This window comes from Lysinibacillus sp. VIII_CA, from assembly GCF_049943995.1.
GTDB lineage: Bacteria > Bacillota > Bacilli > Bacillales_A > Planococcaceae > Lysinibacillus > Lysinibacillus pinottii.
Window position 1 is genome coordinate 9,388 of record NZ_JBNFXM010000004.1, and the last position, 57,671, is coordinate 67,058.

The window sequence follows — 57,671 nt, forward strand, 5'->3', positions numbered from 1 at the left end:
GTAGAGGCAGGCACACTAACGAAAGAAGAAGGCATGAAGCAGCTTGATGCAGCGCTAGGTATAAAAGGAGATAAAAAAGCTGTAACTAAACCAGCGAACTTTGATGAAATCTCAAAAGAAAAGGTGCAAGCCATTTTTGACCAAGTAGAGGCAGGCACACTAACGAAAGAAGAAGGCATGAAGCAACTTGATGCAGCGCTAGGCATAAAAGGACATAAAAAAGCTGTAACTAAACCAGCGAACTTTGATGAAATCTCAAAAGAAAAGGTGCAGGCTATTTTTGACCAAGTAGAGGCAGGCACACTAACGAAAGAAGAAGGCATGAAGCAGCTTGATGCAGCGCTAGGTATAAAAGGAGATAAAAAGGCTGTAACTAAACCAGCGAATGCTGATGAAATCTCAAAAGAAAAGGTGCAGGCTATTTTTGACCAAGTAGAGGCAGGCACACTAACGAAAGAAGAAGGCATGAAGCAACTTGATGCAGCGCTAGGCATTAAGGAAGATAAAAATAAAGTGAGTGGTCCAGCGAGTAAACCTGTAAAGTAGCTTTCAATAAACCTTAAAAACAGAGAAACTATCCATTGTTAGCCAACAGGCAATCTGACATTTAGGGAATAAAAGTAAAAGTGACAGTATAGAAGCACCAATACATTTGTAGTTTTCACTTGTATTGGTGCTTTTTAAATTGAGAAAAATATGATTTCTCATCTTATAGATGATGATGAAAAGCACATTGCTTTAACGAAAGAAAACGAACTGTTTTCAGATTTCCTTCAACAGTTACGTATTTCTCGATTATCTAATTTTTGCTTTATTACCGTTTGTGATTTCTAGTCACCCTAAAAAAGCTTCATGCCCAAGCTAATCGACAAGAGGTCGTAGTTTTCAGTATAACCTGCTATTCTATCAATTGAACGGTTCTTTGAACAGCTATCTATTTTTGTTAAAACTACTTATTACTTTAACCTAACTATTCACACACTTTATTTCATGGTGAAGCCTAATGATTCAATTATGATAGGTGTTCCTCTAAATAGAGTACCATTGTAAGGAGTAATGGTTAAGGCAGTATCTGATATTGTATAAATACCGCCCTCTTGCATGACAGCATTAATATACAGATTGACGTAGCCATTTGGTGAAAAAATCACAAATTCAGTAATGGGATCTGTATGATCATTCCAAAAGAGAGTTGCAGGCAAGGTTGCTCCGTTTGTTAAATCAAGATCGCTTGTTAGAATGTAAAAATATCTATTAATCGTTGGAATTATTATACCTTCTGGGACAATTTCGATGGGAGGAACGATTGGACCGTTAGTGGCTTTTATACGGGGCCAAATAAATTGCTCCTCATTGCTACAATCACAGCTTCCATTGTTTATTCGACCATGTTTAGGGTTGACCATGTGTTATCACACTCCATTCTTGTAAAATTAACCTTTGCCCCCAATTCGTTTACTATAAAATATGAAGAAAATAAAATTCAAGCTAGTTGAGCATCTATCATTCCATAAGGTTTCTTTCAGATAACCATGTTTTTTTAACAATACTAGTCAAATTGAAGCGTTGGCATACATGCCTTTTACCGTAAATTAGTGTTATACTTTGCTAGTTGAATAAGGTAGAATACTAATTATGAATAATTAACGAAAAAGGGGTTACTGGTTTCATGAAAGATTTTGATCAACAATTGGAGGGGCTACTAAAGCAAGCCGCTTTGCAATACATAATATATCAGCATAATGGTGATACGGAGCGCATGGATAAAACATCACTTTTTGCTCGAAAAATTCAGCAAAAAGAGTATGTGATTGGTTTTGCAGGCCATTTCTCAGCCGGGAAGTCGAGTATGATTAATGCGTTGTCTGGCGAGAATTTATTAGCATCAAGTCCGATTCCAACAAGTGCAAATATCGTTAAAGTGCATAAATCAGAAGAAGACTTTGCAGTTGTTTATATGCACAAGGAAAAGCCTGTTAAATTTGAGGCAGGCTATGATTTTAAAACGGTAAAAGAGCTTAGTAAAAATGGGGATTTGGTATCTCAAATAGAAATTGGCCATAGCGCATCAACATTACCGTTTGGTGTTACAGTGATGGATACACCTGGAGTAGACTCAACAGATGATGCTCACCGCATGTCGACGGAATCTGCACTCCATATTGCCGATATCGTATTCTATACAATGGACTACAACCATGTGCAATCGGAGTTAAATTTCCAATTTACGAAGCAATTAATGAAATATAATCCAAATGTTTATTTGATTGTTAATATGATTGACAAGCATAAAGAAAATGAATTGAGCTTTGAAGAGTTTAAAGCAACGGTTCATAATTCCTTTGCGGCATGGGGCGTTGTGCCGAAAGGTGTATTTTTCACATCTTTGAGAGAGCCTGAGCACCCACATAACGATTTTGAAGCCGTAAAGAAAATTGTTATGGATAGTATGAACGATTGGCAGGACCAGCTTGTCCAAACAGCAACAAATACATTGCGTTTATTGCAAAGTGAGCATGATAACTATTTAATAGAAGAAAGACAGGATCGTTTAGCGATTGATGACGAAATTTTAAGTGCGGATGACTGGGCACACCATCAAGATATTTTAGAGCAATACAATAAATTAAATCGTCAGGTTGAATTATTCTCTGTTGAGGCGTGGAACGAAACATTTGAGGAGCAACGTAAAGAATTGCTTGCCAATGCTGCGATTATGCCAGCCGACTTGCGTGATCGCTTACGTCTTTATTTAGAAAGTATGCAGGAGGGCTTTAAGGTAGGGGGGCTCTTTACTGCGAAGAAAAAAACAGAGGAAGAGCGGAACCGTCGTAAAGAAGATGCTTATAATGCTTATCAAAATGTCGTCCATGCGCAAATTACAGGGCATTTAAAGGGCCTTATGAAAAAAGCATTAAAGGACGTGGGTGCTTTAAATGAGGAACGTGCCTCAGCTATTGATGCTTATCCGTTTGACTTACCATTTGCATTGATTGAGCAGCAAGTTCAAGCAGGTGCACTGTTAACAGGTGATGCGGTATTAAACTTCGCCAATCGTGTGGCAGAGGCAACAAAGCGTTATTTTATTCAGGAAACAGATAGCTGGAAAAAAGCACAAGCGACAACATTAGAAGCAGTGGCAACAGAAACAGCTGCTCCTTCGAAATTAAAAATGGCAGGCATGCAGGATAAAGTGGATGCTATTAAGGCCGTACTTGAAATCGAGGGTTACCAACAATATAGTGCGAGCATTATGCATCAAGCGAGCAATGAAATCCGGAACGTAGCGAATGATCAGTTAACAAATTGGGAAAATTCCTTTAAACAGGATTTAGCAGAGATTCGTTTGTTTGATGAATCCATGCTACAACCAAAAGAACAAGTCATTCAGGAAGAAGCAGTGCAGCAAGCAGTTAGTGCAACGAGTTTGCCAATCGATGGCGTTATTAATCGTGCCCTGCATACCGCCAATGCTGTAAAAGAAGTACAAGGCTTTGCTGAAGTTGCTCAATATCTTGAAAATAAAGTGGAACGATTACAGAAAAAAGATTTTACCATCGCTTTGTTTGGGGCTTTTAGTGCTGGGAAGTCATCCTTTTCTAATGCATTAATGGGGGCGAAGGTATTACCTGTATCGCCAAACCCAACAACTGCAGCTATCAATAAAATTCGTCCTGTATCGCCTGAGCATCCACATGAAACAGCCGATGTACAGCTTAAAACAGCTGAGCAAATGTTAGAGGATATTCAAGGGTCCTATGCAGCGATTGGTTTATCTGTCCAGTCATTAGAGGAAGCATATAATCGTGCTGACGAAGGGCTTGCAGTACAGTTGACAGATGAGCGTTTAAATGTGCACAAATCATTTATTCGTGCTTATAAGGAAGGGTATCCAACGTTTAAGTCTGAGCTTGGTACTATTATTCGTGTGGATCGCGTTGAATTTGAAAAATTTGTCGCGCAAGAAAATAAATCATGCTTTGTGGACAATATCGATTTCTATTATGATAGTCCATTAACGCGCATGGGCGTTACACTTGTGGATACTCCAGGAGCAGACTCTATAAATGCTCGTCATACAGGTGTAGCCTTTGAATATATTCGGAATGCCGATGCCATCCTATTTATTACGTATTATAATCATGCTTTTGCCAAAGCTGACCGTGAGTTTTTAATTCAGCTTGGTCGTGTAAAAGATGCCTTTGAGCTTGATAAAATGTTCTTTATTGTGAATGCTATTGATTTAGCAACAACGGATGAAGAGCAGGAAGATGTAAAAGGCTATGTACGTTCAGAATTACAGCGATTTGGTATTCGTTTCCCGAGACTGTATGGTGTATCGAGTCTTTTAGCGTTAAAGGAGAAGGTGGAAGGTTCAGATTTAACATCAGGCATGCCACCGTTTGAAAACGACTTCCATACATTTTTAAATGATGAATTGAGTGCATTAGCAGTGCAGGCTCTTGCGGAGGAAGTTGACAAAACAGAGCAACGCTTAGCGGATTTAATTGCACAAACGGAGGAAAACCTCAAACGTAAAGACGAGCGCTTAGAGGAATTAACAGTACTTGAAAAGCATGTGCAATCCAAGTTTAGTGTAATCAATACAAGTATGCTGGAAAGTGAGACAAAGCAAGAGCTTGATGAGCTTCTCTATTATGTTCTACAACGTGTCTACTATCGTTACCCTGAATTCTTTAAGGAAGGATACAATCCTTCAACATTTGCGGCCATGCCAGCACAGCAGGCGTTGGAACATGCGTTGAAGGAAGTGATGCAAAGCTTACGTTTTGACTTTACACAGGAAATGCGTGTGACAAACTTCCGTTTATCACAGTTTATAAGCAAAAAAATGCAGCACCGATTTAAGGATGAAGTACGGGAGCTAAAAGAGCTTAACCGTAGCTTCTCGTTCTTAGCATTTGAATCTTCTGAGCCAAATTTACTTGATTTTGAAGGCCCATTTGGTGATATTTCGAAATATACTAGCGTAAAATCTCACTTCCGTAATCAAAAAGCTTTCTTTGAGAAGAATGAAAAAGTGAAGCTGAGCGATGCGTTAGAAGCATTAACAAAGCCGGATGCCCAGGATTATTTAGATGCACAGAAAGTTTCTCTCATGACTTGGGCCATTACGTTTATTGCAGAGGAAGCAGAAAAATTACGTTTATATATTTATCATCAAGCGCTTGAGCAAATTGAAACAGAGCGATTGGCGCTTCAAGAAGAAAGCCGTTTAGCTTCTTGGAAAGCGATTTACGCACAATTACAAAACGCATGAGGTGATTCCTATGGGAAAAGTATTCAAATCAGTAGATGAAATTCAGTTTGATGGTGTCCGTTTTATCGATGCTCGTTTTGATTTACAAGACAAAGAAGCTGGAAAAAAAGCATTTGAAGAAGGTCATGCAACAGGAGCAATCCATATGGATTTAGAGCAGCAGCTATCTGATATGGACAGTCAAGACGGTCGTCACCCAATGCCGAACAAAGAAAAATTGACATCAGTATTTCAAGAATTAGGCTTACGTTATGAAGATCAAATCGTTATCTATGATCAAGGAGCAGCACCTTTCGCTCCACGTGCTTGGTGGATGCTGACGTATGCTGGTTTCCCAAATGTTGTCATTGTTAACGGGGGAGCATCGGCATTGGAAACGAAAGTGCCATTTACAAAAGACGTCGTAAAATACCCACCAACAATCATTGATTTTGATTGGAAGGATGAGCTGTATGCACCACGCCAAGCAGTAAAGGCGATTGTGGACGGAGAAGTGAAAGCAACTTTACTCGATGCTCGTGCGGCTGAGCGTTATCGTGGGGAAGTCGAGCCATTAGATAAAGTAGCAGGTCATATACCAACAGCAAAAAACTTTGACTGGGAGCAATTAAAGAAAGATGGACAATTGCAGGCTAACGATGCATTGCGTCAAAAAGTTGCACCAGATGAACATGTGGTTGTCTACTGTGGCAGTGGTGTAACCGCATCCTCGCTTTATGCCGTATTAGCAGATGAAGGCTATGAAAACATTCAGTTATACGTAGGTAGCTTTAGTGATTGGATTACACAATATGAGGTTGAAAAAGGTACAAATGAATAAGGGTTAAAGCAAAAACGCTCACTTTGGTGGGCGTTTTTTTGGTGGTGGATCGGGTGCGGGGGAAAGTGATCGATAGAAGTGGGAAAGTGGCGGATAGGAAGGAGAAACTGACGGATAGGATAACAAAAGTGACGGATAGAATAACAAAAGTGACGGATAGAGCGGAAAAAGAGCTGTCTAGCTTGCTTGATATACGTAGGTAGGGCTGAATCCTGGAACGGACGGATAGAAAGGAGAAAGTGACGGATAGGATGCCAAAAGTGGCGGATAGGAAGCTGAAACTGGGGGATAGAAAGCCAAAACCGACGGATAGAGCCAAAAAAGCGTCTCCCGTCTAGCTCGCTCGAAACAAATAGATAGAGTTACTGAATCTATGGCTCAAATGCCAAAACAAACGGATAGCCAACCCTTAAAAAAGCCGATCGAATTCAAAATGACTCACCATTCATTTTATGCTACACTCTTTTAAAAGGGGGAAAGTGGATGTTTAAACGTGAGACGAGCATAGGAGTTCAACGCCATGGTGATGTACAATGTGCACTTGGAAAGGTAGCTGTTCAGGGGTTTGGTATGAGTGTGTATAGCTTTTTTGTTGATGGCTTATTAATCGATACAGGCTCAAATTCGCTGGCACAGGAGTTTCAATCATTTTTTAAGGAGCTACCAATGGAGCAAATTGCCCTTACTCATTCGCATGAGGATCATGCGGGCAATGCCGCCTGGCTTCAACAGCAAATGGATATTCCTATTTATCTTCACCGTGAATCTCTTCAGGCTTGTACGAAGAAGGGTGATTATCCTTTGTACCGTCAAGCATTATGGGGGGAGCGGCCAGCTTTTCTAGCGCAGCCAATAGGCACTACATTGCAAACAAAAACAGCTGTCTGGGACGTTATTGAAACACCTGGGCATACGACAGATCATCTGGCCTTCTATAATCGTCAATCAGGTGCTATGTTCACTGGAGATTTATACATTCAAACGAAAACGAAGGTAGTACTCGATGAAGAAAATATTGTACATACCTTAGCATCGTTAAAAAAATTATTAACCTATGATTTTAACGAAGTTTATTGTTGTCATGCAGGCTATTTAACAGATGGCAGAAATAGAATACTAGAAAAAATAGCGTATATTGAAGAAATGGAAGAGAAGGTTCGTCACTTGTTTGTACAAGGTTATTCAGTAGAGGAGATGACGTCCAATATTTTCCCTCGAGAGTATCCCATTATTAAAGTGTCTGGCGATCAATGGTCTTCTAAGCATATAATCAGAGCATTTATTCGTCATTTTACTGAAGAGTCCTTGCAATAGGGCTCTTTTTTTGTTGGGCTTAAATGCGGTAACAGCAATAGTAAAAAACTTTGTGAAAAAATGTGAATAAATTGTGACAAACTCACTTGGCTCAATGGATACGCTTACAAAAGTTTGTGAAAAAATTCTCTTTTACACAAGAAAAATACTATGTGAAATATTGAACAGCTTGAAAGGCGATAGTTGTACATTTTCCAATATTCATCATTATGATATTAACTATTTTAAAATAATTGATTGTGAAAAGTTTAATTTGACAGAAAGGCGTGTGTGAAGTCTTGTAATGCTGTGTTTTCGAAATGAAAAATAAATTGACAGAAAATTCGTTGACTATATTTTCACAAAGTAATATGATTCTAAAATATAATGAAAAACAAAGGGAAAAGGATGGGATGGAATGGACGTCATGAAGAAAGCTTTAGAAATGCATGCACATTATAGCGGTAAATTAGAGGTGATTTCAAAAGTTCCAGTACAGGATTCTTATGATTTAAGTCTTGCTTATTCACCTGGAGTGGCTGCACCATGTGTGGAAATTGAAAGAAACCCATCGCTGGTTTATGACTATACAATGAAGGGGAATATGGTGGCAGTTGTGTCAGATGGTACGGCAGTTTTAGGATTAGGGGATATTGGTCCTAAAGCTGCATTACCAGTTATGGAAGGGAAAGCGATTTTATTAAAGCGTTTTGCCAATGTTGATGCTTTTCCAATATGTTTAGATACAAAAAGTACGGATGAAATCGTCAGCATTGTGAAGGCGCTTGCTCCGACGTTTGGGGCGGTGAATTTAGAGGATATTTCAGCACCTAGATGTTTTGAAATTGAGGATCGACTGCGTCAGGAATGTGATATACCAGTATTCCATGATGATCAGCACGGTACAGCTATTGTAGTAGGTGCCGCTATGATTAATGCGAATCGTATTGTGCAAAAGGATATTGCGACAATGAAGGTCGTCATCAATGGCGCTGGGGCAGCAGGGATTGCTATTTTACGAATCCTTGTGCAAATGGGCTATAAAAATATTTTTATGTGTGATACAAAAGGTATTATTTATGAGGGACGTAAAGAGGGGATGAATCCAATTAAAGAGGCGGTTGCTCATTTGACAAATCCAGAGAAAATACATGGTACGTTGAGTGAGGCGCTCGTTGGTGCGGATGTTTTTATTGGTGTTTCGGTTGCCAATCTATTAACAGAGGGGCATATTGCGTCTATGAATGAAAACCCGGTGGTCTTTGCATTAGCTAACCCAAATCCAGAAATTACGTATGAAAATGCCAAGGCGTGGGGAGTTCGTGTAATGGGTACGGGTCGTTCGGATTATCCGAATCAAATTAACAATGTCCTGGCGTTCCCTGGCATTTTCCGTGGCGCATTAGATGTACGTGCTACGGATATCAATGAAACCATGAAACTAGCTGCTGTGGAAGCAATAGCTTCACTTGTTAGTGATGAAGAGCTTACGGAGGAATATATTGTTCCTAAGTCATTAGATGAACGTGTTGTTGCCATTGTCTCTCGTGCAGTTAGCGGTGCAGCGGTCGAATCTGGAGTCTCGGAACTGTTCCAACAAACTACAGCGCTAACAGTTTAACAAATTACAGATATCGAAATATGGCAAATGTAGAAAAGTAAAGAAATGCTTTTCTACATTTTTTTATCGAATTTGCTCGAAAAATGTTGTTGTTTGGTTTTTTATGTAATAAAATTGGTGAGTATAAGGTAATGACTTGTGCAATGGATTGAAAAGTATAAATACATAATTTTGCAATGTTTTTGAAACGAAATAGGTCTTAAGTCTATTTAAAGAGGAGAAAAAATACATGAATACATTCGTTCCATTTAGATCTATTAAAGGCAAACTGATTGCTTTCTCTTTATTGCTTTTAATGATTCCCTTGATTATTTTAGGCTATCTAAGCTATCAACAAAGTAAATCAAATTTAGAGTCGGTGGGAAAAGAAAACTTAAGAAACAGTGTGGAAATGACCATTGCCATGATTGAACAGTTTAATCAAGAGGTAGAGGCAGGTAATTTAACTTTAGAAGAAGCACAAGAGAAAGTGAAGGTCGCTATTTTAGGGAAAAAGGATAATGAAGGAAAGCGACCTATTAATAAAAATATTAAACTAGGTGAGAATGGTTATATCTTTGTTGTAGACCAAAAGGGGACCTCTATTGCACATCCGAACATAGAGGGAAATAATGTCTGGGATGAACAGGATGATAATGGAGTTAAGTATATGCAAGAAATCATTGCCAAGGGGAATGAAGGTGGTGGATTTGTCTCCTATTCGTGGCCATTACCAAATTCAGATCAACTAGAGGATAAAGGGGTCTATGCAGAAACTGATCCGTATTGGGGATGGGTTATTGGTGCCAGTACCTATTTAGCAGACTTTAATAAACCAGCGGAGAGTATTTTGAAATTAACGATGATTGTAATTGGTGTCGCTATTATTATTGGGATATTAGTTATTTGGCAGTATGCAAGTAGTATGGCTAAACCTATCAACCGAGTGGTCCAAGCGATGGAGCGATTTGCAGAGGGTGATTTGACGCAAGAAAGTATGTCTATTCGCTCAAAAGACGAAATTGGCAAACTGGCAAACGCTATGAATCAAATGCAATCTAAATTGAAGGACATGATACACAATATTGCTCAAGCATCTGATTTAATTAATACTTCTAGTAAGGAGCTTTCACAATCGGCCAATGAAGTAAATATGGGTGCAGAGCAAGTGGCGATAACAATGAATGAATTAGCATCTGGGGCAGAAGGACAAGCACATCATTCGAACGAATTAACTTCCCTGATGGAACGTTTTACTGCGGATTTGCGTGAAACAAATCAGTATGGTGAGCATATTCATCAATCTTCTTTTGAAGTGTTAGGCTTAACCAATGAAGGAAGTCAGCTCATGACATCTTCGAATTCTCAAATGAAAAAGATTGATAGTATTGTACAAAATGCAGTAGAGAAAGTAAAAAATTTAGATGCCCAAGCACAGGAAATTTCTAAATTGGTGGTGGTCATTAAAGATATTGCCAATCAAACCAATTTATTAGCTTTAAATGCCGCGATTGAAGCTGCTAGGGCAGGTGAACATGGCAAGGGATTTGCGGTGGTTGCGGATGAAGTACGCAAGCTTGCTGAACAAGTAGGCTATTCAGTCAATGATATTACAACAATTGTAGCAAATATTCAGCAAGATTTTGATGTTGTTACGAGCTCATTAGAGGATGGCTATCAGGAGGTAAAAGAAGGGACAACTCAAATTAAAGCTACGAGTGAAACGTTTACGACGATTAGTGATTCTATTAATGATGTTGTAGAAAGTGTTCAATTGATTTCCAAAAATTTATCAAAAGTAACGGAAGATGGTCAAAAAATGAATAGTGCTATTCAAGAAATAGCTGCGGTCGCAGAAGAATCTGCAGCAGGTGTGGAGCAAACGACAGCGACAACAGAACAGACAAGTAGCTCAATGGAGGTTATGGCGGGGAAATCAGCCCAATTATCAACATTGGCTATAGAATTAAAGACATTGGTTGCCCAATTTAAACTGTAAAAAAATCTCCCACTCTCTTAAATGAGAGGGGAGATTTTTTACATCATGCCTACTCCGATAGCCCCAACTAGGATAATGAAGAATAGAACGAAGAACAAGATGAATAAAATAATTCCTGGAATAAAGATCGTGAAAAAGGCCATCCAATTAGTGATTTGGTGTGCTTCTGCTACCACACCGACAGAAATGACGAAAGACCAAATAGTGACAACAATAGAAGCTAAAATGGCTGGCCAAAAAATCCATGGCAGTGAGCCCATAAAGTTTGGATCTAATAAGGATTCCGGAGAAGTGATTAACCAGATTAAATAAAATGGAATAAGCACTATAAATGGTACAGCTGTAAGGCTCAGCCCTTTAAATAAGTCTGAATACGTACCAGTACCCTTAAATAGCTTACCAAATAGCCATGTGATGAGAGCGGATATAGCTGTCCCAATAATACCAGCGATTGGAGCAAAAATTACACACAGTAAAGTCAATAACCAAGGGGAAAGTTCAGTGAAAAACTCCGAATCCGTCAGCCCTGACATGATAGAGCCGATATAACCGATGGACATAATCAAAATAGCAAAGCCGATTGATTTTTCGTTAATCATATAGCGAGCGGTTTGCTTTGGATGTAACCAAACGGATATAAACGGATTCATCTTTGGCCTTTCTTCATTTTGTGTGTCATTAAAATTTTCCATTAAACTACCTCCAAAATAATAGAATAATTGCATGTTACGCATAGTTAGTATACGAGCGACCCAGTGAAAAGTTTCGTAGAAAGTAAAAATAAGTTATTTTCATGACAAAAGAGCCGCACAACGGCGACTCTTCTTAGTTACTTAGTATAATTTTTTCAAGCTCTAATGGTTCAATATATTGCTCACCTTTGTAAGCACGCATATTACCACCAGAAATTTCATCGATTAATAAAATTTCATTAGTTTGGGCATCACGGCCGAATTCCAATTTAATGTCATAAAGCGTTAAGCCCTTTTTAGCAAGCTCAGTTCCTACAAATTTAGAAATTTCAATTGTACGTTGTTTTAAAATGGCATATTCTTCGTGTGTTAACAGGTTTAACATAGCTAATGCATCTTCAGAGATTGGAGGATCTTGGCGATCATCATCTTTAATGGTAACTTCCACAAAGGCATCAAGATCTTGGCCTTCCTGCGCATAGGCGCCGTAGCGTCGTAGGAATGAGCCAACTGCCTTAAAGCGGCAAATTACTTCTAAACCGTTCCCGAACACTGTTGCAGGTTTTACAGTCATTGTTGCATCATCAAAGTTTGCATCTACATAGTGAGTAGGAACACCTTGTTCATTTAATTTAGAATAGAAATAAGAAGTTAAGCGTAAACCCGCTAAGCCAGCACCATCCATTGTTAAGCCAACCGTATTAGCGCCTGGGTCGAACACGCCGTTTTCACCTGTTACATCGTCTTTAAATTTTAATAAATAATGACCGTCTTCTAATCTGAACACATTCTTCGTTTTCCCTGTATACAATAATTCCACAAAAAACCCTCCAATATTCATAGTACTCTAAAATTATAACACGAATATTTTAAATATTTAATATGAAAAATGTTCGTTTTGTGTGTTTATTTATATCATTTATTGCTGATTTGCAATAAAAAACAAGGTGATAACGAATAATCGTCATCACCTTGTGTGTTTGAAATGCTTCGTAACTGGGTGGTGGATTTATGCTAGATTGCTAGGTCAGTAATTAATAAATGCCTTCAGTAAGCATTCCATCTGCCACCTTAATAAAGCCAGCGATGTTTGCACCCATAACTAAGTTGCCAGGGAAGCCGTATTTTTCAGCAGCAGCTTTACTATCTGAATAAATATCTTTCATAATTTGATGAAGTTTCGCATCTACTTCTTCAAATGACCAAAATACGCGGCTTGAATCTTGTGCCATTTCAAGAGCAGATACAGCAACTCCTCCAGCATTCGCTGCTTTTGCTGGTCCGAATAATACACCTGCATTTAAGAATTCATTAATTGCTTCAAGATCAGAAGGCATGTTGGCACCTTCACCAATCGCTTTGACCCCATTAGAAATTAATGTACGAGCTGATTCACCATTAATTTCGTTTTGAGTTGCACATGGTAGAGCAATGTCACAAGGAATTGTCCAAATGCCAGTGCAGCCATTAGTAAAAGTAGCATTTGGTCGGTAACTTACGTAAGTTGAAATACGATCACCTTTTACTTCTTTGATTTCTTTAATGACATCTAAATCTAAGCCTTCTGGGTCATAAATATAGCCTGAGGAATCAGAGCAAGCAACTACTTTTGCGCCGTATTGCTGTGCTTTCTCAATTGCATACGTCGAAACGTTTCCAGAACCAGAAACGACCACAGTTTTTCCTTCAAATGAATCATTCACATCTTTTAACATCTCATTAACGAAATAAACTGTACCGTAACCCGTTGCCTCTTTACGTGCTAAAGAGCCACCATACCCAGGAGTTTTCCCAGTTAATACACCTGATTCACTAGCTTTCGTTAAACGTTTATATTGCCCCCATAAATAACCTACTTCACGAGCGCCTACACCAATATCACCAGCAGGAACATCGACATCTGGACCAATATGACGGTATAATTCAGTCATGAACGCTTGGCAGAATCGCATGATTTCAGAATCTGATTTACCTTTCGGATCAAAGTTTGAGCCACCTTTACCACCACCGATTGGTTGGCCTGTTAAAGCATTTTTAAAGATTTGTTCAAAGCCAAGGAATTTAATGATGGATTCATTTACCGAAGGGTGGAAGCGTAGACCGCCTTTATAAGGCCCCATGACATTGCTATATTGTACACGATATCCACGATTTACTTGGACTTGATTATGATCATCTTGCCAAGCGACACGGAAGGAAATGATGCGATCAGGCTCAACAATACGTGATAAAATATTGGCCTTAATATATTCAGGATGTTGGACGAATACAGGTACTAATGAAATAAAAATTTCTTCAGCTGCTTGTAGAAACTCCGCTTGATGACAGTTCTGTTGTTTAAGTTGCTCGAATACGCCATCTACGTATTCTTTAGCTAATTGTTCATTGCTAACAGTTGTGATTGTCATAGTAAAACCCCCATTTAGTTGATAGGTGTATCGTATATTTATTTTTCAAACTATTCAATAAAATACTTTTTGAGTTTGTGAAAAATTGAGCAAGAGGGGTCATGTAAATATTATTTTAAAATAATTTATTGTATTAGTATTCATCTAATTATGAGAAAGGAATGATGCCTTATTGTGAAGGTTCTTATAGATGCTGATGCCTGTCCAGTAGTGGATTTGGCGCTATCTGTATCATCTGAGTTTGAGATTGAAACTATCTTATTTTGCGATACATCCCACCGTGTGGAACGTGATAATGTAATAACAATTATTGTACCGAAAGGTCCTGATTCGGTTGATTTTACGCTAGTGAACGCGCTTTCAAAACATGATATTGTCATTACACAGGATTACGGGCTTGCGGCAATGGTTTTAGCAAGAGGAGGGTATCCTATTGATCAAAATGGACGAGAAATGTCTAATGAAAATATCGAACGTTTGCTCGATATGCGTCATGTCGGTCAAAAAATTCGAAGGGCAGGTGGACGTACCAAGGGCCCTAAAAAAAGGACACAAGAAAACAATATTTCGTTTGAAATGAAATTTCGACAAATTTGTGAACGAGCGATTTCTGCACAAAAAATGGAGGATTCTACAGGTGAAAAATGAACTTAAACATGATTTTTTAGAGCAGTTTCCACAGTTGAAATTGATGGCGGCAAAAGATACTGTACTTTGGGAAAATACAAATAGAGTGAAGAATCCGGCAACATCGCTTTTTACTATGGAAGAAGTGGAGGAGGCAGAGGAAACGTTACAACGCTTTTCCGCATATTTAAAGCTGGCGTTCCCTGAGCTTGTGGCAAGTAATGGATTAATCGAATCAGGTATTCAAGAAATCCCTGCTATGAAAGGTGCGATTGAGAATAAATATGGTGTGCTTATAGAAGGTCAGTTACTTTTAAAATCCGATCATGCTTTACCTATCTCAGGTTCCATCAAGGCGCGTGGAGGCATTTATGAGGTCTTAAAGCATGCTGAAAGGCTGGCGCTGGCGAGTGGAAAGCTCCAAAAAATAGATGATTATGGGCGTTTAGCATCTGCGGAGTTTCAATCCTTCTTTCAGCAATACACCATCGCAGTTGGCTCTACAGGAAATTTAGGCTTAAGTATCGGCATTATGGGCAAGAAGCTCGGCTTTAATGTCGTTGTACATATGTCGAGTGATGCCAAGGAATGGAAAAAAGCTTTACTCAGAGAAAAAGGTGCCACGGTTGTTGAATATGAGGGTGATTACAGTGCTGCCGTTGAACAGGGACGCCAAGAAGCAGAATTAGATCCGATGTGTCATTTCATTGATGATGAAAACTCTAAGGATTTGTTTGCTGGCTATGCAGTCGCAGCAATGCGTTTAAAAGGGCAATTAGAACATATGAATGTGCCAGTCAGTGCTACAAACCCATTGTTTGTTTATTTACCATGTGGGGTAGGAGGAGGACCAGGTGGAGTTGCCTATGGATTACGAGAACTATTTGGTGAACATGTGCATATTTTCTTTGCGGAGCCCGTGGCATCTCCTTGCATGACGCTAGGCTTAATGACTGGACTTCATGATGCTATTAGCGTAGAGGATATTGAATTAGACAATAAAACCGAAGCAGATGGTCTGGCAGTGGGCCGCGCCTCCAAGTTTGTAGGAAAAGTAATGGAGACGTATATAAGCGGCTGCTATACAGTGACGGATGAAGAATTGTTTACCTCATTAGGTTTAGCAATGGATAGCGAAAAATTATTTTTAGAGCCATCCGCACATGCGGGAATGTTTGGACCGATTCGATTAATGAAAAACGGGCAAAGCTATTTGGAAAAGCATAACTTAGCGGACAAAATGGAACAGGCAACACATCTGATTTGGGCAACAGGAGGGAGTATGGTCCCTGATAGCATGCGTGCCACGTATTTAGCTAAGAGCAGAGATTTAGTTTAACAATGACCATACTTTTTGTTTAAAAAAGAGAAGGTATTACCCAAATCAAGCTATTCAAAGCACAAAAACAGGTGAAGAAAAATGCTTCACCTGTTTTCTTATTAACGTTGCAATGCTTTACGTTGAGCTGCTAAATATACCTCTTGAGCGGCAAGGACACCTGCGCCTGGCTGGAAGTCATAAGCGAAGTCTTGAAGCGCGGCCTCCAATAAGGATACAGCTTGTAGGATATCACTTGGGAAGCAGTAGCCCATATGGCCAAATCTGAAAATTTTACCTTGTAGGTGACCAAGGCCACCTGCAAAATCTAGGTGATATTGCTGCTTAAGGTGTGTTAAGAATTCACCAAGCTCAATTCCCTTTGGTGCCATAATAGCTGTAATGGTAGGGGAGGCATATTGATCTTCAGTTAAGAGCTCGATGTGTAATGCTTTCATAGCGCTACGTACCATGTTTTTCATGAGTTCATGACGGGCAATTGTTTGCTGGAAGCCACCTTCCTGTTCAATTAACTGACAAACCTCATGCAGGCCATCAATAAGCGTGATAGCAGGAGTATTTGGCGTCATCCCCTTTTCAGCCCAACTACGATAACTTAATAGATTTAAATAATAGGCTGGCGTTTGATTATCTTCAATGACTTGCCAAGCTCTTTCGCTCACACTGACAAGAGAGAGTCCAGGCGGTAGCATCATCGCTTTTTGAGAGCCTGTCACGAGAATATCAATACCCCAAGCATCCATTTCAGCCGGCGCGCCACCGATGCAGCTTACGCCATCCACGATAACGAGTGCATCTGTTTCGTCTTGAATCACTTGTGCTAATTCAGCAACAGGGTTTAAAATGCCTGTAGAAGTTTCGTTATATGTGATAAAAACCGCTTTGATATTTTGTAATGGCTGTAAAAATGCCCGTAGCTCCTCAGGTGTGCAAGCTTGTCCCCACTCTTTTTCAAGCTTATGTACATGGAAGCCGTATTGCTCGCAAATGGAAACGAAATAGTCACCGAATGCCCCGACCGTAATGACCACAACTTCCTCACCAGCGGCAACCGTATTGACTGCCGCAGCTTCTAGTGCAGCTGTCCCGCCCGATGGCAAGAGTAAAATCTCCTGTGTCGTGCCAAAGACAGGCTTTACCGCCTCAATCGTTTTTCGGTATAATTCTACAAATTCTTGACTCCGATGACTAAAAATATCCCGACTCATCGCTAGCTGAACTCTCTTTGGAATCGGTGTCGGCCCCGGATGTCTTAAAATATTTTCATACATATTATCAATCCCCTTTACTTGACAGAAATTCAAAATTTTCTAACTATAATAATAACATACTTTTTGTAGGGACTAGCTGCTTTTTGAATAAATAATGGAAGAGGTTAGTATAAAGCTATCATTTGAAAAGGAGACCAAGGATATGGAAACAGTGATGCACTACCCATTTGTCTATTTTTTGTACGACCACAATCAGGTGCTTGTATATACAATTCAAACGCTCGATTCCATTACATTAGCAAATGTTGTGGAAAATGGAGAATGGGAGAGGTAGGAGCTTCCGCCATCAGAGCCATTTACAACATTTCGGCATGAACAAAGTGATCCTAAAGAGGGATGGTCTTTTTGGGCTGCGGCGGAACACCTTAGCTATTTGGTAGACACCATTAATGATTACATTCAGCTTCAAAGAAACAGGATGACGACAACTGCCCGAGTTGCACATATTGTTTGCTCAGAATCTGCAGCTGGCTCCTTACGAGTGGAACTTGCTCCGCCTAAATATGTCACATTGGCTTTCCTGAGGATTTGTCTATAGGACCGCTGTGGAAGCTTGATGAAGAAAGAGGACAAGCATTCCGCCAAAAGTGGTTAATGGAAAATATTAACGATGAGATGGATGACTTTGTTGGTCCTACTAAAATAAGAGATGCCATTCGAGAGATACGTGATATCCCTAGTCACCTACCTATCTATATTTGGTGTGGGGACCATATAGAAGAACAATGTGGGCTTCGGTTTTTCCTCTATGTATTGCGTGATCAGCACAATGAAATATTTCTTATACATTCAAATGGACAGCAAGTGATCGAACGTCAGTGGAATCCAAATCTGTATGATATAAAGAGATTATCAGTAAAGGGACGTCAAAAATTTCTACAGCAATGGGAAGGTTTGGCATAATCAACAGCAGTACTTCGTCAATGGGAGCATCAGCATATTCAAGAGGTGCCTGAAAATTTTTATGACTCTTTCATCGTGAAGAGGCTAAAAGAAATGCATCAGGAGCAGGGACATGTGGATTTTATTCAAACTGGAACATTTCTTTTAGAGCTACTTGCTAGCATGGAGAAACAGCCAAACATCTTTTATTTAGAATATAGAATCCGATATTTAGTTTATAATGGCACTCTAGTATTAAAAGGAATTCCTAAATCTATGCGGCATTATTATGTGAAACTACGCCAAAAAACCTCTTTAGTCTGAAGACTTAAAGAGGTTTTAAGATGGTGAACTAGGCTACGAATGGTTTGTTCATGCGCATTAAACCGTAAATAGCAAAGAACAGCCCGCCTGTAATAACCATTAGAATTGTGTAAAGTACAGCCTTACCAGTTTCACCACACCAGCGATAGAATAGGCGATATGTGAAATACAATGTAAAGCCCACCATACCTAGTGATGCGAGTATACCGATAACTGGTATAAACGAAACGATAAACAAGCCTGCATAAATAAGCGTATTTTTTAGAGCCGTTGCACGAATCGTTTCTCGATTATCTCCACCAGCAGTCAGTAGGAAAAGACTGTATACATTAATAATAGGAATCCAAGCAATATAGGCTACATCTCCAAAACCATTTGTTTTAGATGTCATAAAATAAATTAGTGCACTAATAATGTAGGCGATTAGCCCAAGAACTAGAGATGCTAAAATTAGGATAAGAAATAAGCCTCCCATGGCTGCATCTAAATCAGAGTTATAATAATTATAGTCCATCAGAAAAACCTCCCTTCTTAAGAAAATACCTCCTAATGATACCAATCCTATTATGTTTAATCTACAAGCATTTATATGTAATTTTTAGTAGCAATCACACAAATGTACTAGAAAGAAAATGTCCATTATTTCTTTTATGATGATTTTTTGAGTAATGAAGGAAAGAAATGCAAAAAATATCCCTGGGAAAATTATTGTGCTAGTGTTGGAGAATCATTTTTTTAATTTTTCATCGTTTACTATTCGCAAATATTACTATCCTATGTTTGTAGTGGTACCTGACATGCCAGCCTATTCACAAAAAAGTCACCTTCCTATATAGAAAGGTGACCATTTTACATGTATTACATGAATTTGGCGATATGCTCGAGCTCAATACGTGAAGAATTATAGGCAGGGGCTGCTGCTTTACCAATCGCAATTAAAATAACGGGTACGATATGGTCAGCTAATTCAAAATGTTTGGCGAAGGCTTCTTTGTTAAAACCACCCATTGGTACTGTATCATAGCCCATGTCTTTTGCTAAAAGCATGATTTGCATGGAAATTAGACCAGCATCAAATGTAACGATATTTTTTAAAATCTCCTGAGGAAGCTGAGAATACAAGTTCATAGAATTAGTTATCATTAAATCCTTAGTTGCTTCATTAATATAACCAAGATCGTAATTTTTTGTAAAGATTGACTCCGCATTTTCGTACATTTTTGTATCGCCTAGCACAGCAATAACAGCTGAGGAAGTTTCCACTTGTTCTTGATTGTTAGCAATGGCACGTAACTCTTTTTTTATTACTTCATCTTGAATGACGATAAAGCGCCATGGCTGTAAGTTACTTGAAGATGGCGCAGAAGTGGCTTCTGTTAGTAATTCTTCTAGTTGTTCTTGAGGGATTTTATAATTTTCGTCGTATTTACGAACAGATTTACGGTCATGCATAACTTTATTTATATTGCTTTTTGTCACTGTCATCATTTTGACTCCTTCATTATAAGTTGCGTGTTTACTATACGATAAATGAACTCAAATTCCAAGTAAATTGCTCGAATTAGAGAGTCTTGAATGAAGGATTTCTGATGAGAGGATGATTGCCTGAATGTCATGACGCACCAAACTCGAAATTTGCAAGGAGAAACAACTGAATTTTTTCATGCTTTAGATAGAATTTATCTTTTAGAAAAAATGTAGAGGAGTGCTTTATGGAGAAGTTGATTGAACGGAGTGGGTGTTTTCTGTGCGAAGCAAAGCAGCTCCTCAATCTCCTTTAGTGGAAAACAGCGTCCTTTCTTCATTAAATGGTTAAAAGAAAAAAGACTATAGTTCCACTCAAATGTTTTTGAGGTTGTCTATAGTCCGAAGGGTAACACTTGCTATCTTAGTTTAAATGCTTCCCATTCTATATGGCTAGTAGGCGCGGACGATTTGAAGTGCTTTATCATTTTTTCGGGTCCACATAGATAAATACTTGTATGAGCTGGTATGGTCATCCGGTCAAAGGAAAGCCTGTCCTCCTCTGTTGTATCAATAAAGGTGACCGTAAATTTATCATTGGATTGCGCATAGTTCAGTAAAAAATCTTTATATACCATATTATCCACACCATGAAAGGAATAATATAAATCAATTTTCTTAGTAGGTTTTGTTTGTAAATAGGCTATGAACGGCGTAATGCCAATGCCACCAGCAACCCAAAGTTGTTGATTGGCTCCTTTGGCAAAGTCAAAATGGCCAAAAGGACCATCTATGGCAACAGGGGTGTTCAATTGTATTTGTTTGTAGACCTGCTTTGTAAAATCGCCGACTGCTTTGATCGTCACCCTAATTTTTTCTCCATCCCCACCAGAAATAGTGAAAGGATGGGGTGCTTTTTCAATGCCTTCCTGAAAGATTTTTAGAAAGATAAATTGTCCAGGTCGGTAATGAAGCTTTTTCGTAAGGGTCAGTTCTAATTCGATGACATGGATATTTAGTTTTTGAATGTTGGAAATAGAACCGTTATACCGGAAAAACATATCTTGATACATTGTCATCATATACAGGGCAGACATAAAACCAATAGTTGTTGTAAGAGCAGTGAAAATGCCCAATGCTGAGGGCTGTAATAAATCATATTCGCTCGAAAAATAAGTATGGTAAATACCCAATGTATAAGGAAGAAGCAAAAAGCGGTGTAACCAGCGCCAATGCTCATATTTTAAAAATTTTGCTAGGAATGCAAGGGCGATTAGGATGATAAATCCATATTGCGCGAGCTCTCCAAGCTCTTTCGCCCATTCACGAAAAGATGTTTGCGGGAGTTCTTGATCAGGAACCATCTTTTGCAATTGCCCATGGATTATGATAGAACCAAGTGAAAACATGGCCAATACTTTATGATAAAAATTTAAGCGCCCTAGCCCATTAAACCAACGCTCTAGTAGTTTCATTCTTGTTGAGAAAAGAAACACAAGGAAGAGTCCTGTAATCGCTAAGCCTCCAATAATATGAGCAAGCTTGTTCAGTGGATGAATGGGGGCAAGGGGGATAGCAAAATACCAAAGGCACGCACTACTGCCCATTACCAATATAATAAAAAGTAGTCCTCTATAAGCTTTCATAAATAACCTCCATCCCTATTTTTAACCATATACTTTATGGCTATACAATTATTGGATGAAAATATTTCAGATCGTACGTTCGGAATGTATGTTCCCTTTTGGGCGTATTTATGTTACATTAAGATGGTTCGCAAAATGCGTAAGAAGGGTGGAAGTACTTTATGCAAGGGAATACCCATATGGTTGGGGGCATTACAGCAAGTCTAGCCTTTGCACAAATTTCAAATGATAATCCGCTTGTTTTGGTAGGGGCAGGCGTTATCGGTGCATTACTTCCAGATATTTGCCATGGTGGTAGCAAAATCGGAAGGAAGCTTCCTATCATTTCAAAAATAGTTAATTCGCTGTTTGGGCATCGTTCCTTTACACATAGTTTGCTGTTTTTATTTTTGATTGGGATGCTACTACATACATTTATACCGTATAAGTCCGTTACAATAGGTATTTTATTAGGGATGGCAAGCCATGTTTTATTAGATATGGGGACCAAAAAGGGTGTAAAGCTATTTTTCCCAGTCTCCATTTCGGTGCGTCTACCGCTTACTACAAAAACAGGTAGTAAAGTGGAAAAAATAGTGTTTACATTGTTAACAATGCTGTCAGTCTTTTTTAGCTATGAAATCATTGTGCAGCTTCTTGCTACAAATTAAGGAAAGAAACCCACTAAAGTGTAAGACCCCCCGGTAGGTAGCAGTTTATTTAAGGGGAGTAATTTTTGTAAGCTTTGTTTGAGTTGAAGCTTTGTGCAAGCAGAAAGTATGCGTACCAATGGGAGATTGTCCGTAATTTTTATGGAGCTTTAAAAAATATCTGAAACTAGCGATTGACCTTTGCGTAACGCAAACCTTTATAAAGTGCTGCTCAAAAAGGAACCCCTGAACGAGAAAATTCTCATGCAGGGGTTTTATTGGTATTACATATTAATGGGTCATTCTAGAAATGAGAGCCGCCCATCAGTCTGCCTGTACCTCTTCAACGGTTTGCTCAACCTCTGTACGTGTTATTTTTTCACGACCGTCTTGCATGGCTTTTAATGTTTTATGCGCTAATGCAAGTGGTAATCGACAGAATAATAATACTGTGCGTTTATTAATATCTTTCATATAAAGATCAGCTTTCGCGAGATTTTCCTCTGCATAAGTAAATAAATCCTCGCGTGTCCAGCCGTCAGGAACGAAACTTACGCCACGCTCATCCATATCCTCATGCTGATTGCGTAAAATATTGACAGCCTGGAGACCTCGACCATAGCCAATTGCTAAATCGCGATCTGTTTGAATGTCTGCACCCCACGCCCAAAGCTCAGACAGCATTGTCCCAACAAGCCCTGCTACGTAGTATGTATAATCATCTAAATCCTCGCGTGTATGCACCTGCCAATTTGCTTTAGCCCACTTCGCCATACCAAAGGCCATTTCACTTGTAGAAGCTTGGACAATTTTTCGAGATTCCTCAGGGCAGAATGCTAGCCAATCTGCTAAGCGAAGGGTTACCTCAGGTAACTGTGCCGCATAAGGCGCTACCAATTCTTGATATGCCTCATTATTAAATGTGTCCTTTAAAAGGTCACTAGTTGCCGATAATAAATCAAACTTTACATCATTGGAAAGCTGTTCATGATCCTCTATTTCATCGATGGCACGCATCGCTAAATAGGCAGCTGCTACCGATACCTTTAAATCATTTTTTAAGAAAGTGATGGGTATATAAAAAGTGCGACTTGTATCTTTTAAAACCTGCATCGCTTCTTTATAAAGTCTTTTTTGATCTTTCACTTGTATTCCTCCGTTCAAATGGTTCCACATCTATAGTATATCGTATCGTAAAAATGGGGAAAGATAAAACAGATTGTTCATGAATATGGAGATATTCTTTGAAAACGGTTACTAAAAATGATATAGTTTAATAGTAAACTATTTAAACCTATACTTTTATTGTGGTCTAAAAGGGACGGTTTATACTAGTACGACAGACAAATTTCAAGTGAGAGGAAGTATAAAGTAATGGGACGTTTAAATAATAAAATTACAATGATTACAGGTGGAGCATCTGGAATGGGGGCAGCGATGGCAAAGTTGTTTGCACAAGAAGGTGCGACAGTCATTGTAGCAGATATTAACGAGGAGAACCTAGCGAAAATCTCAGAGCTCGAAAATGTAGAGGGCATGAAATTAGATGTTTCTTCTGACGAAAACTGGGCAGAAGTGACAAAAGCGATTGTCGAAAAATATGGTCGTATCGATATTTTAATTAACAATGCTGGTATTTCTTCAGAAAAAGGTCCAGATCAAATTACACAAGCGGACTGGTCCATCATGCACAATATCAATGCTTTTGGTCCATTCCTTGGCATTAAGCATGCGTCTAAATATATGAAGGAAGCAGGGAAGGGCTCAATCGTTAATACATCATCTTACACAGCCATTATTGGTGCAGGATTCAATGCATATACAGCATCTAAAGGCTCTTTACGTGCGATCGCTCGTGCAGCGGCTTCCGAGCTTGGTGCTTTCAATGTTCGTGTCAATACCGTATTCCCAGGTGTTATTGAAACACCGATGACAGCAAAATTATCGGAAGCAAAAGAAGCTATGGATATGTTAGTAAAAACTACGCCAATGGGTCGTCTTGGTCAACCAGAAGAAGTAGCGAATGCAATCTTATTTTTAGCATCCGATGAAGCTTCTTATATTACAGGTGCTGAGTTAGTTATTGATGGTGGTTATTCAGCACGTTAATTAATTGCATCGTAAAAGAAAGTGGAAATGCCTGTTTGCAAGCAGTGCATTTTCACTTTTTTTGTTTTTTTAGTAGAATGATGTTAAAGTATTATAATTCGTCAAGATTCACTTGTAGATGAGAAAAAAATTGATATTTTTCGTGATTTTTTTATGAATGTTTATGAAGTTATTGCACAATTATTTCAACAGCGTTAAAGTTTAGAAAGGGCGAAAATGTCATTACAAGATTTGGGGGACTGGACGAGGCGTTATCGTTTCGGACAATGACTAGTTAGTCAGGATTTTGGCACACCAAAACTCCTTGCAAAATCCTTGACACCAATGAAGGCATGGAACTTATTTAGTTGCCTGACTACTAGCGTAATGATCATTCGTAATAGATGAGGTTACGTAATAAACACAAAGGAGAATTGTATGCCAAAGGCTATAGGTATTGATGCAGGTGGCACATTGACAAAGGTTGCTTATTTAGATGAAGACAATGAACTTATTCTAACAACCTTCCCGTCAAATGATTTGCTATCTGTGAAAAATTGGATTATTGATCATCCAGATATTGAGGATATTGGTGTTACGGGGGGACGTACAGAACAATTACTTGATGTCATTAAAACAATGAAATCGATTCATTATATAGTAGAATTTGAAGCTACATTAAAAGGTGTTCGTTTTTTGTTAAATAAGGAAGGCTACTTGTTTGAACGTAGTATGATTACTAATATCGGAACGGGTACTTCTATACATTATATGGAAGATAATACACATATACGTGTTGGTGGGACAGGCGTTGGTGGCGGAACATTAATAGGATTGTCAGCGCTTACAACAGGCATTACAGATTATAATGAAATTCGTGAAATGGCTGCTAATGGTCATCGAGAAGGTATAGATTTATTAGTCAAAGACATTTATCAAGGAATGGATACACCCATTGATGGGCATTTAACTGCGAGTAATTTTGGTAAAGTGGGCATTACACAATCCATGAAGCATCCTGCTGAGGATATTATTGCAACTGTACAGGGACTTGTTGGTGAAGTGATTACAACATTAAGTATTCAATATGCTGAGGAAAAAAATACACAGCATATCGTTTATATTGGATCGACTCTCAGCAATAATGAACATCTTGCCCGCGTAATTGCCAATTATACACGCACGAAAAAGCATACACCTGTCTTTATTAATGATCATGGCTTTTCTGGAGCTGTGGGAGCATTGTTAAATATAACGGAATATACCATTGTCTAGAGACAGATTAGAATGAACATGACTAACTTGGGTTAGGGATGTTCATTTTTTTTTTTTACAAAAATGCCCGAAAAAAATACCTCATATAAACGCGAGTACCTGAGCAAATTATATGTAGGAGGTGATATCTGTGGGCAATCGAAATAATAAAAACAGCAAAAAAACCATGAATGCCAGAACGCATAATCCTTTTGGCACCTACAAAAGCAAAGACCTCGATAGAAGTAATAGTAATAATAACAACCCGAATGACAACTTGAATGAGGAGTTCGCGGCAGAGTTTGATGCGAAGGCCAAAAATAAAAACAATAAAACCAATCATGATAAAAATCAACAATCCAATAAAAAGAACTAATTATTTTTTGGAGGTGTAAGCAATGGCGAAGAAAAGGAAAACAAGCTTTAAAAAGAAAAAGAAAGAGGATACACATAAAAAGAATGATCGAGAAGAATACTCAGCTGAGTTTAACCAAGTCATTCATAATAATCCTCAACAGCCCAAACAATAAACAACGCTGCTCCATTAGTAATTACTTTTGGAGCTCTTATTTTTTACTTCGTTCATCATTTTATACCGTTAATTAGGAGGGTTTTCTGTGAAAAATGTGTATGTAATGCTTGGACTTCTGTTTGCCGTGCCATTACATATTCCAGAGATAGTTTTGGCACAGCAAGAAACACCTGCCTATGCGAAGTGGGGAAAGCTAGCGGTAGAAGAAGTGAAGGGGAAGTATCCCCATGCAAAGATTGTGGACTATTTACATGAGGGAAAGGAAGTACATGGAGCGTCAACCATTGAAAAATTTAAGCTTTGGCTGAAGCAACCTGACAAAGAATTTGGAGTTCATGTACGAATTAGCTACCTTACATCGACGCAAGAAGTAGAGAAAATTGAATTACAGGAAAGCCAGTCATAAAAAAGAGGATGCCTATGCTTAGGCATCCTTAATGCTCATCCCTCTAGTTTTTTAATAAATTCACGCATTAGCCCTGGTAAATCTGGCCAAGCATGACCGCTTACTAAGTTGCCATCTGTGTGAAGATTGGCATCTATATAGGTGGCCCCAGCTACTTGAACTTCTGGTTTGCAAGCAATGTAGGCTGTAAGTTCGCGTCCTTTTAGTACTTCGGGGATGGTTGCGAATATTTGTGCTGCATGACAAACAGCGGCAATCGGTTTATTGGTTTCAAAAAAATGACTCACAATGGTCGGTACATATTCATTTAAACGGATATATTCTGGCGCCCTTCCCCCTGGAATCATTAAACCATCAAATTGTGATGGATCAATATCTGCAAAAGAAGCATGTGCCTCTAAGCCATAGGCAGGACGCTCAATATATGTGTCGACGCCCTCTAGAAAATCATGTAATACTGTCTGTAATTTCTTTGCGGATGGTGCTGCGATTGTGACATCAAAACCTGCCTCAAGACAACGATAATAAGGATAAAAAATTTCTAAAGCTTCTACTGCATCTCCTGCAAGTATTAAAACCTTTCTCCCCATGATTCCATCTCCTTTTCCTTGTGATCTCCTTGCTTAATTCGACATATGCAAAAAATTCCCTGCAAAGATAGAATGACCTTTGCCAAATTAGTTGCTTTACAAAGGAAAAAATGAAGCGTATAGTTTATTTAGCTAGGTAAATATTTTTTAGGAGGAAGACCATATGAATCCGATATTCCATGCTTTATTTCAAAAAAGTCGGTACTTAACGAACTGCTTAAATGAAGTGTTGAAGCAGCATCAATTATATAGCTCCCAATGGACCATTTTATATTGCTTACATAAAAACGGGCCTATGACCTTAACGCAAATATGGAAATATTTAAATGTAGAGGCACCAAGCATTACAAGAGCTATCACACGATTAGAGACATTGGGCTGGGTCGAACGATTAGACGGGGAAGATAAGCGTGAAAAAATTGTAACCTTAACTGCACAAGCCAATGACCGCTTACCAGCCATTACAGAAACAATTTTAGCTTTTGAGGAAGAAATGGTAGGATCACTTACTGCTGAGGAGCAGCAGCAGTTTATGATTTTACTGGAAAAAATGAAAGGTTGATTAACTTGCAGCAAGGGGAGAATACACAAATATGGACAAAGCGATTTATTAGTCTCTTTTTAACAAATATATCTGTCTTTTTTGTTTTTTATGGGCTAGTAACGACTTTGCCGCTTTATGCCATCGGTGAACTACACCAAACAGATAAGGAAGCCGGCTTGTTATTGTCAGGTTTTTTACTATCAGCGATAATTGTACGTCCGTTTTCAGGGAAATTATTAGATGTGTTTGGGAAGAAAAAATTGCTAGTGCTATCCATAGCCGGCTATTTTGCTTGTACTGTCTTATATTTATTTATTCATCCATTTGGACTTTTACTGGGTCTTCGTTTTATTCAGGGGATCTTCTTTAGTATCATTACAACAGCCGCAGGATCATTAGCTGCAGATATTGTACCAGCCAAGCGAAAAGGGGCAGGTTTAGGTTATTTCACGATGTCTACAAATCTAGCGGTTGTCATTGGGCCATTTATTGGTCTATTATTAATTCAATATAGCACTTTTAACGTGTTATTTATTGTCATGAGTTTTTGTATACTAGCTGGAGGCATTTTAGCATTAACGGTTCATACTGACGATTTACCGCAGCCAGCACATAAAGGGAAATTAACGTTCACCTTCCATGATTTATTTGAGCGAAAGGCATTGCCCGTTGCAGCAATTGCTAGTTTAGTAGCTTTTTCGTATGCTAGTGTTTTATCATTTTTATCGGTCTATGCACAGCAAAAAGGTTTAATGGCGGTTGCCAGTCTTTTTTATGCCGTGTTTGCAGCAGCTATGTTAATTACACGTCCATATACAGGAAAACTTTATGATACAAAGGGGCCTCAATTTGTTATTATTCCAGGTATTATCTCTTTTGCTATCGGACTTATCATGCTAGCCTTCGTTGAAGGACCCATGTTATTTTTAAGTGCAGCTATTTTTGTAGGCTTTGGCTACGGAGCAGTGACAACGAGCTTACAAGCATTAGCGGTTCAATCAACAGCCATCCAACGAAGCGGCTACGCAACAGCAACCTATTTCACGATGTTTGACCTTGGGATTGCTCTAGGCTCTTATATTTTAGGAATGGTGGCCGTACAGGCAGGATATGCTTCTGTCTACTTATCAGGGGCCGGTTTACTAGGAGTGGTCTTTATTATTTATCTCCTACGTCTTGCCAAGATGAAGCCGAAAAAAGTAGTGAATATATAGTAAAACAGTTGGGATGACCCCAACTGTTTTTTACTTTTATATGCGGCCATAGCCAACGAAATATTTTTACCAATAGGTGTTCTTAATATTAGCAATAGAAACGCCTTCATTACTAGCATTAATCAGTTGATTATAGCCAATATAGATGCCGGCATGAGAAATTCCTGCTTTCTATGTATGAGCAAAAAACACTATATCTCTTGATGCGTGCTTACTTTTTTAGCTGATTGATAAAATCCAGCTACCGTTTTACGTGGTGTTGACTTACCAGCTCCGACAAAATAACAAGGCGGAAACTTTTTAGAATGGGATTAACATGGTTCTTTTTCTGATGATTTAGGGCGATATGAAGGAAGACAGACAATGACCTACAAAGGTTTGAGAGAATCACTAATTGGATGTAACGAGGAAAAGATTTAATAAGAAGATATAAAACAAATAACCAGATACTCATAGGAGTACCTGGTTTGATTTTATTCCAATCCTAATTGAGTTTTGTTCATTAATTTTCCACCTTGGAACATTAATGAGGCATTGCCACCTAATTCCCTACCAGGTTCGTTTTCCTTAATCTGATAGTTATTTTTTACAATCCATTTTGCTAAATCTACACAGGCTGTACTAGCAAAATTAGCATCCGAGCGAAACGTCATGGTGGCCATCATTGGCTCAGGTGGAAGAGTTCGTAATTGAAATGTATCTGGAAACAATGGAAGCTCCTGGCTTAAAAAATAACCGACTTCAAATTCGAATTCATCTTCTTTATCCTCTATTTCTTTCCATAAAACGACCTGAGGACTTTGAGCCAATTGGCGAATTTCTTTTGATAATATTCGATTAAATGTACGAAATAGGTCTGGAATGTCTTCTTCTTTCCCATGCGCCTTCAAAGAAAGGAACTGCTGGGCATTTTCAGCTTTGATTCTGATTTCTTGTATGGTTTCCACTTGCCCCTCACTTTCTAAAAGCTGCATACGTTCCTCAATTCGAGCAAGCTTGGCTTGTTCCATATCGATAATGCCTTGAATTTCATTTTTTTTCAGCTTAAACATTCCTTGAATATCCTTTAATGTAATATCTTCATGGACCAAATGAATGATTTGTGGCAAAGTGAATCCTAATTCCTTATAAATAAAAATTTGGTTGATTTCAAGGAGCTGGTCTGCCGAATAGTAACGATAGCCAGTTTCGTGATCCACCTTTCTTGGCTTTAATAGGCCGATTTGATCATAGTAGCGCAATGTTTTTAAGGATACTTTGCTTAGCCTAGAAAACACACTAATTTTAAACAAAATATCACCTCCAATCTCTATCATAATGGAAGTATATAGTTTCCCGTGCAGGGGAAAGTCAAGAGTAAAGTGGTTTTTATTCAAGCAGGAGCATTTTCAGGTTTTTATCAATAAATTCAGAATCTGGCTCATGCTGTCCAATCCCTGCACAATGTCCCCACTTCGATTCAATAGGGAGGAAGCGCGCATTTGGCATATGTAGTGCATCATAATTATTGTCCTCTGGAGGAAAGAAAAGATCAGTACTTCCTGGCATGACCAATGCACGAGCTGTAATCTTGCTTAATGCAAGCTCGAAATCACCATCATACGTCGAATTGGCACTAATATTTCCAGTAATGCCGGTACGTAGCATGGAGATTAAATCATTGGCGTCAAAGCTTAAAAACACTTGATCCCAGTAATCCACGAGGTATTCCTCCAGCGTTTCATAGCCTTCTTGCTGATAGAGCTGTTCTAAATAATAAGCCTGTGAGAATCCCCAAGCTGCATAGACGCGTCCCATGGCAGCCAATCCCTCTTTAGGTTGCTCGGTGTAAAAACCATTTTTCCAGTTAGAATCAGCTTGAAGGGCAGCAATCATTCCTTCAAATACAACCTTGGCATGGGGTCTGGTCATGGCAGTCCCTCCGAATGGAGCGATTCGTTCGACCATCTCAGGGTAACTTGCTCCCCATTGAAAGGTTTGTACAGCCCCTAACGACCAACCAACTACGAGTGCTATTTTACTAATACCAAACTTTTGAGTAACCAATTGATGCTGTAGTCGCACATTATCATAAATTGAAATGAGTGGGAAATTTGCTTGATGATAGGGCGCTGGTGTATTGCTTGGAGAAGAGGATAATCCATTGCCAAGCATATTCGGTATGATGATAAAATACTTTTCTGGGTCCAGTGCCTTACCAGTTCCGATTAACCATTCATTATCAGTATGCAAGCCTGCAAACCATGTAGGATAAACAATGGCATTATTCTTTTCCGCATTTAGTGTCCCGTATGTTTGATAGGCAAGAACAGCATTTGGCAGTATGTCACCTGATTGTAGCTGAATGTCTCCCAGTTCATAAAGTTTATAATCTTTCATGTGAAAAACTCCTTTTTGTCATTAAAGATGGGATAGATGGTCTTTCTTGTCATTACTCTACGAGAATGCTATTGTGAAGTCAAAGAAACGTTTTTGAATAAAACATTCATTTTTTTTGAATCATGGGGTGAACTATACAATGGAATTGCGTCAATTAAAGACCTTTTATACACTCGCTTCAACACTCAACTTTAGCCGCGCTGCAGAGGTGCAAAACTATGTTCCATCAACGGTTACGATGCAAATGAAGGCATTGGAAGAGGAACTAGGTGTAAAGCTGGTGGACAGATTAGGAAAAAAAGTAATCTTGACTGATGCGGGTAGACGTTTTCTAGATTATGTAGTCCGTATATTGAGTGAACTTGAAGAAGCGGAGCATGCGGTTAAGCAATCTGGCGAAATGACGGGGACGTTGGTCATTAGTGCAGATGAAACGTTGTGTACGTACCGCCTGCCTGCTATACTGCGTCTGTTTCGCTTACGATATCCAGGAATTCGGCTTATTTTTAAGCCGCTGTCACATGCGAACTTGAAACAAAGTTTGCGAGAAGGGGACGCGGACATTATTTTTATGCTAGATGAGGACAAGCACGAGATTGGGTTTTGCGGAGAAAAAATGCAGGATGAGTCCTTTTATATTTTGGTAGCGCCTGATCATCCATTAGCTTCACGTACTGAATTGGACATTGAAGATTTTAATGGGGAGACCTTTTTACTGACGGAGAAAGGGTGTTCCTATCGCACATTTTTTGAGCGAAGTCTTTCTCAAAAGGGCATGGGGGGAATTACGGAATTGGAATTTAACAGTGCGGAGGCGATTAAACAATGTGCGAAAATAGGGATGGGCATCGCCATCTTGCCTGAAATGGCTGTGACAGCAGAATTGAGTAGGGGGGAACTAGTCTCGTTGCCGTGGGATATGTCGGCCACATCGTTTGCCACCCAAATGTTTTGGCATGAAGAAAAGTGGATTTCGCCTGCCATCCAAGCTTTTTTAAACTTGGCACGAGACTTTGCTTGAAGTTTAATCACAATAAACAATTTAACAATGACTCTCTCAATTTTCACAATCAATATTTTCTTTATCAATACATTAGGTTATAAAGATAATCCGTTTACAATGATTGTAGGTGTTCAATCAAATAGTAAATATAGACCTGTATCAAGTGTAGAGTTTGGATTTAAACCTGAAAACAGCATTTAGAGAAATAGCTAATCAAATAGTAACCACCGTGGAACGAGATGTAATGTGGCTAGAACCAAGATTATTCTGTAAGATAAACAAACACAAGGTCTTTAAGATTCGTTTCATTTAAAGGGTTTAATTTAGAAGTTAATGAGCTTTAAAATACGAAATTAAGTAAAGGGTGGTATTTATGTGTTAAGAAAAATAATTATTATTTCATTTGCATTGATTTTTCTATGTGTGGGATGTTCTAATGATACAAAGAAAATTATTTTAGAGATGGCTGATGAAAATGGAGATTTTAAAGAAAGTTTAGAAATCCTAGATAAAGATCAAGTCTCAATAATAAATAAAATTCTTACTAAAGTTAAATGGAAAGAAAAAAGTGAAGAGTCATTTGGACTATTAAAGTTTAGAATGTCTTTTGATTTTATAGACCCTGATAAGGAGTTGAAGTCTTCTTATTATTTAATCTATGTCAATTCAAAAGAACAAGTAACTCTGGTAGAAAATGATATGAAATATACTAAATTATCAAAAGAAGAATCAAAAGAATTACTTGAAATACTAGCAAATAAATAACTTAAAGGACAAAGATAGTGAAATTAAAAATCAATACATTTTTAATGAAGAACTTTATGAAGAACAAATGCTTTAATGAAAGAATATTGATTTTTCAAAACTAAATGTTCACAACTATTGAGAGAGTCTTAAATGACTCTCTTTTATGCAATAATATTTCCCATTAAATAAAACTAAAAGATAGATTATTTATTCAATAGCATGTTGTTCCTAAAGAGAGAAACTTTAGCTTGATAAAGAAATGAAAGGAGAGCAGCTATGTCCGCCCTACTTTTTATTTTAGGTTCTTTTGTAAAAATGCCTTAGTTCGGTCGTTTTGTGGGTTTGTAAAGAAGTTATCGGGGTGGTCAGATTCGATAATTTGTCCATCATCCATAAAGACAACCTTATTGGCTACTTCACGCGCAAAGCCCATTTCATGTGTAACGACAATCATAGTCATTTGGTCTTCAGCTAAGCTTTTCATGACCTTTAATACTTCTCCTGTCAGCTCAGGATCTAAGGCAGATGTTGGCTCGTCAAATAATAAAATTTGAGGGTTCATCATTAAAGCACGGGCAATTGCCACTCGTTGCTTTTGACCACCGGATAAATTAGCTGGATAGGCATTTGCCTTCTCGGAAAGTCCAATTTTTTTCAATAAATCTAGACAACGGCTCGAAATGGCTTCAGCTGATTCTTGTTTTAATAAGCGAGGGGCCATTTCAAGGTTTTGCTGCACTGTTAAGTGGGGGAATAGGTTAAAATGTTGAAAGACCATCCCCATTTTAGCTGTCAGGTTTTTGATTTCCTGTGGCTTGGCATACACGCCGTCCTGCACAAGATAATCACCATCTACTAAAATGCTACCACCATCAATTTCCTCTAAATGAATTAAGCTTCGGAGCATGGTACTTTTACCAGACCCAGAGGGACCGATTACCGCAATGACATCGTTCTTATCTACAGAAAATGAAATTTGTTTAAGAACCTCGACTTGATTAAAAGATTTTTTTAAGTTGGTTACTGCCATCAATGCCATATAGATCACCTCTATTCAAATTTAAAACGTTTTTCTAGCCATTTAAAGAATACGGTCAAGATCAGCGTCATGATTAAATAAATAGCACCAGCAATAAAGAAAGGTACAATCGTAAAGTCACGATTGACGGCTGTTTGCGCAAAATGTAGTAATTCTGGAACTGCTACAGCATAGAGTAGGGCTGTGTCCTTAATTAGCGTAACAGATTCATTCGATAAAGCTGGTAAGGCTACGCGGAACATTTGTGGCAAAATGACACGTGTTGTGGTTTGCCATTTTGATAAACCGAGTACTTGTGCTGCCTCATATTGTCCTTTATCGATGGCGAGTAGTCCACCACGAAAAATTTCAGCAAAGTAGGCAGCATAATTTAAAATAAAGCCAAGGCACGCGGCTACAAAACGATCCAATACTAAATATTCACCGATTACTGGCAGCATAGGTAGACCAAAGCAAATTAATAATAATTGTAGCAATAGTGGTGTACCACGCATGATATAAATATACGTATGTGCAAGCCAAGAAAGTGGTTTAATGCGACTTTTCACTGCAAGTGTCAATAAAAAGCCAAATGGAATCGATATAAGAATGGCGATGAAAAACAGGATAACGGTCATTTTCGCGCCCTCTAGCATCGGCCATATCATAGTTTGCCAGTAATCTGTCATAGTGATGTCCCTCCAAAGAGAGTAAGAGTTTCGCAGAGGAAACTCTTACAAAAAATATCCAGTCTTTATTTTAATACTTTATCCTCACCGAACCATTTTGTAGAAATATCAGCTGCTGTACCGTCTTCATTCATTTTGTCTAATGCAGCTTGCAATTTTTCCAATAATGCTTCATTCCCTGGTTTTACACCAATACCGTACTGTTCTGGAGCAAGTGATTCCTCTAATAATTTAAATGTATCAGGCTCTTGTGTCATGTAATATTCTGCTACTACAGCATCAATTACTACGGCATCAACACGTCCTGTCTTTAAGTCTGATAAAGCTAAAACGTTATCCGAGAATTCTGTAATTGTTTTTATCTCTTTGTGGATTGGGTTACCATTTAATGCGTCTGCAGCAGAAGAAAGAGATTGAATGCCTACTTCTGTGCCTGCTAAATCAGTTAATTTCACAATCTTAGAATCTGCTTTAGTCATAACCACTTGAGAGTTTTCGAGATAAGGCTTTGTAAATAATACTTTTTCCTTGCGCTCATCTGTAATGGTATAACCGTTCCAAATTAAATCAATACGTCCACTGAGTAATTCAGCCTCTTTCGTTTTCCAGTCGATTGGTTGGAATTCAGCTTCTACGCCCATATGCTCAGCTGCCGCGCGTGCTAAATCAATATCAAATCCCACGATTTCATTTTTATCATCGCGAAAGCCCATCGGTGCAAATTTATCGTCAATGCCAATAATGATTTTTTCCTGATCAGCTGAAGATGGGTCTTTCTCTGTTGATTTTTCTTTTGATGTGCCACATGCTGCTAAAACAATGACAGCTGTTAGCATCATCACTAAAGTTATTATACGTTTCATCCTTATTTCCCCCTATATAAAACTATCACTTTCGTTTGCTAAACTACTAATGTGTTAAAGGATATCACCGCGTCTAATGTATGTCAATATCGTTTTGGATTAATCAGAAAATTTTATGCGTATTAGAGCTAATTTTGTATGATCTTTGTAAGAAAATTGACTTCATAAAAAGAATGGATTGGGGGATATTAAGTATCTGAATAGAAGGGGAGAAAAGGGACTGTCCATAACAGTCCCTTGGCATGCATTGTTTAATGATTATTGTTTTGGATAGCTTTTCGTGCCAAGGCATCAGCAGCTTTGTTTTGAGAATCAGGCACCCATTTAATAAAAAATAAATCGAAGGTGTTGGAGAGCGATAATGCTTTTTCCAGAAAAGGTTTAAATTCCTCGTTTTTCACATATTCTTTTTCCATAGAGGCGACAACGATTTTAGAATCAGAGCGAACGGAAACAAGCGTAGAGCTAAGCTTTTGTGCTTCCTCAAGTCCACGGACTAAAGCAGTAAATTCAGCAATATGATTATTTGTTTCCCCGATATACTCACTAATTTGTATATGTTGGCCTTCACCTTTAATAAATATACCGATACCGCTTGGGCCAGGGTTACCTGCACTAGCAGCATCTATATAAACCTCTAACATAACATCCCTACTTTACTATTTGACTTCCATATAATTGTACAACAAGGATACGCTGTAAAACATCTATGTGCTAGTAGTGATGGACTTGAAAAAATTGCTGAAGTGGATAAACAAAATAGTTGCTTGTTCAAAATGAACGCTTCATAATAGTAGGAAGTGAATTTTGGACGTGAAAGGAGCGAGAGTTCACATGGATAAAGTGACGGTTATGAAGGATATAGACGAACTGCATGATACGTATTGCGCAGATTGCTTAGTCATTCAGCAATTACGTAAAGAACGTGGTAAACCAGGAGCTCATCGCTTCTGTATTGAAGCCTGTTCAATTGGAGAAAAGCTACAGTTTTTAGGCGAAGAGCTTTTAAAAGTTTACAGTAAATAAGGAATCGTTTGGAAAAAAGCTACATTTATTAGCAATTGCTGATAAATGTAGCTTCTTTTATAGGATTATTTTGTTTCGACATAGCTATTTAAATCTTGGTAATACTTTGTAAGTGAAGAAGCAGAAATATCAAAAGTTGCGGCAATTTCTTTTACCGTCATAGAAAGAGATTCAAAGAGCTCTTTTTCCTGCCCGTAACGGATTGCACCAGCAACAATGGCCGCTTCTTTGCGTGCAGTAGGTTGTCCTTCTATTAAATAGTCCTCTAATAGCTCAAGCATTGGAGCTGTTTCACGATCATTTTGCTCCAAGAATTCTTTTACTTGTGATAGGACTGTGCTTTCAAAATTAGTGAATTCTTCCCCTTTGTAGCCGTTGGAGACCAGTAGCTCCCAGAATGCAAGATGTTCTTCTTTTAAGAATGCTCCAACTTTTTTCTCAGATGCTTCAAAGTTTTTCTTAAACTCTTCAAATACTTTTAGATGATCCTCAGGGAAGAAAATCAATGTAGACACAGCTAAATAATGTGACAATTTCTTCGTTCCATCCGGTAAAATAAAGGCAAAGACATGCATACCTTCCGGAATTGGTTTATCATTTTCACGACGAATATAAAGCTCTTCATTTGTAAGTAAATGACTTGCTTTAAAATAATTTTCCTCAACAACAGATACCGTACCAATAAATAATGCAGGGTGAGACCAGTCATCAAGTACTTTTACTGTAGAAGGTCTTACTGCTTTTTTCTTCGTTTTCTTTAAATAACTTTTCCAAATCGATGGCTCTTGATGGAAGAAAAAGTCGTCTAAAGCGATGGCTTCAATCAGCTCACGCTGTAGCACGCTCTCTAATTTAGGTTGCCATGTGCCCACATGCTCGATATAAGCACGAACATCTTTACGCTCAGGGTATTCTAAATAAAATGTTTGTAGCACACGCTCTAATTCTTCGATTTGTACTGTTTCCACTGTTACTTGCTGTTTACCTTCACAACATTTTTTATATTTTTTGCCGCTACCGCATGGGCATGGATCATTACGTTTTACCATAATTAGAACACTTCCTTTGACAATTGTTAATCGTATATTGCTAAATAATTTGCGTACTCTTAATAATAACGGTACTTTTGTATGAAGAAAAATGATTGTCTATTTTGAAATATCTAAAAAGTGTGGAGGGACGCCCTAATTCAAGTATATGTATGCACGTTTTCACTTAGAACTAAAAAAAGAAAACGATCTGTACGTTGCAAGAACAGAACCGTTTTCTAGAACATTTATGATTGTTGGACAGCTTCAATCTCGAGTGTGAGACGTTCTAGCTCGTCTACTAAATGACCGATGTAGGCAATCGTATCTCGAAGTGGTTGATCCGTTGTAATATCTACACCTGCCATTTGTGCCAATTCCACTGGGGATTTTGTTCCACCAGCCTGCAGGACTGCTAACCATTCTTCAACGGCTGCATCACCTTCTTTTAAAATGCGCTGAGATACTTGTGTTGAAATCGTTAAGCCCGCACTATAAGTGTATGGGTAAAGGCCCATATAGTAATGAGGCTGACGCATCCACGTCAGTTCAGCACCTTCCGTAATATCCACTGCATCGCCCCAAAAATCTTCTAGTACAGAACGTTTTAACTGGTTTAAAATATTCGCGTTGACAGATTCACCAGCGTCCACCAATTCATATACTTTACGTTGGTATGCGGCTTCAAGTAAGTGCGTGACGAAGTTATGATAATACGTTTTAGAGACAATATTTGAAATGACCCATCGTTTAAAGCGCACATCTTCATTATGCGTTAATAAATAATTTGCTAACAGCATTTCATTCATCGTAGATGGTGCTTCAATAAAGTATAGGGAAGGACGACTATTAAAATAGGATTGATGAGCATGCGTATTCGCAAAATGACCTGCATGACCAAGCTCATGAATGAGGGTGAAGACTTCATTCATACGTTCATTCCATGACATTAAAATATAAGGGTGACTACCGTAAGGACTTGAACAGAATGCCCCTGTCGATTTACCTTTATTAGGTGCATAGTCAATCCATCGTTCCTTGAAGGCTCTGTCCATTAGGTGATTGTAGTCTTCACCCATAATCGCCAATGCTTTATCGACATATTCCTTCGCCTCGTCCATCGATAATTTTGGATCATAGGCAGCATCTAAAGCAATTTTTAAATCTGCAAATGTCATGTGCTCAATACCATTCGCTTTTTGAATTAATTTTGCATATCGACGCATATGGGGGGCAAGTTCTTTAGAAATCAAATCGATTTGGCGATTATAAAGGGAGCGATCGACATCTTGATCGAATAGTAAATAATCAAAGATGGAATCAAATCCTCGAAGATCAGCCATGGTTTTTTCTTGTTGAATATGAGTGTTGTAAACTTGTGCAGTTGTATGTTGATAATCGCTCAACTTGCTGGAAAAAGCTTTAAAGGCAGCACGGCGAACTTCTGTATTGGCTTCAAACTCCCAATCATTTTCATAAAGGACAAAGCTTAATGGATGCTTTTCACCATTTGCTTCAAATTCGCCAAAATTCATATCCACTAATTTTGTCGTATTATACGTTTCGTAAGGTGCATCAAAAGTAGAACTAAAGGCAGCAAGCGCTTTTTCAACTTCTGGATGTAACTGGTGAGGTTTTCGTTTTAATAATTCCTCTAAATAATGTTTGTAAAGAGGGCTTAATGTTGCCGCTTCTTGTAATACTGCTTCATCCAAAGCAAGTAATTCACTTCTTACGAATGATAGGGCGCTACTTATTTTACCGATAGCTGTACTAAATTTTGCAGCACGCATTTGGGCTACATCATCCGTGCGATCTGCTTGTAGGTTTAAGCTCGCATACGTACCAATTGGAACGATACTTTTTTGCAAGTTTTCGAAAGCTGTTAATACATCAATCACTTTTTGCGCATCTGTAATGGTACCTTTATACGTTTGTTCGAAGCTAATTGCTTCTTCAACAAGCTGTGCTAAAGTAGGTTCAAAATCTGCATCATTTTTTAATAAATCAGTTAAATCCCATGTTTCTTCTACTGCAACATCTTTTCTTAATGGTAAAACTTCCATTTATAAACACCCCTTTACATGTAAGTGATTTCATTATAACGAAACTATTTCGGAAAGTGAAATAATTTAATAGAATAGTAGAAATATTCTTAAAGAAAAGTGTTTGGTTTTTTCATTCAATTGTATGGGGTATGTTTGAAATACTGTTAGTCGGGAACAATGTGTGTATAGCCAACATTATTTGCAACACATATTAAAGGCTAGAACAATTGATACATTGGAGGAGAACTTATTATGACACAAAACTTAAACAAACAATTAAATAAGCTAGTAGCAACATGGTCTGTGCTTTATACAAAGCTGCACAATTATCATTGGTATGTCACAGGGCATGCATTCTTTACACTACATGCAAAATTTGAAGAATTGTATAATGAAACAACGTTAAATTTAGATGAAATTGCAGAACGTATTCTTTCAAAGGATGGCAAGCCTGTGGCGACATTAAAAGAGCATCTAGAGCTTTCCTATGTAGAGGAAGCAACAGGAAATGAGACGACGGAGGAAATGGTAGCAACGACAATTTCGGATTTCCAAAAGCTCATGAAAGCTCTAAATTCTACTATGGCACTGGCAGCAGAGGAAGGGGACGATCGTACAGAGGATTTACTGAATGCGATGTACCAATCTCTTGAAAAGCATACATGGATGTTAAAAGCCTTCTTAGACAAATAAACGGATTAATAGCATTCCCATACTATGTGGGGATGCTTTTTTTGTAGGGTTTCTTTCCCTATATGACAAAAAGAGAACTTGTATAAAAGCAGAGTAACAATTATTACAGTTTGGTAACGATGCGACAAAAGGAGTTTGTTTCCTAATCATCAGGGTAATTATTTAGTAAGCCATACAAATAGGAGGAATTGAACATGAACATGAATATGATGAATGAACAAAATCCAAAAATTGAGGTGGCCCATACAAGGGATGAAATGCTTCATATTTTAGAAACTATGCGAACGGAAGGTTTCCATAAAGAGGATATCCATATTATTGCGAAAGATTCCCAGCAGTTGGAGGATGTGAAATGGGATGATGATGTCCACACACATGAGGCTGGTAACTGGGTGGACCAATTTAAATCTTGGTTTACAGGTGATTCAGCTGTAACAGAAGGCTTAAAACGCTTTAATCTTTCCGAAGGGCAAATAGCTTACTATGCTCATCTTGTAGAGCAGGGGAGTATCGTATTATTTGCAGAACGTGATGATGATTATGATACGCTACAATCACAACACCCGGAAACAGCTGCTGAGCAGGAAGAACGTTTAAGACAAGAGCGCATGAATGAGGCTGAGCAACTTAGAAGATTTTTATAAAGGGAAAACAGAGTGATCTACTCTGTAAGATTAAGTACATGTAATTGTACATTAATACTTATTTAATAGTATTTTATTTATAATGTTACACATTAAATAAAAAAGCACATTACTAAAAACAAATTTTAGTGATGTGCTTTTTATTTTTATTAACTCTTATTTACAATTACTAAGAAAAATATTAAAGAAGAAAAAGAACATACGTTCTCGATGGAGGAGAATAATTTTATTGGTTTGAGTATTGTCCAAGCATGTTAGAAGTAAATATCAGTTACAAAAATTTACTTTTCAACACCCTATGTAGATGGAGTACTTTATGTAGAAGTTGATGGGAACGAAGGGGGGCGACTCCTGCGGGAAAAGCGGGAAAGTCGAGAATCCTGGACTGAGCGAAGCGAGGGAAGCAGCTCGACCCCGCCCGCGGAAAGCGTCCGCCCGTAGTGAAAATCAACGGCTTTACTTTATTTCATTGTAAAAGAAAAAAGACTGTAGGCAAACTCTCAAATTTTTTGAGTTTGTCTACAGTCTGAGAAGAGTGATCATTGTGGAACACTCTGTTTTTTAATGAATGACTTTTTCTGGAGCATCCTTTTTAATAAAGCGTAATACATGGAAATGCTCTAATTGGGCAAATAAATTACCAATTAAAATAAAGCTACCACCAATAACTAGTTTCATTGTCAATCCTTCACCGATGAACATCATCGCAAACATTGCTGCAAATATAGGTTCTAAGGAAAAAATAAGACCTGTATGTGTAGCAGAAGTATACTGTTGTGCAACAGTTTGGCCAACGAAACAAAACGCACTACAAATGATGCCAAGTCCTAAAATAGCCATCCAGGATGTCGTATTATTCGGTAAAGCTGGTGTTTCAAATAATAAGGTTAAGATCAGGGCATAAATACCCGCAAAGCCTAATTGGTAAATGCCGTACGAAATGGACTCCACATTCCGTGTAAATGAACTGTTTAAAAGTAAATAAATAGAATAACATAGCGCAGCGATTGCGACTAACAAATCTCCTTTATGGAAGGAGAAAGAGCCTTGCGCCGTTAACACTGTAATACCTATCATGGTACAAATAATCGCAAAGCTCACGGCTCTGGAAGGTAATTTTTTATCAATGAAGCTACTGAAAATCGGCACTAGTACAACAGTTAGGCTTAAAATAAAGCCTGCATTTGAAACGGAAGTGGATTGTAATCCAAATAAGCTTAATGCGAACACAATGAATAATAAAAATCCTTGGATAGCTGCATATTTTAAAGTCTTACCATCTACTTTTATCATCCGTTTATAAAAAATAAGCCCAGCTACTATAAATGCGATGATACAACGTAAAGCCACCACATTATAAACAGCCAATGTTTCAAGCCCCATGACCATAAAGGTATAAGATAGTCCCCAAAACATTGTGACAATAACCATCAATACATTTGCTTTTCCTTGGATACTCAATATGTTCACCTACCATCTGTGTACTAAAACAGTTTGTATACTAAAAATTACTATATATGTTGTATTGAGATTAGTAAAACGAATGTTTATAATGATTAGGATTAAAAAAATTCATGTATGTAGAGGGAATGCCGATGAGCTTAGTAAAATATGAGATTTTAACAAAGGTAGCAGAAGTCGCAAGCTTTACAAAAGCAGCAGATGCACTAGGATTAACTCAGTCTGCTGTCAGTCATGCCGTATCAAGTTTAGAAAAAGAATTTGGGTTTGCCTTAATACATCGAAGTAGAGCCGGTGTCACCCTAACGAGTGAGGGGCAAACAATGCTAAGGGCAATGCGTCAGGTTTTAGACGCACAGGAATTATTGCAACAAGAGGCAGCTCATATTCATGGAGTGACAAGAGGAAACGTCCGTATTGGCGTTATTTCAAGTATATCTTCTAATTGGATGCCAGAAATTATTAGGATTATGGACAATCAGTTTCCTGGAATACAGGTGGAATTACGCGAGGGAGATTATTACGAAATTGAACAATGGTTACTTAGTGGGGAAATTGAGGCAGGATTTTTAAATGGTCAAAAATCTGAGCAATATCAATATACAGAATTACAGCAGGATCCCTTATTATGTATCGTTTCAGATAAAAGCCCACTATTTAATAAGTCAGAGATAGATATTGTTGATTTGGAAGATATGCCTTTTATTATGACTTCCTATAAAGGGACCAATGATGTCAAAGTGTTGTTGGAACAATATCATGTGAAGCCAAATATTCGCTTTGAACTTTCAGAGGAGGTAGGTATTGTTTCTATGATTTCTCATCAACTAGGAATCAGTATTTTACCACAATTGGTCATTCAAAATTTGCCGCCTACATTAAAAGCAATTCCACTAAAGCAAGGTGCCTACCGTACAATCGGAATTGCCATGAAGCATAATGCATCACCTGTAACGAAGAAATTTGCGGAGATTTTAAGTGCATGGCTGATGGAACAAAAAAGTGCAGTCTGATGGAATCTATTGAAGCCTATCCGTGCATTACGGTAAAATAGTAGGTGTATATATTTTAGAAAATAGGTGAGTGGATGGGGACATTACAAGGTAAAACCGTACTCATTACAAGTGGGGGAACACTTGAAAAATGGGATCGTGTACGAGGGCACACGAATTTATCAAAAGGGACAATGGGCTGTTATTTAGCGGAGGCGGCACTCGCTGCTGGTGCTAATGTAGTATATATGCATGGCTATTTTGCACAGCTTCCAGTGAATCACGATCAAATGAAATTGATTAAATTTGAGGGCATTGACGATTTAGGAGAAAAAGTTCGTCATGCTGTCCAACAAGAACATGTTGATATTGTGATTATGGCTGCTGCTGGCTCCGATTGGGTCATTGATAAAGTGTATGATCAATCAGGCAACTTGATGGAGGAAGCAGGGAAAATGCCTTCCGATGAGCCACCTATTATTCATTTTAAAAAGGCGCCGAAAGTCTTAGGACAAATCAAGGGCTGGCAACCAAATGTGACGTTAGTAGGGTTTAAGCTAGAAGCAACCAATGACGAGGAGTTTTTGTTAGCACGTGCACGACTGCGAATGGAAACAGCCCATGCTCAATTAATGGTAGCCAATAGCTCTCAATCTTTATATGGCGGGGACGAGCCCCATTGGATTGTACCTGCTGATGGACAGCCAACTAAAGTAATGGGCAAGCAAAAAACAGCCGAAGCTTTAATGCTGTATTTGCAAAATCAATAAATATGAACTGTGTAGAGAAATATTTCTACACAGTTTTTTCTTGTTTAAAAGCGGAGTATCATTTATTATTTACTTAACGGTCGGTAAAAAAAGGAGGATTATGATGGGTAATAAAGAACAAACTTTTCAAAAAATCATAGATGTGGCTTATGTGATGTTTGCAACTAAAGGGTTTGAAAAAACAAGTTTAGCAATGATTGCTGCAGAGGTCGGTATATCAAAACCAGCCATCTACTATTATTTTCAATCAAAGGATCAATTAATTGCTTACTTATTTGATGCACTGTATAAAGAAATTCAACAGGATATCGCTGTGAATTATAAGGAGCTTTCTCATACGAATTTCAAGGAGAAATTACTCGAGCTAGGCTATAAGTCTATTGAAGCGCAGGGGAAGGATCCTTATTTTAATAAAATATTTAATCAATATGTACTATTAGCAGCTCGCGATGAAAACTATAAGAAACAATTAGTGGAGCTAGAAACTAGCTTTTTAACAAGCTTTGTTGAAGTCCTACGATATGGCGTGAAGCTAGGGGTGCTAGAGGATACTCCCCATATAGAAGCAAAGGCACAGATGCTAGCCCTGGTTTATGATAATATCGGTAATTTCATGTTAACAGGCAACCAATTGAACTATAGAGCTATTTGGAAGGAGGCAGTACATAGCGTTATCCAAGGGGACAAAAATGATCAATAACAATCGGCGCATTGAAGGTCTTGATTTTGCAAGAGCTCTCGCCATGCTAGGGATGTTCATTGTAAATTTTGGAGTCATAACAGGTTCTACAACGAATGGTTCAGCATGGATGATTACCTTACAAAATCTTTTCGAGGGGCGTGCTTCCGCCGTATTTGTCATGTTAGCAGGAATAGGGATAGCTTTAATGACTCGTCAGGCTAGAGAGACTAAGGACCCACTGCTTCTTCGTCAGAATCGACTTACTTTATGGAAAAGGTCGTTTTTGTTATTTACGATTGGGCTAATATTATATGTGATCGGCTGGACAGGAGATATATTACATTATTATGGCGTGTATATGTTTGTGGCCGCATGTCTGATTGCGCAATCCAAGAAAATGATGATCTTCATCATAGGTGCTATCCTCATCCTTTCACAATGGCTTCAAATTCAATTTAATTACCTTGCTGGTTGGCATCCAACATATGTCTTACTAGAGTATCTTGATTTTTGGACACCAGCAGGATTTATAAGAAATTTGATGTTTAATGGCTATCACCCACTATTCCCCTGGATTTGCTTCTTTCTGATGGGTATGTTAATCGGCACATTAGATTTAACAAATCGTACTATAAGAAAAATCTTACTAGTGACAGGTTTATTGCTAGTCATATTGACTGAGACTTTTTCAATATTATTTATTAAGATAACAACAACCATCCATTTATTAGATGTAGAGAGTGCATTGTATTTATTTGATACGGGACCGATTCCACCAAATATAATGTATGTCCTATCTAATTCGGCTTCGGCTATTGTCCTCATTGTGGGCTCCATCTATCTTGTAGAGACATGTAAAAATAAAGTCATTGAAGCTTTCATCTTAACCGGGCAAATGTCTTTAACCCATTATGTTGGCCATGTTTTTATAGGGATTGGGATACTAATTGTTTGTCAAAAGCTGGAGAATCAAACGCTTGCTTTTTCCATGCTGTATGCCTGCTGTTACTTTTTAGGATGTGTGTTTGCTTCTGTTTGGTGGAGAGCTAAACATCATCGCGGTCCACTTGAATCCTTGATGAGGAAATGGAGTTCGAAATAAATTAGTGGATAGCCATCTATTTCTTACTGATTAGGCATAAAATACTTTAGGTATAGGCAGTTTTCTAATCTAAAATACACATTACAAAGTATTCAGCTAGGTTTTCTAATATTTTATATTGACAATCGTATAACAGAATTATAGAATTATTTTCAAGAAACGCAGTACTCTTATCGAGAGAGGTGGAGGGACCTGGCCCAATGAAGCCTCGGCAACCGGAAAAATAGGTGCCAAATCCAACAGATGTATCTGAGAGATAGGAGGGGCTATCAATTAGCTTGATGCATTGGCCTCTTTTGTACAACAAGAATCAGAAAGAAGGGGTGTATCGTATGGCTCAGTCGACAAAGGTAGAAGATAAGAAATTAGAGGCTATTGCAAAGGCCATTCAAAATCTTGAATTTGGTGAAGTGCATATTACGATTCAGGATGGTGTAATTGTTCAAATTAATAGGCTTGAAAAGCAGAGATTTCCACAAAAGAAATAAAGATCATTTCAGATGAACGATGTGAAAAGGCCACCAATAAGCATGGTTTCCGTTGCTTACAAGTGGCCCTTTTTTTATGAGAATTAGCTATAAAAGCTTTTTGGAATCTGACCGATATGACGGCGATGGTAGAGAAGCGGTTCCTTTTGAGAATTTGTAATATCTAGTACTTGCCCAATAAAAATAGTATGATCGCCAGCATCTATCTGTTGAAATGATTTACATTGTAAAATAGCTGCTGTATCATGTAAAATCGGTAGCCCAAATGATGAAGTAGACCATTTTGCCTGAGCAAAGCGATCTGGGACTTTACTTGCAAATAATGTACATAAATGCTCTTGATCACTCGCTAAAATATTAACAGCGAATTTTCCAGCACCCATAAAATAAGGATGGAGCTGAGATTTTTTATCCAGTGACCATAAAATAAGTAGTGGGTCAATGGAAACAGATGCAAAAGAATTGACGGTTAAGCCAATTGGATTCGTTTCATGACATGCTGTAACAACCGTTACACCTGTAGGATAGTTACCTAATGCCAATTTAAAAGCAGCTACATGATCTGTCATTCAAATCACCTCTTTATAGTGAGTAATAAATTAGTTAACGGAGTTAGTAGGGAAATTGGACTTTTTTTTTATACCAGCTAGTAACTCCTTTTCTTAAGTAAATATTAAATCAAATACACATCTAGGTAAAGCTAATGGGGGAAAGAAAGGGGAATTGCCATGACTTTATATTTTGATCATCTGGTACATCAAGTAGAATCTCCGGAAAATATAAAGGTTTTCTTCAATAAACGAAATGTCCATACAGTGAACGGTGGTCAACACACGATGTGGGGGACTTACAATACGCTAAGCTACTTTGGCTTAAGCTATATTGAACAAATCGCTATTTATGATCGTGATTTATTTGAGCAAGCGGCCCTGTACCCATATTCCCTACATTATACGTTTAAACGTAATCATGAGCGCCAAGGATTTTCACGAATTGCCTTGCGCACCCAAAATATTGAAGAAGAGGGTCAACGATTGCGTGCATTGGGCTTTGATGTATATGGTCCCGATGCTTGTAGTCGAACAAGACCAGATGGCACGATAATCGAATGGAAGCTATTGCATTTTGGCAGGGCTGACCTTGCATTGGATTTCCCATTCTTAATTGAATGGGCAGATGAAGATGAGAAACGTCTTGCTCAATTAAAAGCTAGTGGCGCGATTGATGAAACGCAAGCTATTACCATGGAATCGATTCAGTTTTATGTCAGGGATGTGGAGAAGACGGTGCAGCTTTGGCAGAAGGTATTACAGCTACCCAAGTTTGTGCAGCATGAGCAGTTTGTGTCTCTACAGCTACCGAATATGCGCTTGGATTTTTATGAGGAAGCCGCAGCATCTAGCATGACGCTCGGGCATTTAAAAGAAGGGCCTATCGGTGTAACATTGAACGATCCACACAGAACCAAGGAAACATTAGTTTGTCCAGGTGCTTTTTATTGGATTAATAGATAAATTAAAAATCCACTTCAATCGTTGAAGTGGATTTTTATGTGTAAACATGTCAAAAAGCGGATTGAACTATTTTTAAATATTTCATCCACCTTCAGTTTCCTAGCTTATAATTTTACAACATTTGAAGCTTGCGGGCCGCGATTGCCTTCCACAACATCAAATGAAACCTTTTGACCTTCTTCAAGTGTACGGAAGCCTTCCTCCTGGATGCCCGTAAAATGTACAAATACATCTTCTCCATCATCACATTCAATAAAGCCATAGCCCTTTTCATTATTGAACCACTTTACGATCCCCTGTTGCATAAGCATTCGCCTCCAATGCGCTTGAAAGTAAAATAAAGTTAAAGAAATCGTGCTATCAATGAGAAAATGTGAAAAAATAGCATTTTCTCTTAGAACATACATGAATTGAACAAAAATGTCAATTGATTGTCGGAATGCGAGCATATCTGGCTTTCTTTTTTTTCACAATTAAGACTATAATGGAAATGAACAACATAGAAAGTAGGATGCCAAATGACAACGAAAAATCAACCATTAACAGATTTAGAAATCGCGAGTCAAGCAGTAATCAAACCTATTACGGAAATTGCCCATGCTGCAGGTATTCCAGAGGATGCACTTGAGCAGTATGGCCGCTACAAAGCAAAGATTGACCCATTAAAAATTACAGCTCAAGGTGAGGACGCAAAGGTTGTGTTAGTGTCAGCTATTAGTCCTACCCCAGCAGGTGAAGGAAAGTCAACTGTGACTGTAGGACTAGCTGATGCCCTTCATCAATTAAATAAGAAAGTGATGGTAGCGTTACGTGAACCTTCGCTTGGTCCAGTAATGGGCGTAAAAGGTGGCGCAACTGGTGGGGGCTACGCACAGGTTGTACCAATGGAGGATATTAACTTACACTTCACTGGTGATCTTCATGCGATAACAACAGCCAACAATGCTTTATCTGCATTTATTGATAATCATATCCACCAAGGGAATGTCTTAAACATTGATCCACGACGTATTATTTGGAAACGTGTGATGGATTTGAATGATCGCTCATTACGTAAAGTGATTGTGGGATTAGGTGGACCTGTTCAGGGCATGCCGCGTGAAGATGGCTTTGATATTACGGTTGCCTCGGAAATTATGGCAGTGTTCTGTTTAGCAACAAGTATTGAGGATTTGCGCGAACGCATCGCTAGCATCGTGATTGGCTATACCTTTGAGCGTGAGCCTGTCTTTGTGCGTGATTTACAGGTAGAGGGTGCCTTAACATTATTATTAAAGGATGCCTTTAAGCCAAACTTAGTACAAACATTGGAAGGGACACCAGCAATTATACACGGTGGTCCATTTGCAAATATTGCCCACGGCTGTAACTCCATTATGGCGACACAAACTGCTCGTAAACTAGCGGATATTGTGGTGACGGAAGCGGGCTTCGGCTCTGATTTAGGTGCTGAAAAGTTCATGAACATTAAAGCACGTAAAGCAGGCTTTAAGCCAAGTGCCGTTGTGATTGTAGCAACGATTCGTGCATTAAAAATGCACGGTGGTGTTCCAAAAACATCACTTGTCGGTGAAAATGTGGAAGCACTGCTCCAAGGGATTGAAAATTTAGCTAAACACGTCGACACGGTACGTACATTTGGTGTTGAACCGATTATTGCATTAAATCGTTTCATTACAGACACAGAGGCAGAGCTGGAAGCAGTTCTAAACTGGTGCCAAGAAAACCATGTACGTATTGCCCGAACAAATGTCTGGGAAGAGGGCGGTAAAGGTGGAGTAGCCTTAGCTGAACAAGTACTAGCTGTGTTGGAAGAAGAAAACAACTTCTCACCATTATATGATGTAACAGAATCCATTGAAGAAAAAGTACGCACTATTGTACAAAAGGTATATGGTGGGAAAGATGTCCAATTCACTGACCAAGCTAAAAAACAAATGGCTCAAATCGAAAAATTTGGCTGGGATTCTTTGCCGATTTGCATGGCGAAAACGCAATACTCTTTATCCGATCAACCAAGTTTACTTGGACGTCCTGAAGGCTTTACAGTGACAATTCGTGAGGTGATACCGAAGCTAGGTGCAGGTTTCCTAGTTTGCCTCACAGGCGATATTATGACAATGCCGGGCTTACCAAAAGCTCCTGCTGCGTTACGCATGAATGTCGACAATGACGGACATGCGGTAGGATTGTTCTAATAAAATGTTGAAAGGCTGCCCTTTAAAATAGGGGCAGCTTTTTTTATTGGTTGGCTGATAGGAGCCTAAACATTTTTTATTTCACTACTATTTCTCCCACCAGTGCCACTAAAATAGGCCTCTCCCCTTATAGTTGAAAATTGTCTAAACATTCATCATCACTTTTTTAGAAAATTTAAGTTTCTAGTTTAAAAACTAGGATTTCTTTTCATGCCATTACAAACTCGAGAAGCTTCCTTATATAAATGTGTTTGGTAATTTTTATTTATAATTATCTAATATTGGAAAGGAAAAGCGGAATTTTACAACGTTGTGCAATTGTCAAATGAATTTTTATTTAAAAAATACATTGAATTTTCTTTTTATTTTAAATATAATTTACTTAATTCTAATTCGGAACACTGTACCGATTATAGGAACGCGGAGGGATGGAGTCTTGAAAATCGCAACAGATATTGGCGGTACTTTTACCGACCTAGTTTATACAGATGAGAAAGGAAATCTTCATTTTGACAAGGGGCATACGACGCCAGGGCATTTTGAGGATGGTATATTAAACGTATTAGGACGACATGTAACAGAGGATTCTCTCATTGAATCATTTATTCATGGTTCTACTGTTATTATCAATACATTAACAGAGAGAAAAGGTGGCGTAGTTGGATTAATTACAACAAAAGGCTTCCGTGATGTATTAGAAATTGCACGTGGTAACCGACCAGACTTATATAATTTTAAATATACAAAGCCAGCACCTTTTGTAGAGCGTTATTTACGACAAGAAATTGATGAACGCATTGATTTTAAAGGAAATATTATGAAAGCGCTTAATAGGGATGAAGTTGGTAAGATTGTCCGTCAATTTAAGGAGTTAGGTGTAGAGGCAATTGCCATTTCCTTAATTCATGGCTATAAAAATCCCATTCACGAGCAGCAATTAAAAGAAGAAATATTGAACATTTGGCCTGAGGTGTATATTACGCTTTCAAGCGAAACCATTAAAGAATATCGTGAATATGAAAGAACCAATACAACTGTTTTAAATTCATATGTAAAGCCAATTGCTCATGCTTATTTAAAAAGCTTAAAAGAAAAATTAAGTACAATTGGTATTACCGACCATTTGAAAATTATGCAATCAAATGGTGGTACAACAAGCTTTGATAAAGCGATGGAGCTGCCAATCAATCTAGTAGAATCTGGCCCTGTAGCCGGAATGTTTGGAGCTGCAAAATTAGGTGAGCTTCTAAATGAATCCAATATTATCGCCTTTGATGTGGGGGGGACGACAGCGAAATGCTCACTTATTACAGATGGCAAAGTAAATGTTACGACAGATTACTATATTGAAAGAAATGAAAAATTTGCTGGCTATCCCATTAAAACACCAGTTGTAGATATAGTGGAAATCGGCAATGGTGGGGGCTCTATCGCTCGTGTGGACCAGTTCGGTTCCTTAAAGGTTGGTCCAGATTCTGCTGGGGCAAACCCAGGTCCAGTAGCCTATGGGTTAGGTAATACACAGCCAACAATTACAGATGCTAATGTTTATTTGGGAAGATTATCATTAGCAAACTTCGATAATCCAGTTTCTATTGACAAAGTGGAGGAGGCACTTATTGAAGCGATTGCGAAACCGTTTCATGTCTCAGCCGAGGAAGCAGCGCAAGGTATTTTAGATATTGCGAATTCTAATATGTTAAATGCGTTGAAGCTCATTTCCATTCGTAAAGGCTATGACCCAGAAGATTTTACAATGGTTGCCTTTGGTGGTGGTGGTCCACTACATGCTATTAATTTAGCAGAGGAATTAGGCATGAAAAAGGTCATTATCCCTTATGGCTCTTCTGTCTTTTCTGCATTAGGAATGATGATGACAGAATATCGCCAAGACTATATTCAAACAAGTTTAATGGACTTTGATCACGTGCATCTTGCTAACATTCAAGCGAATATTAATCAAGCTATTGAAAGTGCCTATGCAGACGCACCTTTATCGAAAGAGCATTATTATTTCGAAATTAATTATGACTTACGTTATAAAGGCCAAGAGCATGCAGTTAAATTGAACGCATCGAATATCACAATTGATGATAAAGGGCTTCTCCAATTGGCTGAAGCGTTCCATGTAAAACATAAACAAGAATTTTCATTCGATTTACCAACTACTCCAATAGAATTAGTGAATCTACATCTTACCATCTATGGAAAAGATGAGGCTGTTCAATTTAAAGAATTAGATTTCTCTCATATTGATGTGTCAACTTGTATTAAAACAAAACGCAACTTATATGTAAAAGAAAAGGGGTGGGTTGAGGTCAATGTTTATGATCAACAAAAGCTTGCTCCGGGTTATGTCATTACAGGCCCTGCTATCGTTGAAAATCCAACATCTACAGTCGTGATCAATGAAAAGCAATCCATAGAAATTGATAAATATGGAAATTTGATTGTAGAGATGGAGGGAAAATAAATCATGAAAAAAGACGTTTTTGCTGTAGAGATTATTCAGGATTCATTGCTAGCCATAGGGGATGAAATGTTTGTCGCTCTAGCGCGCTCTTCTATGAGTCCCGTAATCTATGAAGTATTAGACTATGCTTGTGGTTTAACAGATGCACAGGGGAACTTAATTAGCCAAGGAAATGGTGTTACAAGCTTTATTGGTATGCTAAGTCCAATGGTGCAGAGAGTAATTGAAAAATTCGATAATGGTCAAAGGTTGCATGAGGGCGATGTCATTATTATTAATGACCCGTATGTAGGGGGAGGCTCGCATTTATCAGATGTTGGCTTAGTGCTTCCCATCTTTTATCAAGGTGAAATTATTGCTTACTCTGCCAATAAAGCACACTGGACAGAGGTAGGGGGCATGGACCCTGGTTCATTTACAAGTAATTCTAATGAAATTTATCAGGAAGGTCTACAACTGCCTGGTGTCAAACTTTATCATAAAGGCGAATTGAACGAAGCCATTTATGAGATTATTTCTACAAATGTTCGTTTACCAGAGCTATCTATCGGCGATATGTTTGCACAAGTGGCCGCCTTAAAAACAGGCGAAAAGCGAATCACAGAGCTTTGTCAAAAGTTTGGTGCTGAATCGGTGAAATTGTCGATTCAAAAATTATTGGACAAAGGTGAAAAAATTGTAGAGCTAGAGCTGCAGCATTTGCCTAAAGGTAAGTTTTATGCAGAAGACTTTATTGAGGGAGATCCATTAAAGGGTGGACCATACCCGATTAAAGTGAAAGTAACGATTAGTGATGAAGAATTTATTTGTGATTTTAGAGGCTCCCACCCAGCGGTAAATGTGCCAGTAAACTGCTCCAAATTTGGTTTAATGGCAAGTGTGCGTGTGATGTTCCTAGCATTACTAGGTGATATAGATGTCATTAATGAGGGAGTCTTTAAACGCTTAACTATTTTAACGGATGAAAATTCCATTGTCTCGGCTAAACGCCCACATCCTGTATCCATGAATTTTGAGGCACGTATTGGGGCGGCTGATTTAATTTGGAAAGCACTTGCGCCACATTTACCAGAAAGATTATCTGCTGGACATTTACAATCCGTTTGTACATTTATTCTAACAGGTAAAAATCCTGAAAATGATGAGTCCTTCCTTATCGTTGAACCATCTGTTGGTGGTTGGGGAGCATCAAATGATGAAGATGGTCAAAGCGGGCAATATTGTATGGGAGACGGTGAAACCTATAATTTACCTGTGGAAATTGCAGAAACGAAATATGGCATTCAAATTGATGAATATAGCTTAAACTGTGACGGTGCAGGTACAGGCCAATTTAGAGGTGGCTTAGGTGTACGCCGTGTCTATACAATTAATAATGATGGTCAAAAGGTTTCAGTCAACTTAGGGAGACACCAATTCACTCCATTCGGTTTAAGTGGAGGAGGCGAAGGCTCTCATAACTATTTAATCGTTCATAAAAAGGATGGCTCTACGATTGGACCAGTTGGCGTACTAGCCAATTATGAATTGCAAAAAGGCGATCGTATTGAGCTTGTTACAGCAACAGGTGGTGGCTATGGAAATCCACTTGAAAGAAGTAAAGAGGCTATTGAGCGTGATGTGTTAAATGAATATATTTCGGTAGAAGTAGCGAAAAAGCATTACGGTTATCAAAACGCTTAAAGGGAGAAATATATGACTGTCAAGACATTAAAAAACTCATTAGATATACTAGAGTGTTTTGCGACGACAGAAAATGCATTAGGTGTTCGTGAAATTTCGCGCATGATGAAAATGCCGACAAGTGTCGTACAAAGAGCCATTAATACATTTACAGAAACGGGTTATTTATTACAGGATGAAGGTACAAAAAAGTATAAATTAGGCTACAAAATGTTCCTTTTTTATGATGTGCTCTCACATACAATGGACCCACACTCGACTATTTATGAATTAATGCAAAATCTTGCAAGTGAAATAAACGAATCGGTATTTCTCACTTACATGGACAATGAATATGGTGTCACAACAAAAATTGCCGAAAGTAATAAAAATGTAAAGTATGCGGTGTCTTTAGGAACTAAGACACCCCTTTACATCGGTGCTTCCTGTAAAGTCATGTTCGCCTTTTTAGAAGAGGATAGACAGCTTGAATTAATAGCTTTTTTTCAAAACAAGCAATCGAAAGAGGAGCATATGGAATTTTTTGAGACATTAAGGGAAGAGCTACAAAGTATACGCCAACAAAAATGGTGTATAACCGTTGGTGAATACAATGAACACGCTTTTGGCATCAGTGTACCGTTATTCAACTATAAAAAAGAAATTATCGCATCTCTTACAATTTCTGGATTAGTATATGATATAGATGATCAAAGGGAGAAATATATGCTTGACCAGTTAGTAAAAGTAGTTCAACAGATACAATCGCATATTTCAAAACTATAACAGCAATAGGGGAGCTGACAGTATGAATAATAAAGTATTACACCCACGGGCTTTGGAGCCTATGACTCTACTCATGATTGTCTTTACATCTGTAGTTGGGGCTATTATCGGGATACAGCTGATTACAACTTTAGGGATTTCTGCTAATACGTCTATCGTAGGGGCAATATTTGCGATGATTCTAGGAAGAATCCCAATTGGCAAGCTCATTGCATTTAAATCTGTGCATAGACAAAATATAATCCAAACGGCCATTTCAGCCGCAACATTTAGTGCAGCGAGTAGCTTAATGCTGCCAATTGGTATTCCCTATGTTTTGGGCTATGAAAATTTAGTATTACCTTTGTTTATCGGTGTTATTTTAGCGATGTTTGTGGATGCTTTATTATTATATAAATTTTTTGATACAAAGATTTTCCCAGCAACAGGTACTTGGCCACCAGGGATTGCAACTGCTGAAGCTATTAAAGCGGGCGATAAAGGTGGTAAAAATGCCAAAGTATTAATCGGTGGTGTGTTAATTGGTATTGTGGGGTCTGTTCTTAAAATTCCAATGTCAGCTTTTGGGGTAGCGTTTATTGGCAATATTTGGGCACTAACGATGTTTGGGGTTGGGCTTCTACTAAGAGGCTATTCTGTTCAATTATTTAATGTCGACTTAAATGCTTATTATATTCCGCATGGGGTTATGATTGGTGCTGGGATTGTGGCACTTTTCCAAGTAGCCTTTGCTTTACTAAATAAAAAATCGATTAAAAAGTCAGAAGAGTTAATCTATTCAAAGGGTGCAAAAGAAATTCGCCAAGCCTTTGGTATTGGGTTTATTGCTTATTTAGCCATTGCCTTATTAATCGCTGTTTTAGGCGGTATTATCACACATATGTCATTTGGGATGCTAATAGGATTCATCCTCTTTGCCACAATCGCAGCATTTGTCCATGAGCTTATCGTTGGTATTGCGGCCATGCATGCGGGTTGGTTCCCAGCGTTTGCAGTGGCATTTATTACATTGATTGTTGGTATTTTAATAGGCTTCCCTGCACCAGCTCTTGCTTTGTTAGCAGGTTATAGTGCAGCTACAGGGGTTGCATTTGCGGATATGGGCTATGATTTAAAAACTGGTTTTATTCTGCGTGGAAATGGTAGTGATCCGGCACTAGAAAAAGAAGGGCGCAAACAGCAAATGATCGCTGGTATGTTGGCGTTCTCCATTTCTGCTATTGTTGTTTTACTATCCTACAAATCATATTTTGCACAAGATTTAGTAGCTCCTGTTAACCATGTTTATGCGGCAACTATTCAATCTGGGGTTACAGGGGATGTGGCGAAACAACTAATGATTTGGGCAATTCCAGGGGCATTGATCCAATTGATTGGTGGCTCGAAACGACAAATGGGTATTCTTTTTGCTACAGGTTTATTACTGATCAATCCGATTGCTGGATGGGCAGTATTAGCAGGTATCTTACTTCGTGTAATTTTCACGTATGTAACGAAAGGTAAGAGAGAATCTGAAATGACTGTCTTTGCAGCAGGTGTTATTGCTGGGGATGCTTTATATAGCTTCTTCTCTTCTATTCTAAAAATAGGGAAATAGAAAGGGTCATGCTCGATGACAAAAGTATTAACGTATGAGGATGGGATTGCTGCTGTGTATGGAGGAGCAATCCTTGGCGGAGGCGGAGGTGGCCTCTTAGAGGAAGGACTTAAACTGGTGAAGGAAATCTTTGCAGCCGGAGAACCTCAAATAATCGATATAACAGAATTAGATGATGAGGATTTAGTAGCGTGTGTGGCAATGGTAGGCGCACCTTCAGCAGCCGAACAATATATTTCGAACGAACAGCTTTGCTGGAGTTATCGCCAGATGAATGCACATACCAATCATCGTCTAAAAGGCATCATCACAAATGAAAATGGTGCCATCACAACGATTAATGGTTGGTTGCAGTCTGTGTTATTACATGTGCCCGTCGTGGATGCTCCATGTAATGGGCGGGCACATCCAACAGGTATTATGGGATCTCTAAATCTCCATGAACAACAAGACTATCAATCTGTACAATTTTACGCAGGTGGCAAAGATGATTTTGCGGTTCAAGGGTTTGTGGAGGGGCATCTACAAAATACGGCTAAAACAGCCCGACAAGCGTCTATTTTAGCTGGAGGATTAGTAGGCGTAACGAGGAATCCCGTGACCATAGAGTATTTACAGAAACATGGTGCACCGAATGCTATTACAATGGCTATTGAGCTTGGCTATCATTTCCTCAAGGGACAAACCTTCGATGAAAAAATGTCCAATATTTTACAACTGTTGAATGGGGAGCATATTGTTTCGGGCGAGGTAAAAAATTATGTATTAACGAAGGAAAATGGCTTTGATGTAGGGAAATTATCCGTTGGGGATTACCATTTGACTTTCTGGAATGAATATATGACGTTATCGAAAGAAGGGCAGTTACAATCAAAATTTCCAGATCTTATAATGACATTCGATAC

General features: G+C 38.4%; 57 protein-coding genes, 1 pseudogene and 1 riboswitch (1 of these 59 running past the window's edge). Of the genes and pseudogenes, 36 read left to right on the forward strand and 22 right to left on the reverse strand.

All coding sequences use genetic code 11. The annotated features are described in order from the left end of the window. Window positions 1-546: pseudogene (locus ACP3VS_RS07325) on the forward strand (hypothetical protein); the annotation flags it as partial. Window positions 547-983: 437 nt separating this feature from the next. On the opposite strand, the gene ACP3VS_RS07330 reads toward ACP3VS_RS07325, so the two are convergent. Beyond that, complete coding sequence (locus ACP3VS_RS07330; RefSeq protein ID WP_036167813.1) at window positions 984-1,406, reverse strand: DUF4183 domain-containing protein; 423 nt, start codon at window positions 1,404-1,406, stop codon at window positions 984-986. A gap of 263 nt (window positions 1,407-1,669) precedes the next feature. On the opposite strand from ACP3VS_RS07330, the gene ACP3VS_RS07335 reads away from it, so the two are divergent. The 5 genes from ACP3VS_RS07335 (at window position 1,670) to ACP3VS_RS07355 (ending at window position 10,993) form a co-directional block, all read left to right on the forward strand. Continuing rightward, a complete protein-coding gene (locus ACP3VS_RS07335; protein ID WP_426388497.1) occupies window positions 1,670-5,281 on the forward strand; it encodes a dynamin family protein in 3,612 nt (1,203 codons plus the stop codon). Between the two features lie 10 nt (window positions 5,282-5,291). After that, window positions 5,292-6,101, forward strand: coding sequence for a sulfurtransferase (locus ACP3VS_RS07340; protein WP_426388498.1), 810 nt, complete (start codon window positions 5,292-5,294; stop codon window positions 6,099-6,101). Window positions 6,102-6,584: 483 nt separating this feature from the next. Then, window positions 6,585-7,415 (forward strand): MBL fold metallo-hydrolase, encoded by an 831-nt coding sequence (locus tag ACP3VS_RS07345; RefSeq protein ID WP_031419480.1) that lies wholly within the window; start codon window positions 6,585-6,587, stop codon window positions 7,413-7,415. 397 nt (window positions 7,416-7,812) lie between these two features. After that, entirely contained in the window at window positions 7,813-9,015 is a 1,203-nt protein-coding gene (locus tag ACP3VS_RS07350; RefSeq protein WP_031419482.1) for an NAD(P)-dependent malic enzyme, read from the forward strand. Window positions 9,016-9,244: 229 nt separating this feature from the next. Next, window positions 9,245-10,993: a methyl-accepting chemotaxis protein gene (locus ACP3VS_RS07355; RefSeq protein WP_207889801.1), complete on the forward strand. Its 1,749-nt coding sequence runs from the start codon at window positions 9,245-9,247 to the stop codon at window positions 10,991-10,993. Between the two features lie 38 nt (window positions 10,994-11,031). On the opposite strand, the gene ACP3VS_RS07360 is transcribed toward ACP3VS_RS07355, so the two are convergent. From ACP3VS_RS07360 to gdhA, 3 genes are all read right to left on the reverse strand, one after another. Further along, on the reverse strand, window positions 11,032-11,685 hold the full coding sequence (locus ACP3VS_RS07360; RefSeq protein ID WP_197224927.1) for a Yip1 family protein: 654 nt from the start codon (window positions 11,683-11,685) through the stop codon (window positions 11,032-11,034). A 133-nt stretch (window positions 11,686-11,818) separates the two neighbouring features. Continuing rightward, window positions 11,819-12,505: a phosphoribosylaminoimidazolesuccinocarboxamide synthase gene (locus ACP3VS_RS07365; RefSeq protein ID WP_099805989.1), complete on the reverse strand. Its 687-nt coding sequence runs from the start codon at window positions 12,503-12,505 to the stop codon at window positions 11,819-11,821. Between the two features lie 214 nt (window positions 12,506-12,719). Further along, on the reverse strand, window positions 12,720-14,093 hold the full coding sequence (gene gdhA, locus ACP3VS_RS07370) for an NADP-specific glutamate dehydrogenase (protein WP_012293812.1): 1,374 nt from the start codon (window positions 14,091-14,093) through the stop codon (window positions 12,720-12,722). Window positions 14,094-14,267: 174 nt separating this feature from the next. Between gdhA and ACP3VS_RS07375 the strand changes: the two genes are divergently transcribed. Both ACP3VS_RS07375 and ACP3VS_RS07380 read left to right on the forward strand, forming a co-directional pair. After that, window positions 14,268-14,741 carry a YaiI/YqxD family protein gene (locus ACP3VS_RS07375; protein ID WP_031419490.1) on the forward strand — a complete coding sequence of 158 codons (474 nt, stop codon included), beginning with the start codon at window positions 14,268-14,270 and terminating at the stop codon, window positions 14,739-14,741. After that, window positions 14,731-16,059: a D-serine ammonia-lyase gene (locus ACP3VS_RS07380; protein WP_012293814.1), complete on the forward strand. Its 1,329-nt coding sequence runs from the start codon at window positions 14,731-14,733 to the stop codon at window positions 16,057-16,059. Before ACP3VS_RS07375 ends, ACP3VS_RS07380 begins: the two co-directional genes overlap by 11 nt. 101 nt (window positions 16,060-16,160) lie before the next feature. On the opposite strand, the gene ACP3VS_RS07385 is transcribed toward ACP3VS_RS07380, so the two are convergent. Continuing rightward, window positions 16,161-17,330 carry a pyridoxal-phosphate-dependent aminotransferase family protein gene (locus ACP3VS_RS07385; protein ID WP_031419494.1) on the reverse strand — a complete coding sequence of 390 codons (1,170 nt, stop codon included), beginning with the start codon at window positions 17,328-17,330 and terminating at the stop codon, window positions 16,161-16,163. A gap of 142 nt (window positions 17,331-17,472) precedes the next feature. Here ACP3VS_RS07385 and ACP3VS_RS07390 point away from each other — a divergent pair, with 142 nt between their 5' ends. From ACP3VS_RS07390 to ACP3VS_RS07400, 3 genes are all read left to right on the forward strand, one after another. Further along, window positions 17,473-17,604 carry a hypothetical protein gene (locus ACP3VS_RS07390; RefSeq protein WP_268988038.1) on the forward strand — a complete coding sequence of 44 codons (132 nt, stop codon included), beginning with the start codon at window positions 17,473-17,475 and terminating at the stop codon, window positions 17,602-17,604. 254 nt (window positions 17,605-17,858) lie between these two features. Beyond that, complete coding sequence (locus ACP3VS_RS07395) at window positions 17,859-18,233, forward strand: DUF1835 domain-containing protein (RefSeq protein WP_230586154.1); 375 nt, start codon at window positions 17,859-17,861, stop codon at window positions 18,231-18,233. Between the two features lie 45 nt (window positions 18,234-18,278). Continuing rightward, complete coding sequence (locus tag ACP3VS_RS07400; RefSeq protein ID WP_230586155.1) at window positions 18,279-18,536, forward strand: DUF3658 domain-containing protein; 258 nt, start codon at window positions 18,279-18,281, stop codon at window positions 18,534-18,536. Window positions 18,537-18,564: 28 nt separating this feature from the next. Here the strand turns inward: ACP3VS_RS07400 and ACP3VS_RS07405 are convergent, their stop codons facing one another. The 3 genes from ACP3VS_RS07405 to ACP3VS_RS07415 form a co-directional block, all read right to left on the reverse strand. Then, window positions 18,565-19,050 (reverse strand): hypothetical protein, encoded by a 486-nt coding sequence (locus ACP3VS_RS07405; protein ID WP_031419496.1) that lies wholly within the window; start codon window positions 19,048-19,050, stop codon window positions 18,565-18,567. Between the two features lie 344 nt (window positions 19,051-19,394). After that, a complete protein-coding gene (locus ACP3VS_RS07410; RefSeq protein ID WP_031419498.1) occupies window positions 19,395-20,021 on the reverse strand; it encodes a nitroreductase family protein in 627 nt (208 codons plus the stop codon). 398 nt (window positions 20,022-20,419) lie between these two features. Then, a complete protein-coding gene (locus ACP3VS_RS07415) occupies window positions 20,420-21,646 on the reverse strand; it encodes a ferredoxin reductase family protein (RefSeq protein ID WP_426388499.1) in 1,227 nt (408 codons plus the stop codon). A 161-nt stretch (window positions 21,647-21,807) separates the two neighbouring features. On the opposite strand from ACP3VS_RS07415, the gene ACP3VS_RS07420 reads away from it, so the two are divergent. Next, a complete protein-coding gene (locus ACP3VS_RS07420) occupies window positions 21,808-22,296 on the forward strand; it encodes a metal-dependent hydrolase (protein WP_012293821.1) in 489 nt (162 codons plus the stop codon). A 303-nt stretch (window positions 22,297-22,599) separates the two neighbouring features. Here ACP3VS_RS07420 and ACP3VS_RS07425 read toward each other — a convergent pair whose 3' ends face one another. Then, window positions 22,600-23,421: a squalene/phytoene synthase family protein gene (locus tag ACP3VS_RS07425; RefSeq protein ID WP_080695181.1), complete on the reverse strand. Its 822-nt coding sequence runs from the start codon at window positions 23,419-23,421 to the stop codon at window positions 22,600-22,602. A 228-nt stretch (window positions 23,422-23,649) separates the two neighbouring features. Here ACP3VS_RS07425 and ACP3VS_RS07430 point away from each other — a divergent pair, with 228 nt between their 5' ends. From ACP3VS_RS07430 to ACP3VS_RS07450, 5 genes are all read left to right on the forward strand, one after another. Continuing rightward, on the forward strand, window positions 23,650-24,384 hold the full coding sequence (locus ACP3VS_RS07430; RefSeq protein ID WP_426388500.1) for an SDR family NAD(P)-dependent oxidoreductase: 735 nt from the start codon (window positions 23,650-23,652) through the stop codon (window positions 24,382-24,384). Window positions 24,385-24,801: 417 nt separating this feature from the next. Beyond that, a complete protein-coding gene (gene coaW, locus ACP3VS_RS07435) occupies window positions 24,802-25,638 on the forward strand; it encodes a type II pantothenate kinase (protein ID WP_012293825.1) in 837 nt (278 codons plus the stop codon). A 130-nt stretch (window positions 25,639-25,768) separates the two neighbouring features. Beyond that, window positions 25,769-25,993 carry a hypothetical protein gene (locus ACP3VS_RS07440; protein WP_031419509.1) on the forward strand — a complete coding sequence of 75 codons (225 nt, stop codon included), beginning with the start codon at window positions 25,769-25,771 and terminating at the stop codon, window positions 25,991-25,993. Between the two features lie 22 nt (window positions 25,994-26,015). Beyond that, complete coding sequence (locus tag ACP3VS_RS07445; RefSeq protein ID WP_004269370.1) at window positions 26,016-26,147, forward strand: hypothetical protein; 132 nt, start codon at window positions 26,016-26,018, stop codon at window positions 26,145-26,147. Between the two features lie 87 nt (window positions 26,148-26,234). Then, entirely contained in the window at window positions 26,235-26,555 is a 321-nt protein-coding gene (locus tag ACP3VS_RS07450; protein ID WP_031419511.1) for a DUF3889 domain-containing protein, read from the forward strand. Between the two features lie 35 nt (window positions 26,556-26,590). Here ACP3VS_RS07450 and ACP3VS_RS07455 read toward each other — a convergent pair whose 3' ends face one another. Beyond that, window positions 26,591-27,145 carry a DJ-1/PfpI family protein gene (locus tag ACP3VS_RS07455; protein ID WP_426388501.1) on the reverse strand — a complete coding sequence of 185 codons (555 nt, stop codon included), beginning with the start codon at window positions 27,143-27,145 and terminating at the stop codon, window positions 26,591-26,593. A gap of 163 nt (window positions 27,146-27,308) precedes the next feature. Between ACP3VS_RS07455 and ACP3VS_RS07460 the strand changes: the two genes are divergently transcribed. Both ACP3VS_RS07460 and ACP3VS_RS07465 read left to right on the forward strand, forming a co-directional pair. Further along, window positions 27,309-27,707: a MarR family winged helix-turn-helix transcriptional regulator gene (locus tag ACP3VS_RS07460; protein ID WP_012293828.1), complete on the forward strand. Its 399-nt coding sequence runs from the start codon at window positions 27,309-27,311 to the stop codon at window positions 27,705-27,707. Between the two features lie 5 nt (window positions 27,708-27,712). Next, entirely contained in the window at window positions 27,713-28,903 is a 1,191-nt protein-coding gene (locus ACP3VS_RS07465; protein WP_373561634.1) for an MFS transporter, read from the forward strand. 66 nt (window positions 28,904-28,969) lie between these two features. Here the strand turns inward: ACP3VS_RS07465 and ACP3VS_RS07470 are convergent, their stop codons facing one another. The 3 genes from ACP3VS_RS07470 to ACP3VS_RS07480 form a co-directional block, all read right to left on the reverse strand. Beyond that, on the reverse strand, window positions 28,970-29,065 hold the full coding sequence (locus tag ACP3VS_RS07470; protein ID WP_268890066.1) for an NlpC/P60 family protein: 96 nt from the start codon (window positions 29,063-29,065) through the stop codon (window positions 28,970-28,972). Between the two features lie 311 nt (window positions 29,066-29,376). Next, on the reverse strand, window positions 29,377-30,195 hold the full coding sequence (locus tag ACP3VS_RS07475) for a MerR family transcriptional regulator (RefSeq protein ID WP_426388502.1): 819 nt from the start codon (window positions 30,193-30,195) through the stop codon (window positions 29,377-29,379). Between the two features lie 76 nt (window positions 30,196-30,271). Continuing rightward, complete coding sequence (locus tag ACP3VS_RS07480) at window positions 30,272-31,282, reverse strand: alpha/beta fold hydrolase (RefSeq protein ID WP_012293832.1); 1,011 nt, start codon at window positions 31,280-31,282, stop codon at window positions 30,272-30,274. Window positions 31,283-31,421: 139 nt separating this feature from the next. Between ACP3VS_RS07480 and ACP3VS_RS07485 the strand changes: the two genes are divergently transcribed. Together ACP3VS_RS07485 and ACP3VS_RS07490 are read left to right on the forward strand one after the other, a co-directional pair. Continuing rightward, window positions 31,422-32,303, forward strand: a complete 882-nt coding sequence (locus ACP3VS_RS07485) for a LysR family transcriptional regulator (protein ID WP_031419520.1) — start codon at window positions 31,422-31,424, stop codon at window positions 32,301-32,303. A gap of 357 nt (window positions 32,304-32,660) precedes the next feature. Continuing rightward, window positions 32,661-33,050, forward strand: a complete 390-nt coding sequence (locus ACP3VS_RS07490) for a hypothetical protein (protein ID WP_036167837.1) — start codon at window positions 32,661-32,663, stop codon at window positions 33,048-33,050. Between the two features lie 274 nt (window positions 33,051-33,324). Here ACP3VS_RS07490 and ACP3VS_RS07495 read toward each other — a convergent pair whose 3' ends face one another. From ACP3VS_RS07495 to ACP3VS_RS07510, 4 genes are all read right to left on the reverse strand, one after another. Next, window positions 33,325-34,071, reverse strand: coding sequence for an amino acid ABC transporter ATP-binding protein (locus tag ACP3VS_RS07495; RefSeq protein ID WP_031419524.1), 747 nt, complete (start codon window positions 34,069-34,071; stop codon window positions 33,325-33,327). Between the two features lie 11 nt (window positions 34,072-34,082). Beyond that, window positions 34,083-34,739: an amino acid ABC transporter permease gene (locus ACP3VS_RS07500; RefSeq protein WP_031419525.1), complete on the reverse strand. Its 657-nt coding sequence runs from the start codon at window positions 34,737-34,739 to the stop codon at window positions 34,083-34,085. Between the two features lie 65 nt (window positions 34,740-34,804). Further along, complete coding sequence (locus ACP3VS_RS07505) at window positions 34,805-35,602, reverse strand: amino acid ABC transporter substrate-binding protein (RefSeq protein ID WP_031419526.1); 798 nt, start codon at window positions 35,600-35,602, stop codon at window positions 34,805-34,807. 251 nt (window positions 35,603-35,853) lie between these two features. Further along, entirely contained in the window at window positions 35,854-36,246 is a 393-nt protein-coding gene (locus ACP3VS_RS07510) for a ribonuclease HI family protein (RefSeq protein WP_031419527.1), read from the reverse strand. A 190-nt stretch (window positions 36,247-36,436) separates the two neighbouring features. Between ACP3VS_RS07510 and ACP3VS_RS07515 the strand changes: the two genes are divergently transcribed. Next, on the forward strand, window positions 36,437-36,628 hold the full coding sequence (locus ACP3VS_RS07515; protein WP_012293843.1) for a zinc-finger domain-containing protein: 192 nt from the start codon (window positions 36,437-36,439) through the stop codon (window positions 36,626-36,628). Between the two features lie 65 nt (window positions 36,629-36,693). On the opposite strand, the gene ACP3VS_RS07520 is transcribed toward ACP3VS_RS07515, so the two are convergent. Together ACP3VS_RS07520 and pepF are read right to left on the reverse strand one after the other, a co-directional pair. Continuing rightward, window positions 36,694-37,677, reverse strand: coding sequence for an SEC-C domain-containing protein (locus ACP3VS_RS07520; protein WP_036167843.1), 984 nt, complete (start codon window positions 37,675-37,677; stop codon window positions 36,694-36,696). A gap of 227 nt (window positions 37,678-37,904) precedes the next feature. Continuing rightward, complete coding sequence (gene pepF, locus ACP3VS_RS07525; protein WP_036167845.1) at window positions 37,905-39,722, reverse strand: oligoendopeptidase F; 1,818 nt, start codon at window positions 39,720-39,722, stop codon at window positions 37,905-37,907. 234 nt (window positions 39,723-39,956) lie between these two features. Between pepF and ACP3VS_RS07530 the strand changes: the two genes are divergently transcribed. Together ACP3VS_RS07530 and ACP3VS_RS07535 are read left to right on the forward strand one after the other, a co-directional pair. Then, on the forward strand, window positions 39,957-40,397 hold the full coding sequence (locus tag ACP3VS_RS07530; RefSeq protein WP_012293846.1) for a Dps family protein: 441 nt from the start codon (window positions 39,957-39,959) through the stop codon (window positions 40,395-40,397). Window positions 40,398-40,591: 194 nt separating this feature from the next. Then, window positions 40,592-41,041 (forward strand): general stress protein, encoded by a 450-nt coding sequence (locus ACP3VS_RS07535; RefSeq protein WP_012293847.1) that lies wholly within the window; start codon window positions 40,592-40,594, stop codon window positions 41,039-41,041. A 561-nt stretch (window positions 41,042-41,602) separates the two neighbouring features. On the opposite strand, the gene ACP3VS_RS07540 is transcribed toward ACP3VS_RS07535, so the two are convergent. After that, complete coding sequence (locus ACP3VS_RS07540; RefSeq protein WP_012293849.1) at window positions 41,603-42,502, reverse strand: DMT family transporter; 900 nt, start codon at window positions 42,500-42,502, stop codon at window positions 41,603-41,605. Window positions 42,503-42,636: 134 nt separating this feature from the next. Here ACP3VS_RS07540 and ACP3VS_RS07545 point away from each other — a divergent pair, with 134 nt between their 5' ends. From ACP3VS_RS07545 to ACP3VS_RS07565, 5 genes are all read left to right on the forward strand, one after another. After that, window positions 42,637-43,515, forward strand: a complete 879-nt coding sequence (locus tag ACP3VS_RS07545) for a LysR family transcriptional regulator (protein ID WP_031419531.1) — start codon at window positions 42,637-42,639, stop codon at window positions 43,513-43,515. 74 nt (window positions 43,516-43,589) lie between these two features. Then, window positions 43,590-44,264 carry a phosphopantothenoylcysteine decarboxylase gene (locus ACP3VS_RS07550; RefSeq protein WP_031419532.1) on the forward strand — a complete coding sequence of 225 codons (675 nt, stop codon included), beginning with the start codon at window positions 43,590-43,592 and terminating at the stop codon, window positions 44,262-44,264. A 103-nt stretch (window positions 44,265-44,367) separates the two neighbouring features. After that, window positions 44,368-44,964 carry a TetR/AcrR family transcriptional regulator gene (locus tag ACP3VS_RS07555; protein ID WP_036161264.1) on the forward strand — a complete coding sequence of 199 codons (597 nt, stop codon included), beginning with the start codon at window positions 44,368-44,370 and terminating at the stop codon, window positions 44,962-44,964. After that, window positions 44,954-46,048, forward strand: coding sequence for a DUF418 domain-containing protein (locus tag ACP3VS_RS07560; protein ID WP_197224935.1), 1,095 nt, complete (start codon window positions 44,954-44,956; stop codon window positions 46,046-46,048). Before ACP3VS_RS07555 ends, ACP3VS_RS07560 begins: the two co-directional genes overlap by 11 nt. Before the next feature lie 167 nt (window positions 46,049-46,215). After that, window positions 46,216-46,311, forward strand: a riboswitch (SAM riboswitch). Between the two features lie 69 nt (window positions 46,312-46,380). Continuing rightward, window positions 46,381-46,536, forward strand: a complete 156-nt coding sequence (locus ACP3VS_RS07565) for a YezD family protein (protein WP_012293853.1) — start codon at window positions 46,381-46,383, stop codon at window positions 46,534-46,536. A gap of 83 nt (window positions 46,537-46,619) precedes the next feature. On the opposite strand, the gene ACP3VS_RS07570 is transcribed toward ACP3VS_RS07565, so the two are convergent. Next, the gene (locus ACP3VS_RS07570) at window positions 46,620-47,105 is read right to left on the reverse strand and encodes a flavin reductase family protein (protein WP_012293854.1); all 486 of its coding nucleotides are present in this window, start codon (window positions 47,103-47,105) and stop codon (window positions 46,620-46,622) included. Between the two features lie 159 nt (window positions 47,106-47,264). Here ACP3VS_RS07570 and ACP3VS_RS07575 point away from each other — a divergent pair, with 159 nt between their 5' ends. Beyond that, on the forward strand, window positions 47,265-48,050 hold the full coding sequence (locus ACP3VS_RS07575; protein WP_036167858.1) for a VOC family protein: 786 nt from the start codon (window positions 47,265-47,267) through the stop codon (window positions 48,048-48,050). 104 nt (window positions 48,051-48,154) lie between these two features. Here ACP3VS_RS07575 and ACP3VS_RS07580 read toward each other — a convergent pair whose 3' ends face one another. Further along, a complete protein-coding gene (locus ACP3VS_RS07580; RefSeq protein WP_004269397.1) occupies window positions 48,155-48,355 on the reverse strand; it encodes a cold-shock protein in 201 nt (66 codons plus the stop codon). A gap of 213 nt (window positions 48,356-48,568) precedes the next feature. Between ACP3VS_RS07580 and ACP3VS_RS07585 the strand changes: the two genes are divergently transcribed. The 6 genes from ACP3VS_RS07585 to ACP3VS_RS07610 form a co-directional block, all read left to right on the forward strand. Then, complete coding sequence (locus tag ACP3VS_RS07585; protein WP_031419539.1) at window positions 48,569-50,248, forward strand: formate--tetrahydrofolate ligase; 1,680 nt, start codon at window positions 48,569-48,571, stop codon at window positions 50,246-50,248. A gap of 436 nt (window positions 50,249-50,684) precedes the next feature. Further along, a complete protein-coding gene (locus tag ACP3VS_RS07590; RefSeq protein WP_426388503.1) occupies window positions 50,685-52,721 on the forward strand; it encodes a hydantoinase/oxoprolinase family protein in 2,037 nt (678 codons plus the stop codon). 3 nt (window positions 52,722-52,724) lie between these two features. Then, complete coding sequence (locus tag ACP3VS_RS07595; RefSeq protein ID WP_426388504.1) at window positions 52,725-54,404, forward strand: hydantoinase B/oxoprolinase family protein; 1,680 nt, start codon at window positions 52,725-52,727, stop codon at window positions 54,402-54,404. Between the two features lie 12 nt (window positions 54,405-54,416). Further along, the gene (locus ACP3VS_RS07600; protein WP_012293861.1) at window positions 54,417-55,169 is read left to right on the forward strand and encodes an IclR family transcriptional regulator; all 753 of its coding nucleotides are present in this window, start codon (window positions 54,417-54,419) and stop codon (window positions 55,167-55,169) included. A 22-nt stretch (window positions 55,170-55,191) separates the two neighbouring features. Beyond that, window positions 55,192-56,766, forward strand: coding sequence for an OPT/YSL family transporter (locus ACP3VS_RS07605; RefSeq protein ID WP_036161268.1), 1,575 nt, complete (start codon window positions 55,192-55,194; stop codon window positions 56,764-56,766). Window positions 56,767-56,781: 15 nt separating this feature from the next. Continuing rightward, window positions 56,782-57,671, forward strand: the 5' portion of a protein-coding gene (locus ACP3VS_RS07610; RefSeq protein ID WP_289449211.1) for a DUF917 family protein. It continues 154 nt past the right edge of the window; 890 of the gene's 1,044 nt are visible here — the first part of the coding sequence; it begins with the start codon at window positions 56,782-56,784; its stop codon lies beyond the right edge, outside the window.

Bases quoted from the DNA above. Each gene is read 5' to 3' on its own strand.
- ACP3VS_RS07330 (WP_036167813.1), bottom strand. From the start codon at position 1,406: ATGGTCAACCCTAAACATGGTCGAATAAACAATGGAAGCTGTGATTGT.
- ACP3VS_RS07335 (WP_426388497.1), top strand. From the start codon at position 1,670: ATGAAAGATTTTGATCAACAATTGGAGGGGCTACTAAAGCAAGCCGCT.
- ACP3VS_RS07340 (WP_426388498.1), top strand. From the start codon at position 5,292: ATGGGAAAAGTATTCAAATCAGTAGATGAAATTCAGTTTGATGGTGTC.
- ACP3VS_RS07345 (WP_031419480.1), top strand. From the start codon at position 6,585: ATGTTTAAACGTGAGACGAGCATAGGAGTTCAACGCCATGGTGATGTA.
- ACP3VS_RS07350 (WP_031419482.1), top strand. From the start codon at position 7,813: ATGGACGTCATGAAGAAAGCTTTAGAAATGCATGCACATTATAGCGGT.
- ACP3VS_RS07355 (WP_207889801.1), top strand. From the start codon at position 9,245: ATGAATACATTCGTTCCATTTAGATCTATTAAAGGCAAACTGATTGCT.
- ACP3VS_RS07360 (WP_197224927.1), bottom strand. From the start codon at position 11,685: ATGGAAAATTTTAATGACACACAAAATGAAGAAAGGCCAAAGATGAAT.
- gdhA (WP_012293812.1), bottom strand. From the start codon at position 14,093: ATGACAATCACAACTGTTAGCAATGAACAATTAGCTAAAGAATACGTA.
- ACP3VS_RS07385 (WP_031419494.1), bottom strand. From the start codon at position 17,330: ATGTATGAAAATATTTTAAGACATCCGGGGCCGACACCGATTCCAAAG.
- ACP3VS_RS07390 (WP_268988038.1), top strand. From the start codon at position 17,473: ATGGAAACAGTGATGCACTACCCATTTGTCTATTTTTTGTACGACCAC.
- ACP3VS_RS07405 (WP_031419496.1), bottom strand. From the start codon at position 19,050: ATGGACTATAATTATTATAACTCTGATTTAGATGCAGCCATGGGAGGC.
- ACP3VS_RS07410 (WP_031419498.1), bottom strand. From the start codon at position 20,021: ATGACAGTGACAAAAAGCAATATAAATAAAGTTATGCATGACCGTAAA.
- ACP3VS_RS07415 (WP_426388499.1), bottom strand. From the start codon at position 21,646: ATGAAAGCTTATAGAGGACTACTTTTTATTATATTGGTAATGGGCAGT.
- ACP3VS_RS07420 (WP_012293821.1), top strand. From the start codon at position 21,808: ATGCAAGGGAATACCCATATGGTTGGGGGCATTACAGCAAGTCTAGCC.
- ACP3VS_RS07430 (WP_426388500.1), top strand. From the start codon at position 23,650: ATGGGACGTTTAAATAATAAAATTACAATGATTACAGGTGGAGCATCT.
- coaW (WP_012293825.1), top strand. From the start codon at position 24,802: ATGCCAAAGGCTATAGGTATTGATGCAGGTGGCACATTGACAAAGGTT.
- ACP3VS_RS07445 (WP_004269370.1), top strand. From the start codon at position 26,016: ATGGCGAAGAAAAGGAAAACAAGCTTTAAAAAGAAAAAGAAAGAGGAT.
- ACP3VS_RS07455 (WP_426388501.1), bottom strand. From the start codon at position 27,145: ATGGGGAGAAAGGTTTTAATACTTGCAGGAGATGCAGTAGAAGCTTTA.
- ACP3VS_RS07460 (WP_012293828.1), top strand. From the start codon at position 27,309: ATGAATCCGATATTCCATGCTTTATTTCAAAAAAGTCGGTACTTAACG.
- ACP3VS_RS07480 (WP_012293832.1), bottom strand. From the start codon at position 31,282: ATGAAAGATTATAAACTTTATGAACTGGGAGACATTCAGCTACAATCA.
- ACP3VS_RS07485 (WP_031419520.1), top strand. From the start codon at position 31,422: ATGGAATTGCGTCAATTAAAGACCTTTTATACACTCGCTTCAACACTC.
- ACP3VS_RS07495 (WP_031419524.1), bottom strand. From the start codon at position 34,071: ATGGCATTGATGGCAGTAACCAACTTAAAAAAATCTTTTAATCAAGTC.
- ACP3VS_RS07500 (WP_031419525.1), bottom strand. From the start codon at position 34,739: ATGACAGATTACTGGCAAACTATGATATGGCCGATGCTAGAGGGCGCG.
- ACP3VS_RS07505 (WP_031419526.1), bottom strand. From the start codon at position 35,602: ATGAAACGTATAATAACTTTAGTGATGATGCTAACAGCTGTCATTGTT.
- ACP3VS_RS07510 (WP_031419527.1), bottom strand. From the start codon at position 36,246: ATGTTAGAGGTTTATATAGATGCTGCTAGTGCAGGTAACCCTGGCCCA.
- ACP3VS_RS07515 (WP_012293843.1), top strand. From the start codon at position 36,437: ATGGATAAAGTGACGGTTATGAAGGATATAGACGAACTGCATGATACG.
- ACP3VS_RS07520 (WP_036167843.1), bottom strand. From the start codon at position 37,677: ATGGTAAAACGTAATGATCCATGCCCATGCGGTAGCGGCAAAAAATAT.
- pepF (WP_036167845.1), bottom strand. From the start codon at position 39,722: ATGGAAGTTTTACCATTAAGAAAAGATGTTGCAGTAGAAGAAACATGG.
- ACP3VS_RS07530 (WP_012293846.1), top strand. From the start codon at position 39,957: ATGACACAAAACTTAAACAAACAATTAAATAAGCTAGTAGCAACATGG.
- ACP3VS_RS07535 (WP_012293847.1), top strand. From the start codon at position 40,592: ATGAACATGAATATGATGAATGAACAAAATCCAAAAATTGAGGTGGCC.
- ACP3VS_RS07545 (WP_031419531.1), top strand. From the start codon at position 42,637: ATGAGCTTAGTAAAATATGAGATTTTAACAAAGGTAGCAGAAGTCGCA.
- ACP3VS_RS07550 (WP_031419532.1), top strand. From the start codon at position 43,590: ATGGGGACATTACAAGGTAAAACCGTACTCATTACAAGTGGGGGAACA.
- ACP3VS_RS07555 (WP_036161264.1), top strand. From the start codon at position 44,368: ATGGGTAATAAAGAACAAACTTTTCAAAAAATCATAGATGTGGCTTAT.
- ACP3VS_RS07560 (WP_197224935.1), top strand. From the start codon at position 44,954: ATGATCAATAACAATCGGCGCATTGAAGGTCTTGATTTTGCAAGAGCT.
- ACP3VS_RS07565 (WP_012293853.1), top strand. From the start codon at position 46,381: ATGGCTCAGTCGACAAAGGTAGAAGATAAGAAATTAGAGGCTATTGCA.
- ACP3VS_RS07570 (WP_012293854.1), bottom strand. From the start codon at position 47,105: ATGACAGATCATGTAGCTGCTTTTAAATTGGCATTAGGTAACTATCCT.
- ACP3VS_RS07575 (WP_036167858.1), top strand. From the start codon at position 47,265: ATGACTTTATATTTTGATCATCTGGTACATCAAGTAGAATCTCCGGAA.
- ACP3VS_RS07580 (WP_004269397.1), bottom strand. From the start codon at position 48,355: ATGCAACAGGGGATCGTAAAGTGGTTCAATAATGAAAAGGGCTATGGC.
- ACP3VS_RS07585 (WP_031419539.1), top strand. From the start codon at position 48,569: ATGACAACGAAAAATCAACCATTAACAGATTTAGAAATCGCGAGTCAA.
- ACP3VS_RS07595 (WP_426388504.1), top strand. From the start codon at position 52,725: ATGAAAAAAGACGTTTTTGCTGTAGAGATTATTCAGGATTCATTGCTA.
- ACP3VS_RS07600 (WP_012293861.1), top strand. From the start codon at position 54,417: ATGACTGTCAAGACATTAAAAAACTCATTAGATATACTAGAGTGTTTT.
- ACP3VS_RS07605 (WP_036161268.1), top strand. From the start codon at position 55,192: ATGAATAATAAAGTATTACACCCACGGGCTTTGGAGCCTATGACTCTA.